General features: G+C 68.5%; 51 protein-coding genes. 38 read left to right on the forward strand and 13 right to left on the reverse strand.

The genetic code is table 11. The features are described from left to right. Positions 1–381 precede the first annotated feature (381 nt). Positions 382–1,104 carry a hypothetical protein gene (locus LQ566_RS17115; protein ID WP_231093000.1) on the reverse strand — a complete coding sequence of 241 codons (723 nt, stop codon included), beginning with the start codon at positions 1,102–1,104 and terminating at the stop codon, positions 382–384. Here LQ566_RS17115 and miaB point away from each other — a divergent pair. Continuing rightward, positions 1,103–2,656: a tRNA (N6-isopentenyl adenosine(37)-C2)-methylthiotransferase MiaB gene (gene miaB, locus LQ566_RS17120; RefSeq protein ID WP_231093001.1), complete on the forward strand. Its 1,554-nt coding sequence runs from the start codon at positions 1,103–1,105 to the stop codon at positions 2,654–2,656. The two genes, LQ566_RS17115 and miaB, sit on opposite strands and share 2 nt — an antisense overlap. Further along, the gene (gene miaA / locus LQ566_RS17125) at positions 2,653–3,561 is read left to right on the forward strand and encodes a tRNA (adenosine(37)-N6)-dimethylallyltransferase MiaA (protein ID WP_231093002.1); all 909 of its coding nucleotides are present in this window, start codon (positions 2,653–2,655) and stop codon (positions 3,559–3,561) included. The genes miaB and miaA overlap by 4 nt, the downstream gene beginning before the upstream one ends. A gap of 361 nt (positions 3,562–3,922) precedes the next feature. Here the strand turns inward: miaA and LQ566_RS17130 are convergent, their stop codons facing one another. Further along, a complete protein-coding gene (locus LQ566_RS17130; protein WP_231093003.1) occupies positions 3,923–4,339 on the reverse strand; it encodes an organic hydroperoxide resistance protein in 417 nt (138 codons plus the stop codon). Positions 4,340–4,428: 89 nt separating this feature from the next. On the opposite strand from LQ566_RS17130, the gene LQ566_RS17135 reads away from it, so the two are divergent. The 3 genes from LQ566_RS17135 (at position 4,429) to dapF (ending at position 6,433) form a co-directional block, all read left to right on the forward strand. Then, positions 4,429–4,986: a CGNR zinc finger domain-containing protein gene (locus tag LQ566_RS17135; RefSeq protein ID WP_231093004.1), complete on the forward strand. Its 558-nt coding sequence runs from the start codon at positions 4,429–4,431 to the stop codon at positions 4,984–4,986. A 102-nt stretch (positions 4,987–5,088) separates the two neighbouring features. Then, entirely contained in the window at positions 5,089–5,514 is a 426-nt protein-coding gene (locus LQ566_RS17140) for a GNAT family acetyltransferase (protein WP_231093005.1), read from the forward strand. Positions 5,515–5,551: 37 nt separating this feature from the next. Further along, on the forward strand, positions 5,552–6,433 hold the full coding sequence (dapF, locus tag LQ566_RS17145; protein ID WP_231093006.1) for a diaminopimelate epimerase: 882 nt from the start codon (positions 5,552–5,554) through the stop codon (positions 6,431–6,433). Between the two features lie 17 nt (positions 6,434–6,450). Here dapF and LQ566_RS17150 read toward each other — a convergent pair whose 3' ends face one another. Further along, positions 6,451–7,227, reverse strand: coding sequence for a class I SAM-dependent methyltransferase (locus LQ566_RS17150; RefSeq protein WP_231093007.1), 777 nt, complete (start codon positions 7,225–7,227; stop codon positions 6,451–6,453). Between the two features lie 57 nt (positions 7,228–7,284). Beyond that, positions 7,285–7,926: a class I SAM-dependent methyltransferase gene (locus tag LQ566_RS17155; RefSeq protein WP_231093008.1), complete on the reverse strand. Its 642-nt coding sequence runs from the start codon at positions 7,924–7,926 to the stop codon at positions 7,285–7,287. Between the two features lie 93 nt (positions 7,927–8,019). Between LQ566_RS17155 and hflX the strand changes: the two genes are divergently transcribed. Continuing rightward, on the forward strand, positions 8,020–9,549 hold the full coding sequence (hflX, locus tag LQ566_RS17160) for a GTPase HflX (protein ID WP_231093009.1): 1,530 nt from the start codon (positions 8,020–8,022) through the stop codon (positions 9,547–9,549). A gap of 58 nt (positions 9,550–9,607) precedes the next feature. On the opposite strand, the gene LQ566_RS17165 is transcribed toward hflX, so the two are convergent. After that, positions 9,608–10,600: an N-acetylglucosamine kinase gene (locus LQ566_RS17165; protein ID WP_231093010.1), complete on the reverse strand. Its 993-nt coding sequence runs from the start codon at positions 10,598–10,600 to the stop codon at positions 9,608–9,610. A 194-nt stretch (positions 10,601–10,794) separates the two neighbouring features. On the opposite strand from LQ566_RS17165, the gene LQ566_RS17170 reads away from it, so the two are divergent. The 4 genes from LQ566_RS17170 to LQ566_RS17185 are packed head-to-tail and all read left to right on the forward strand — an operon-like array spanning position 10,795 to position 14,949. Continuing rightward, positions 10,795–11,547, forward strand: a complete 753-nt coding sequence (locus tag LQ566_RS17170) for a sugar isomerase domain-containing protein (RefSeq protein WP_231093011.1) — start codon at positions 10,795–10,797, stop codon at positions 11,545–11,547. Positions 11,548–11,597: 50 nt separating this feature from the next. Beyond that, a complete protein-coding gene (gene ngcE / locus LQ566_RS17175; RefSeq protein ID WP_231093012.1) occupies positions 11,598–13,025 on the forward strand; it encodes an N-acetylglucosamine/diacetylchitobiose ABC transporter substrate-binding protein in 1,428 nt (475 codons plus the stop codon). Continuing rightward, the gene (locus tag LQ566_RS17180) at positions 13,022–14,044 is read left to right on the forward strand and encodes a carbohydrate ABC transporter permease (RefSeq protein WP_231093013.1); all 1,023 of its coding nucleotides are present in this window, start codon (positions 13,022–13,024) and stop codon (positions 14,042–14,044) included. Before ngcE ends, LQ566_RS17180 begins: the two co-directional genes overlap by 4 nt. Next, a complete protein-coding gene (locus LQ566_RS17185) occupies positions 14,041–14,949 on the forward strand; it encodes a carbohydrate ABC transporter permease (RefSeq protein ID WP_231093014.1) in 909 nt (302 codons plus the stop codon). Before LQ566_RS17180 ends, LQ566_RS17185 begins: the two co-directional genes overlap by 4 nt. A gap of 56 nt (positions 14,950–15,005) precedes the next feature. Here the strand turns inward: LQ566_RS17185 and LQ566_RS17190 are convergent, their stop codons facing one another. Next, positions 15,006–16,913 carry a prolyl oligopeptidase family serine peptidase gene (locus LQ566_RS17190; protein ID WP_231093015.1) on the reverse strand — a complete coding sequence of 636 codons (1,908 nt, stop codon included), beginning with the start codon at positions 16,911–16,913 and terminating at the stop codon, positions 15,006–15,008. A gap of 218 nt (positions 16,914–17,131) precedes the next feature. Here LQ566_RS17190 and LQ566_RS17195 point away from each other — a divergent pair, with 218 nt between their 5' ends. Both LQ566_RS17195 and metE read left to right on the forward strand, forming a co-directional pair. Then, positions 17,132–18,079 carry a methylenetetrahydrofolate reductase gene (locus LQ566_RS17195; RefSeq protein ID WP_231093016.1) on the forward strand — a complete coding sequence of 316 codons (948 nt, stop codon included), beginning with the start codon at positions 17,132–17,134 and terminating at the stop codon, positions 18,077–18,079. Next, positions 18,076–20,394: a 5-methyltetrahydropteroyltriglutamate--homocysteine S-methyltransferase gene (gene metE, locus LQ566_RS17200; protein ID WP_231093017.1), complete on the forward strand. Its 2,319-nt coding sequence runs from the start codon at positions 18,076–18,078 to the stop codon at positions 20,392–20,394. Before LQ566_RS17195 ends, metE begins: the two co-directional genes overlap by 4 nt. Positions 20,395–20,456: 62 nt before the next feature. Here metE and lexA read toward each other — a convergent pair whose 3' ends face one another. After that, positions 20,457–21,194 (reverse strand): transcriptional repressor LexA, encoded by a 738-nt coding sequence (lexA, locus tag LQ566_RS17205; protein ID WP_231093018.1) that lies wholly within the window; start codon positions 21,192–21,194, stop codon positions 20,457–20,459. Between the two features lie 247 nt (positions 21,195–21,441). Between lexA and LQ566_RS17210 the strand changes: the two genes are divergently transcribed. From LQ566_RS17210 to LQ566_RS17235, 6 genes are all read left to right on the forward strand, one after another. Then, the gene (locus tag LQ566_RS17210; RefSeq protein WP_231093019.1) at positions 21,442–21,834 is read left to right on the forward strand and encodes a LysM peptidoglycan-binding domain-containing protein; all 393 of its coding nucleotides are present in this window, start codon (positions 21,442–21,444) and stop codon (positions 21,832–21,834) included. Between the two features lie 334 nt (positions 21,835–22,168). After that, the gene (locus LQ566_RS17215) at positions 22,169–23,248 is read left to right on the forward strand and encodes a histidinol-phosphate transaminase (protein ID WP_231093020.1); all 1,080 of its coding nucleotides are present in this window, start codon (positions 22,169–22,171) and stop codon (positions 23,246–23,248) included. 1 nt (position 23,249) lies between these two features. Further along, entirely contained in the window at positions 23,250–23,864 is a 615-nt protein-coding gene (gene hisB, locus LQ566_RS17220; protein WP_231093021.1) for an imidazoleglycerol-phosphate dehydratase HisB, read from the forward strand. Then, a complete protein-coding gene (hisH, locus tag LQ566_RS17225) occupies positions 23,858–24,517 on the forward strand; it encodes an imidazole glycerol phosphate synthase subunit HisH (RefSeq protein ID WP_372459825.1) in 660 nt (219 codons plus the stop codon). Before hisB ends, hisH begins: the two co-directional genes overlap by 7 nt. Before the next feature lie 31 nt (positions 24,518–24,548). After that, entirely contained in the window at positions 24,549–25,295 is a 747-nt protein-coding gene (priA, locus tag LQ566_RS17230; RefSeq protein ID WP_231093023.1) for a bifunctional 1-(5-phosphoribosyl)-5-((5-phosphoribosylamino)methylideneamino)imidazole-4-carboxamide isomerase/phosphoribosylanthranilate isomerase PriA, read from the forward strand. Next, positions 25,279–26,046 carry an SseB family protein gene (locus LQ566_RS17235; protein WP_231093024.1) on the forward strand — a complete coding sequence of 256 codons (768 nt, stop codon included), beginning with the start codon at positions 25,279–25,281 and terminating at the stop codon, positions 26,044–26,046. Before priA ends, LQ566_RS17235 begins: the two co-directional genes overlap by 17 nt. A gap of 60 nt (positions 26,047–26,106) precedes the next feature. On the opposite strand, the gene LQ566_RS17240 is transcribed toward LQ566_RS17235, so the two are convergent. After that, positions 26,107–26,508, reverse strand: coding sequence for a DUF1844 domain-containing protein (locus LQ566_RS17240; RefSeq protein ID WP_231093025.1), 402 nt, complete (start codon positions 26,506–26,508; stop codon positions 26,107–26,109). 247 nt (positions 26,509–26,755) lie between these two features. Here LQ566_RS17240 and infC point away from each other — a divergent pair, with 247 nt between their 5' ends. The 17 genes from infC (at position 26,756) to LQ566_RS17325 (ending at position 46,231) form a co-directional block, all read left to right on the forward strand. Continuing rightward, positions 26,756–27,376, forward strand: coding sequence for a translation initiation factor IF-3 (gene infC, locus LQ566_RS17245; RefSeq protein ID WP_308071102.1), 621 nt, complete (start codon positions 26,756–26,758; stop codon positions 27,374–27,376). A 66-nt stretch (positions 27,377–27,442) separates the two neighbouring features. After that, positions 27,443–27,637, forward strand: coding sequence for a 50S ribosomal protein L35 (rpmI, locus tag LQ566_RS17250; protein WP_231093026.1), 195 nt, complete (start codon positions 27,443–27,445; stop codon positions 27,635–27,637). A 33-nt stretch (positions 27,638–27,670) separates the two neighbouring features. Next, the gene (rplT, locus tag LQ566_RS17255) at positions 27,671–28,057 is read left to right on the forward strand and encodes a 50S ribosomal protein L20 (RefSeq protein ID WP_231093027.1); all 387 of its coding nucleotides are present in this window, start codon (positions 27,671–27,673) and stop codon (positions 28,055–28,057) included. 109 nt (positions 28,058–28,166) lie between these two features. Further along, on the forward strand, positions 28,167–28,967 hold the full coding sequence (locus LQ566_RS17260) for a TrmH family RNA methyltransferase (protein WP_231093028.1): 801 nt from the start codon (positions 28,167–28,169) through the stop codon (positions 28,965–28,967). Between the two features lie 298 nt (positions 28,968–29,265). Next, positions 29,266–30,015 (forward strand): amino acid ABC transporter ATP-binding protein, encoded by a 750-nt coding sequence (locus LQ566_RS17265; RefSeq protein ID WP_231093029.1) that lies wholly within the window; start codon positions 29,266–29,268, stop codon positions 30,013–30,015. A gap of 39 nt (positions 30,016–30,054) precedes the next feature. Next, positions 30,055–30,975, forward strand: coding sequence for a glutamate ABC transporter substrate-binding protein (locus LQ566_RS17270; protein ID WP_231093030.1), 921 nt, complete (start codon positions 30,055–30,057; stop codon positions 30,973–30,975). Positions 30,976–31,038: 63 nt separating this feature from the next. Continuing rightward, positions 31,039–31,695 carry an amino acid ABC transporter permease gene (locus LQ566_RS17275; RefSeq protein ID WP_231093031.1) on the forward strand — a complete coding sequence of 219 codons (657 nt, stop codon included), beginning with the start codon at positions 31,039–31,041 and terminating at the stop codon, positions 31,693–31,695. Then, complete coding sequence (locus tag LQ566_RS17280; RefSeq protein WP_231093032.1) at positions 31,692–32,636, forward strand: amino acid ABC transporter permease; 945 nt, start codon at positions 31,692–31,694, stop codon at positions 32,634–32,636. Before LQ566_RS17275 ends, LQ566_RS17280 begins: the two co-directional genes overlap by 4 nt. Before the next feature lie 80 nt (positions 32,637–32,716). Then, positions 32,717–33,757: a phenylalanine--tRNA ligase subunit alpha gene (gene pheS, locus LQ566_RS17285; RefSeq protein ID WP_231093033.1), complete on the forward strand. Its 1,041-nt coding sequence runs from the start codon at positions 32,717–32,719 to the stop codon at positions 33,755–33,757. After that, complete coding sequence (gene pheT, locus LQ566_RS17290; RefSeq protein ID WP_231093034.1) at positions 33,757–36,291, forward strand: phenylalanine--tRNA ligase subunit beta; 2,535 nt, start codon at positions 33,757–33,759, stop codon at positions 36,289–36,291. Before pheS ends, pheT begins: the two co-directional genes overlap by 1 nt. Before the next feature lie 391 nt (positions 36,292–36,682). Next, complete coding sequence (argC, locus tag LQ566_RS17295) at positions 36,683–37,735, forward strand: N-acetyl-gamma-glutamyl-phosphate reductase (protein WP_231093035.1); 1,053 nt, start codon at positions 36,683–36,685, stop codon at positions 37,733–37,735. After that, positions 37,732–38,889: a bifunctional glutamate N-acetyltransferase/amino-acid acetyltransferase ArgJ gene (gene argJ, locus LQ566_RS17300; protein WP_231093036.1), complete on the forward strand. Its 1,158-nt coding sequence runs from the start codon at positions 37,732–37,734 to the stop codon at positions 38,887–38,889. Before argC ends, argJ begins: the two co-directional genes overlap by 4 nt. Further along, on the forward strand, positions 38,886–39,791 hold the full coding sequence (gene argB / locus LQ566_RS17305) for an acetylglutamate kinase (protein WP_231093037.1): 906 nt from the start codon (positions 38,886–38,888) through the stop codon (positions 39,789–39,791). Before argJ ends, argB begins: the two co-directional genes overlap by 4 nt. After that, positions 39,788–40,987, forward strand: coding sequence for an acetylornithine transaminase (locus LQ566_RS17310; RefSeq protein ID WP_231093038.1), 1,200 nt, complete (start codon positions 39,788–39,790; stop codon positions 40,985–40,987). Before argB ends, LQ566_RS17310 begins: the two co-directional genes overlap by 4 nt. After that, on the forward strand, positions 40,984–41,913 hold the full coding sequence (argF, locus tag LQ566_RS17315) for an ornithine carbamoyltransferase (protein WP_231093039.1): 930 nt from the start codon (positions 40,984–40,986) through the stop codon (positions 41,911–41,913). The genes LQ566_RS17310 and argF overlap by 4 nt, the downstream gene beginning before the upstream one ends. Further along, positions 41,910–43,331 carry an argininosuccinate lyase gene (gene argH / locus LQ566_RS17320; RefSeq protein ID WP_231093040.1) on the forward strand — a complete coding sequence of 474 codons (1,422 nt, stop codon included), beginning with the start codon at positions 41,910–41,912 and terminating at the stop codon, positions 43,329–43,331. The genes argF and argH overlap by 4 nt, the downstream gene beginning before the upstream one ends. Beyond that, positions 43,328–46,231, forward strand: a complete 2,904-nt coding sequence (locus LQ566_RS17325) for a DEAD/DEAH box helicase family protein (protein WP_231093041.1) — start codon at positions 43,328–43,330, stop codon at positions 46,229–46,231. The genes argH and LQ566_RS17325 overlap by 4 nt, the downstream gene beginning before the upstream one ends. 18 nt (positions 46,232–46,249) lie before the next feature. Here the strand turns inward: LQ566_RS17325 and LQ566_RS17330 are convergent, their stop codons facing one another. Further along, on the reverse strand, positions 46,250–46,831 hold the full coding sequence (locus LQ566_RS17330; protein WP_231093042.1) for a DUF1349 domain-containing protein: 582 nt from the start codon (positions 46,829–46,831) through the stop codon (positions 46,250–46,252). A 122-nt stretch (positions 46,832–46,953) separates the two neighbouring features. On the opposite strand from LQ566_RS17330, the gene LQ566_RS17335 reads away from it, so the two are divergent. After that, positions 46,954–47,280, forward strand: a complete 327-nt coding sequence (locus LQ566_RS17335; RefSeq protein WP_231093043.1) for a hypothetical protein — start codon at positions 46,954–46,956, stop codon at positions 47,278–47,280. A 61-nt stretch (positions 47,281–47,341) separates the two neighbouring features. On the opposite strand, the gene LQ566_RS17340 is transcribed toward LQ566_RS17335, so the two are convergent. The 3 genes from LQ566_RS17340 to LQ566_RS17350 all read right to left on the reverse strand — a co-directional run bounded on the left by LQ566_RS17340 (position 47,342) and on the right by LQ566_RS17350 (position 48,747). Further along, positions 47,342–47,761: a four-helix bundle copper-binding protein gene (locus LQ566_RS17340; protein ID WP_231093044.1), complete on the reverse strand. Its 420-nt coding sequence runs from the start codon at positions 47,759–47,761 to the stop codon at positions 47,342–47,344. Positions 47,762–47,871: 110 nt separating this feature from the next. Then, entirely contained in the window at positions 47,872–48,279 is a 408-nt protein-coding gene (locus tag LQ566_RS17345) for a VOC family protein (RefSeq protein ID WP_231093045.1), read from the reverse strand. Between the two features lie 60 nt (positions 48,280–48,339). After that, complete coding sequence (locus LQ566_RS17350) at positions 48,340–48,747, reverse strand: helix-turn-helix transcriptional regulator (protein ID WP_231093046.1); 408 nt, start codon at positions 48,745–48,747, stop codon at positions 48,340–48,342. Between the two features lie 62 nt (positions 48,748–48,809). On the opposite strand from LQ566_RS17350, the gene tyrS reads away from it, so the two are divergent. Both tyrS and LQ566_RS17360 read left to right on the forward strand, forming a co-directional pair. After that, a complete protein-coding gene (gene tyrS / locus LQ566_RS17355; protein ID WP_231093047.1) occupies positions 48,810–50,111 on the forward strand; it encodes a tyrosine--tRNA ligase in 1,302 nt (433 codons plus the stop codon). 118 nt (positions 50,112–50,229) lie between these two features. After that, positions 50,230–51,021, forward strand: a complete 792-nt coding sequence (locus LQ566_RS17360) for a DUF4184 family protein (RefSeq protein ID WP_231093048.1) — start codon at positions 50,230–50,232, stop codon at positions 51,019–51,021. On the opposite strand, the gene LQ566_RS17365 is transcribed toward LQ566_RS17360, so the two are convergent. Further along, positions 51,004–51,657: a pyridoxine/pyridoxamine 5'-phosphate oxidase gene (locus LQ566_RS17365; protein ID WP_231093049.1), complete on the reverse strand. Its 654-nt coding sequence runs from the start codon at positions 51,655–51,657 to the stop codon at positions 51,004–51,006. The two genes, LQ566_RS17360 and LQ566_RS17365, sit on opposite strands and share 18 nt — an antisense overlap. Positions 51,658–52,060: the final 403 nt, after the last annotated feature.

Raw genomic sequence — 52,060 nt, forward strand, 5'->3', positions numbered from 1 at the left:
CGCTGTCGCTGTCGCTGTCGCTGTCGCTGTCGCTGTCGCTGTCGCTGTCGCTGTCGCTGTCGCTGTCGCTGTCGCTGTCGCTGTCGCTGTCGCTGTCGCTGTCGCTGTCGCTGTCGCTGTCGCTGTCACTGTCACTGTCACTGTCACTGTCACTGTCACTGTCACTGTCACTGTCACTGTCACTGTCACTGTCACTGTCGCTGTCGCTGTCGCTGGCGGTGCCGGGGCGGTATCAGACGTGCGTGCCCGTTCTCGAAGCCCTGTCAGACGCCGAGCGCGGGCGGGCACCTGTCGCCGTCCCGTGTTCTGGAGACGCTGATGGGGCGGACCGGAGAGCGTTCGCGGACATGCGCCGGAACCAGGCGGCCCGCGCACGCGCGGCTAGGGCGTCGCGCGCAGCCATGCCACGGCATCCGCCAGCGGGCGCGGTACCGCGTCCGCCGGAAGAGCGGTCGCCCAGGCTGCTGCGAGAAGCTCCTTGCGGCCCGCCCCCGCACCGGCGAACCGTCGCAGCTGGGCGGCGACGGGTTCATCACGCCACTGCGGCTGCCGTGACATCCGGTCGAAGCTGTCGCCGATACCCACCTGGCGCACCACCTCGGCCGCGCGCCGTGCCCCGAGTGCGCGGATGAGCTCTTCCTCGAGATCCCGGTCGCAGACGAAGACACGTACGGGCGGAAGTCTGGGGAGATCGTCGGCGGCGAGCGCGCGCGTCACGAATCCGGTCTCTCCGGCATCGCACAGCACCGCGGTCCGTGCGCCATCGTGCTGCGCTCGCAACTCACGACGCACATTCGTGATGCCCTCGAGCGAGACGACCTCCACCGCCGCCAGGGAAACGTTCTGGGAGCGTGCCAGCGCGACCACCGCGGCGACGTCGCTGCGGCCCTCCACGAACAACCGGGCGACGGGCACCCGTCCATTCAGCCCTGCCGGACGTCGTCGCGCAAGGGGCGGCGGGATGGGGGTGCTGCAGACGCGACGGATGACGCGGTGCTCCCTGTCCTCCTCTGATGCCCCAGACGCGGTGAAGAGGCAGGGCGCGGCGCCGAGGCCGGGGGACGGCGCCGAGGCCGGCGACGGATCGTAGAATGGCGGAATCATGTCTTCGCCTTCGAATGCCCCGACGATCATCCCCGCATCGCCCTCGGCGCTGCGCCCGGATGGGACCGCCCGCACCTACGAGGTGCGCACTCTCGGCTGTCAGATGAACGTGCACGACTCCGAGCGCCTGTCCGGTTCGCTCGAGAGCGCCGGCTACGTGAAGGCGGAGTTCGGCGAGGAGGCCGATGTCGTCGTCATCAACACCTGCGCGGTGCGCGAGAACGCGTCGTCGAAGCTCTACGGCACGCTGGGACACCTCGCCTCGGTGAAGCGCCGGCGCGACGGCATGCAGATCGCGGTCGGCGGATGCCTCGCGCAGATGGACAAGCAGGCCGTGGTCGACAAGGCCCCGTACGTGGACGTCGTCTTCGGCACGCACAACATGGGCTCGCTCCCCGGCCTGCTGGAGCGTGCGGCACACAATCACGAGGCGGAGGTGGAGATCCTCGAGTCGCTGGAGGTGTTCCCGTCCACACTGCCGACCAAGCGCGACAGCTCGTACGCCGGATGGGTGTCGATCTCGGTCGGCTGCAACAACACCTGCACGTTCTGCATCGTGCCGAGCCTGCGCGGCAAGGAGAAGGACCGTCGACCTGGCGACATCCTCAGCGAGATCAAGCTGATCGTGGACGACGGCGCGATCGAAGTCACGCTCCTCGGACAGAACGTCAACTCCTACGGCGTTGAATTCGGCGACCGCCAGGCCTTCGGCAAGCTGCTGCGCGCGGCGGGCGAGATCGAGGGTCTCGAACGCATCCGCTTCACGAGCCCTCATCCGGCGGCGTTCACCGACGACGTGATCGATGCCATGGCGGAGACTCCCGCGGTCATGCCTCAGCTGCACATGCCGCTGCAGTCGGGCTCCGACCGCATCCTCAAGGCGATGCGACGTTCCTACCGCTCGGAGAGGTTCCTCGGCATTCTCGACCGGGTGCGGGCGAAGATCCCCAACGCGGCGATCACCACCGACATCATCGTCGGCTTCCCCGGTGAGACGGAGGAGGACTTCCTGGAGACCATGCGGGTGGTGGAGCAGTCCCGCTTCGCCAGCGCCTTCACTTTCCAGTACTCGATCCGCGAGGGCACTCCGGCTGCCACGATGGAGGACCAGGTGCCCAAGGCCGTGGTCCAGGACCGGTACGACCGGCTCATCGCCCTTCAGGAGCGCATCAGCCTGGAGGAGAACGAGAAACTGGTCGGCCAGGACGTCCACGTCCTCGTCTCCACCGGCGAAGGCAAGAAGGACGCCGCCACCCGCCGCCTGTCCGGCCGTGCGGAGGACAACCGGCTGGTCCACTTCACGCTCCCGGACGGTGCCGAGACTCCGCGTCCCGGCGATGTCGTGACCGTGACGATCACGCGCGCCGCCCCGCACTACCTGATCGCGGACGCCCCCGCCGGGCAGCCGCTGCGCCTTCGCCGAACCCGTGCGGGCGACGCCTGGGATCGGGCGCAAGCGGAGTCGTGTGGTGTGCCGGCACCGGCCTCACTGTCGGCTGACGGGAAGCGCGTGATCGGGCTCGGGCTTCCCGGATTGCGTCCCCAGGCGTGACGGCCGTTCCCGGCCTGTTCGCCGTCGTCGGCGCGACCGGGACGGGCAAGAGCGAGTTCGCGCTGGATCTCGTCGAGACGCTGCGGGAACGGGGTCGCGACGCCGAGATCGTCGGGGCCGATGCGATGCAGCTCTACCGGGGCATGGACATCGCCACGGCGAAGCTGCCCGTCGACGAACGCCGCGGCATCGTGCATCACCTGATCGACGTTCTGGAGCCGGGGGAGGACGCTGCCGTCGCGTGGTATCAGCAGGCCGCGCGCGAGGCGATCTCGGAGATCTGGAGCCGCGGCCATGACGCCGTCCTCGTCGGCGGGTCCGGGCTCTATGTCTCCAGCGTGCTATGGGACTTCCGCTTCCCGCCACGCGACGAGGCCCTGCGGGCCCGCCTGGAGTGCGAGCTCGAGGCGCAGGGACCGGGCGTGCTGTTCGAGCGGCTGCGGACCCTCGATCCCGCCACGGCAGCGCGCATCGATGCGCGCAACGGTCGCCGGGTCATCCGGGCGCTGGAGATCCTGGAGCTTGGGGAGAGCACGCATGGTGCTGCCCTGCCGGAGGCGCCGGTGCCGTGGGCGCCGCACCGCATCCTCGCCCTGTCCGCACCGCGGGAGGAGCTCGTCCTCCGGCTGGACGCGCGCGTCGAGCGGATGTGGCAGCAGGGACTCCTGGCGGAGGTGAGCAGCCTGCGAGAGGCCGGTCTGGAGCCGGGGACGACGGCGGCGCGCGCCATCGGCTACGCGCAGGCGTTCGCCCAGCTCGACGGCACGATGACCGAGCACGAGGCCATCGCCGAGACACAGGCCCTGACGCGCCGCTATGCGCGTCGGCAGGTGTCCTGGTTCCGCCGCTACGCGGATGCCGAGTGGATCGATCCATCGCAGACCCGCCCCTCCGCCGTCCTGTGACGAATCCGGCCTCTCATCGGCAGCCGATTCGTGGAGACGGCGCCTTCTCCGGGTGAGCGGGCGGACCGGCGCCCTCGTCACGGGCTGACGGACCGATGCCGACCGTCCCCGATGGGCGGCGGGTGCATGGCCTGGCCGGGACGGCGGGACGCGTGGTGAGGGGCGATGTGCAGCGGATGTTCGCCGGCCGCCCGGGGAGGCGGTGATCGCTCGGGCACGTCTCCGATCGACGGCGATGAGCGTAGGCGATTCGCTGCAGGATCGAGAACCCGCGATGCGTGCTCTGGAGCGGCTGCGTGCCCCTGTGCGAGACAGCAGCCGGCTCCCTCACCGGGCGGAGAGGGAGCCGGTCCGCGTTGTCTCAGGCGACGGTCGCGTCGATGGTGACGGGGATGTTCCCGCGAGTGGCCTTGGAGTAGGGGCACACCTGGTGGGCGGCGGCGACGAGCGCGTCCGCGGCCTCCTGGTCGATTCCCGACACTTCCGCGTGAAGGGCCGCGCTCAGCGACGGTCCGGCCTCGGGGTCCAGGTTCAGCGTGACCTCGGCGACGACGGCGGAGTCCGTCAGGGTCAGTCCCTGACGGCGCGCGACAAGCTTCATCGCGGAGTGGAAGCACGCCGACCACCCGGCGGCGAACAACTGCTCGGGGTTGGTGCCGGCGCGACCGGTACCCGGCATGCTGAGGTCGAGCGCGAGGACGGCGTCGCTGGTTTCGACGTGGCCGTCGCGTCCGTCTCCCGTGGAGGTGGCGACGGCGACGTAGGGCTGCGTGGACATGTTTTCCTCTCAGACTCCGGCTGACGAAGGTAACCGGTTGAACTGGTGACGAGCTTGCCGCACCCATCGTCACCTGTCAAGATGGTTACGTGAATCACGAGTTCCCCTGCGGCACGCGCGTGCTGGACTTCGTCGCGACCCTGCGCGCCCGTCGCGAGGAGCAGCCCTACGAGTTCCTCACGGATGCCGGGTCTCTGGATTCGTGGTGGCTGGAGTCGGGAGTGCGCACCTCGGGTCGGGTGACCGACGACGCCGATCTTGCCGCGGCCATCGAGCTGCGTGAGGCTCTCTACACGGTGTTCTGGCATCGCCTGAACGGCGCTTCGATTCCGGAGGGCGCTCTCGCCGTCGTGAACGCGCGCGCCCAGGACCCTCCGGTGTCGCCCGCGCTCACGGCACGGGGAGTGGTGCGCGACGGCGACCCCACCGCGTGTCTGGCCGACCTCGCGCGCGAGGCCATCGAGATCGTCGGCGGCGAGGAGGGTGCACTGCTGCGGGAGTGCTCCCGTCCGGAGTGCACCACGATCTACCTCGACCGCTCGCGTGGACATCGCCGCGAATGGTGCTCGATGCAGTCGTGTGGCAACCGGGCCAAGGCCGCCGCCTACCGTGCGCGAGTGCGTTCAGCCCGCATCCTCGCCACCTGACGCGAGGCGTCCGCCTGCGGGCGGTCATCGCCGCGGTGCGCTGATGGTCACCCGCGCGCGGAGGACTCGCGGGCGCGCGGGTGGTTCAGAGAGGATGGGGGAGTGCCTCATCACGTCCGTGCCTTTCAGCCCGCCGATACCGATCAGGTCGTCGCCCTCTGGGACGCGTGCGGTCTCACCCGCCCGTGGAACGACGCCCGCGCCGACATCGCCCGAAAGCTCACCGTCCAGCCGGAGCTGTTCCTGGTCGCCGTGGACGGCGATCGCGTCATCGGCACCACCATGGCCGGCTACGACGGTCACCGCGGGTGGCTGTACTACGTCGGCACCGACCCGGACCGCCGGGGGGAGGGGGTCGCCGCGGCCCTCATCGCACGTGCCGAGGAACTGCTGATCGCCCTCGGCTGCCCGAAGGTGAACCTGATGGTCCGCGAGGGCAACGAAGGCGTGCTGGACTTCTATGCGACGAACGGATACGAGCCGTTCCAGGTTCACAACGCCGCGAAGCGCCTGATCGCCGACTCCTGAGGGCGATGCCGGTGCGCCTGCTCCGTAGGATGGAGGCATGCCCACCATCGCGTTCACCAAAGGCCACGGCACCGGCAACGACTTCGTGATCGTCGCCGACCCCGACGGAGAACTCGACCTCAGCGACGACCAGGTCGCGGCGATGTGCGACCGCAACTTCGGCATCGGTGCGGATGGACTGCTGCGCGTGGTGCGATCGCGTGCCATCGCCGAGGGTGCCGCGAGCCTCGCGGAGGAGCCCGAGGCCGAGTGGTTCATGGACTACCGCAACGCTGATGGCTCGAAGGCGCAGATGTGCGGCAACGGGACCCGCGTGTTCGCCAAGTACCTGCTGGAATCCGGGCTCGCCCAGCTTCCAGCCGGATCGACCCTGCCGATCGGAACCCGGGCCGGCGTTCGTGACCTCACGGCGAGTGCGCAGGGATTCCAGGTCGATCTGGGCCGGTGGAAGCTCTCCGGCGATGATCCGCTGGTGCGCGCTCGTGGACTGGACGTGGCGCGACCGGCGCTGGGCATCGACGTCGGCAACCCGCATGTCGTGGTCGCACTCAGCTCGATCGCCGAGCTCGAGGCCCTGGATCTGTCGGTGATCCCCATCCTGGATCCCGCCCTGCCGGAGGGGGCCAACGTCGAATTCGTCGTTCCGTCCGATCCGCTCGTTCAGGACGGCATCGGTCAGATCCGGATGCGCGTGTTCGAGCGCGGTGTGGGGGAGACCCTGAGCTGTGGGACCGGCACCGCGGCTGCTGCCCTGGCGGTGCGTCACTGGGCCGGCGCACTGGCACCCCACCACTGGCGCGTGGACGTGCCCGGCGGCACGCTGGCCGTGCGCATGTTCCCCACGCAGGATGGCGAGCACGTCGCCCTGTCGGGCCCCGCCCAGCTCGTCTACACCGGACAGATCTCGCTCGCCGACTGACCGCGCGGCGCCGTGGCTCAGTCCACGACACCGATGGCCAACAGGTGCACGCTCTGGTCGCGCAGCGCGGGAACGTCGTCCGCGAGTTCGGCGATCAGGCGTGCGGACTCCGCGACGGCGAGGGCATCCTCGGCGCTGACGGACTCCAGAAGGGTGCCGACCGGTCCCTCGACGCCATGGACGACCACCTGGTCGATGCCCGCGCGCGCAAGCTCCGCCGCCAGCTCGTTCGCCGTGTGGAAGTGCGCGGCGGGGAAACGCTGGCCACGGAGGGGCCGCCCGTGCCGGAGCACGTCCAGCGCTTCCGCGCTCAGCGGGCCGTCGCCGGAGGCGGCCCGCTGGAAGGCCACCCAGCGCGAGAGTCCGACGGCGGCGATGACGCCTCCGGGGCGGGTCACACGCACGGCTTCGGTGAGTGCCCGTTCGCGGCCGGCGCGATCCAGGTGGTACAGCGGCCCCAGCAAGATCGCGGCATCGAAGGAGTCATCCGGATAGTCGAGGGCGCGGGCATCGCCCACGCTCGCGCGCACGCCCTGGGAGGCTGCCGTCTTCACGTGTGCGGGAACGGGATCGAGCATCTCGACGATGCAGCCGCGCTCAGCGAGGGCGCGCGCATGATGCCCCGTGCCCCCGCCGATGTCCAGCACGCGGGAGCCGTCGGCGATCGCGGCAGCCAGCAGCGCCTGTGTGCGATCAAACTCCAGGGGGCCCTGGGGTGAGCGGGTGGTCAGGCGGGCGTCCTCGTCGAACAGGTCGGTGTAGTAGTGCCGGATCCGTGTGTCGAGTTCGCCCATCATTCCAGTCTGCGCGCGACGCTCGATCCGTCAAGAGGCGCGCATGTTCCGGTCGGGTCAGGGCAGAACGATCGAGTCGGTGGGGGTGGAACCGTGGCGTCGCACACGCAGCACGCGGAAGCCCTTGCTCGTCGCCGCGCGGTGAACGCTGTAGCCCGACGGGAACTCCGCCGCGAGCCATCGCTGCAGTGAATCCGAACCGAGGTTGCGCGCAACAACGAACCAGCCGTCGCTGCGCTCGTCCAGGCGTGGGATCCATCGCTGCAGCAGTCCGTGCAGTTCGTTCTTGCCCACCCGGATCGGGGGATTCGACCAGATCGTGCGGAACGTCACGTCATCGGGAACCTCGTCCGGCGTGACCGCGGTGACGTTGTCCAACCCCAGCTCCGCTGCGTTTCGCCGCGTCAGCTCCAGGGATCGCTGGTTGACGTCGACGGCCCAGATACGCGCGTGCGGGGAGAGCATGGCCATGGTGAGCGCGATGGGGCCCCAACCGCAGCCGAGGTCGAGGAAGTCGCCCCCGGGCGGCGGTGGCGGGGTGTGCGAGAGGAGCACCGCGGTGCCGGTGTCCAGGTGGTCGGGACTGAAAGTGCCGCCTGCGGTGTTGAGTTCCACAGAGCGGCCAGCCAGCGTCACGGTGATACGGCGCGGCCTCTCGGCGCTGGAGGGCTCCGAGCTGAAGTAGTGGTCGCTTGCCATGAGGAGCCACATTACCGCAGCGACCGTCGCTGCGGAGGTTAGGCTTTACTGATCCGCGCCCGCCGACGATGGCGGTCGCCCCCGAAAGGACACATGAACAACACCCCCAACGACGACCGATTCGACGACGCCGCAGAGTTCGACGGCACCGACCCGGTGGAGCGCGTGCTCGCAAACGCAGATGCCCGATCCGGTGTCCGCGTGTTCGGCGCGGCGCAGGCACTCCAGGACGATGCCACCGCCGGCCACGGAAGCGCCGACGGCGAGCAGTGGGACCTCGAGGAGCGTCACGCGCTTCGCCGTGTGGCAGGACTGTCCACCGAGCTGGAGGACGTCACCGAGGTCGAGTACCGCCAGCTGCGGCTGGAGAACGTCGTGCTCGTCGGCGTCTACCCGCAGGGGTCGGCCGAGGAGGCAGAGAACTCCCTGCGTGAGCTGTCTGCGCTGGCCGAGACCGCAGGCGCCATCGTGCTCGACGGCCTGCTGCAGCGCAGGCCCCACCCGGACCCGGCCACCTACATCGGTCGCGGCAAGGCCCAGGAACTGCGCGACATCGTCGCGGCTCTCGGTGCCGACACCGTGATCGCCGACTCCGAACTCGCGCCCTCGCAGCGTCGTGCGCTGGAGGACGTCGTCAAGGTCAAGGTGATCGACCGGACAACCGTCATCCTCGATATCTTCAGCCAGCACGCGAAGAGCCGGGAGGGCAAGGCGCAGGTCGAGCTCGCTCAGCTCGAGTACCTCCTCCCGCGCTTGCGCGGGTGGGGTGACTCCATGTCCCGCCAGGCCGGAGGCCAGGTGGGCGCCGGCGGCGCCGGTATGGGGTCGCGTGGTCCCGGTGAGACCAAGATCGAACTCGACCGGCGGCGCATCCGCACGAAGATGGCGCTGCTGCGCAAGCAGATCGCCGACTTCAAGCCCGCTCGTGAGGCCAAACGTGCGGAACGTCGCCGCAACACCATCCCGTCGGTCGCGATCGCGGGCTACACCAACGCGGGCAAGTCGAGTCTGCTCAACAAGCTCACCGGCGCGGGCGTGCTCGTGGAGAACGCCCTGTTCGCCACTCTCGATGCCACCACTCGGCGCAGCGAGACGGCGGACGGGCGGATCTTCACGCTGACCGACACCGTGGGCTTTGTGCGCAACCTTCCGCACCAGCTGGTGGAGGCCTTCCGCTCCACACTGGAAGAGGTCGGCGACGCCGATGTCGTCCTGCACGTCGTGGATGCTGCGCACCCGGACCCGGCGGCCCAGCTGCAGACGGTGCGGGACGTGATGGCCGATGTGGGTGCGCGGGACGCGCACGAGATCGTGGTCTTCAACAAGGCCGATCTGGTGGACGACGACACCCGGCTCGTGCTGCGCGGCCTGCAGCCGCAGGCGTTCTTCGTGTCCTCGCGCACGGGCGAGGGCATTGCGGAGCTGCGCGCCGCGGTCGAGGCCGCACTGCCGCTGCCGGCGGTCGAGATCACCGCGGTGGTTCCATACGACCGCGGTGATCTGGTCTCCGCCATTCATGAGACCGGCTTCCTGCTCTCGTCGGAGCATCAGGAAGCGGGAACGCTCGTCCACGCCCACGTGGGCGAACGTCTCGCGGCGGAGCTTCGCCCCTACGCCGTGTGATGTCGCCGGCCGGCACCTGCCAGGGTGCCGGCCCGCGACCTCACCGGAATCGTCGACCTCACCGGAATCGTTGCAGCGTCGCGGTCAGTCGCTCCCGGACCGTCTCATCCGGGGCGGTGCCGTGGGCCCGCAGCGCGAGCATCGCGGCTCCGACGGCGCCATCGCCGACGTTCCGGAGTACCAGAGCATCGGCCGCCTCGCCGAGCGTCGCGAGGAACGCATCCCGCACCACCCCGGCGCGTGAGAGCACGCTGCCCCCGATCACCAGTGGTCCGGGTGCTCGCAGGATCGCACGCAAGGAGCGCGCCAGCTGCTGGCCCGCCTCCCGGAGGATGCCGATCGCGACCGCGTCGTTCTCCTGGGCGGCATCGAAGGCGGCCGGTGTGAGAGCGGCGAGCTCGATCGGTGCCCGATCATAGGCGGTCGCCACCAGGCGCCACAGCGCCTCCGGGCGCCCCTCTCTCGTCGCCGGCGTCGTCGCCAGGTCGTAGTGCTCCAGCACCCGCCGCGTCAGCGACGTGCCTGCTCCGGTGCCGTCGAGGTCTTCTGCCACGGCACGGATCACCTGCTGGCCGATCCAGAAGCCGCTGCCGCGATCTCCCAGCAACCAGCCGAGTCCGTCGGCGGTTCCGGCGACGTCGCCGTCCTCCACCCGGATCATGCAGGCGCCGGTGCCGGACACCATCGCGTATCCCGCTGCGGCGGCCGCGCCGCTGAAGTAGATGGCCAGGAGATCCGCCTCGAACGTCAGGGTTCCGCGGAAGCCGCGTTCGGTGAGCGGGCCGAGCAGCCAGTCCGCGTTCGCGGAGGACTGCATCCCCGCCATCGCGGCCACGATGACGGGGATCTCGGCGAGGGATGCGCCGCTGGTGGCGAGCGCCGCCTCCACCGCGGTGAGCACACCGGTCGCGGCGCGCTGAGCTCCCGCAGATACGGGATTTCCGCGCCCGCCAGCCCCGAACCCGAGGCTGTCACCGCGGCTGTTGCTGAGCAGGGCGCGTGTCGAGGTGCCGCCGGCGTCGATGCCGAGGACCAGAGGTTCGTGACTCATTCGTGACTCATTCGTGACGACGTGCTGTTTGACGTTTGCGCCGCATGCGCATAGTTTGCCTGTGAGAGTACCGGGGAGCAGGTGACGATCATGCCGAGACCGACGAAGGTTCGAAATGATAGCGCAAACGTTCGGGGTGTTGCGCTGGTCACCGGCGCGGTATTGTCGGTGCACAACCCCGAGGAGATGACACGATGACGGTCACTGCCGCCGACCTCCTCCGGGAGACGACCACCCGCCTGGAGCGGCTCGCCGCCGATGCGGATGCCGGCGCGCTCGATACCGCCGTGGCGTACATGGTCGAGGCTCTCGATGCGGGCGGAGTGCTTCAGGCCTTCGGCACGGGACATTCGCAGGCCTTCGCGATGGAGATCGCCGGCCGTGCGGGTGGCCTCATCCCCACGAACAGCTTCTCGCTCACCGACCTGGTCCTTCACGGCAACCGCCAGACCTCGGAGCTCACCGCGACGCTGGAGCGGGAGCCCTCACTCGTCGACGAGCTCATGCAGACCGTTCCGGTGGGAGAGCACGATGTGTTCCTCATCGCCTCCAACTCCGGCGTGAACGGATCCATCGTGGGCACAGCGCTGTGGGCGAAGGAACGCGGTCACCGTGTCATCGCGGTGACGAGCCTCGAGCACACCGCGCGTGTGCAGCCGAAACACCCCAGCGGCAAGCGGCTGAGCGAGATCGCCGATGTCGTCATCGACAACCTGGCCCCGTACGGCGACACCACTCTCGACATCAATGACGATGTCCGTGTGGGAGCCGTCTCCTCCATGACCGGAGCGTTCATCGCCCAGTCCCTCACCCTCGGCGTGGCCCGCACGATCGCGGCCCGCGGTGAGGTTCCCCCTGTCTACATCTCCGCCAACATTCCCGGCGGCGATGAGCACAACTCCGCGTTGGAAGCCCTGTACCGTGGGCGCATCCGACGGGGGACCTGACCGGAATTTCCCCCTCCGGTCAACATCACATCACCATGGAAGGTAGGAAGATGGAACTCAACGAAGCGTCCATCAGTCGTCGCACTGTGCTGCGTGGTGCGGCAGCCGCAGCGGTTCTGGTGCCGTTCGGCATGACCCTCGCCTCGTGCGCTGCTCCCGGTGGCAGCACCGGCGGCGGCGGGGCCACCACCCCGGCCGGTGAGGTCACCGCCGACAACCCGTTCGGTGTCGCCGCGGACTCCACCGTCGACGCGGTCATCTTCGATGGTGGCTACGGCGTGGACTACGTCGAGAACGCCGCGAAGATCATGGAGGGCAACAAGGGCCTGTCCGGCGTCAGCGTGAAGGTCTCGGCCTCGACGAAGATCGCGCAGGAGCTGCAGCCGCGTTTCGTCGGTGGCAACCCGCCGGACCTCATCGACAACTCGGGCGCCAACTCCATCGGCTGGAACACCATCCTCGACCAGCTGGAAGACCTCAGCGAGGTGCTGGAGGCCAACAACCTCGAGGGCGAGAAGATCGCAGACACGCTGTTCGATGGTGTGAAGGCCCCGGGCACGTTCGGCGACAAGTTCGCTGCACTGAACTACGTGTTCACGACGTACGGCCTGTGGTATTCCGCATCGCTGTTCGAGGAGAACGGCTGGGAGCCGCCCAAGACCTGGCAGGACCTCAAGGCGCTCGGTGCCGCCGCGAAGGAGAAGGGCAAGTACCTCTTCCTGTGGGGCAAGGAGGCCGCGACCTACTACCAGACCTTCGTCATCGACTCCGCTGTCATCCAGTCGGGAGACGACGTGCGTCTTCCCCTCGAGAACCTCGCCGAGAACTGCTGGTCCCACCCCACACTGCAGGCGATCCTCACCGAGTTCTACGCGCTGATCCAGGCGGGCTACGTCAAGCCCGGTGGCGGCGGCACGCAGTTCACGCAGGCGCAGTCGCAGTGGAGCCTCGACCAGGAGGCGTTGCTGTACCCCTCGGGCTCGTGGATCGAGAACGAGATGAAGAAGACCACGGCCGACAACTTCCAGATGAAGGGCGTGCGCGAGCTGCCGTGGGACGACAAGGCCACCACCCCTCCCGGGTACATGCGCGCCGAGGCCGGCGAGCCGTTCGTGGTGCCCAGCAACAGCAAGAACCCCGCCGGCGGCAAGGAGCTGCTGCGCACCATGCTGTCGAAGGAGGCGGCTGCCGCGTTCTCCAAGGAGAAGCTCGCTCCCACCGTCGTCAAGGGCACGGTGCCCGATGACGGTTTCGGCTCCACCGCGCTGGTGTCTCAGGTCGAGATGATCGACGCCGCGGGCTCGGGCATGTTCACCATCAAGTCGACGAACCTGTACGGCATGAACTCCGACCAGCTGCCCATCTGGAACTCGTTCCTGGACGGCAAGATGACGGTCGAGGAGATCACCAAGCAGCTGCAGGCGCTGGTCGACAAGGTCCGCAACGACAGTTCTGTCGAGAAGATCGAGATCAAGTGAGCAATTCCACCGTCAGCGGTGGACCGGCCCTGGCGACGGCCGCGGTCACCACAGCTCGGGCGGGGCGGCGCAAGCCGCCCCGCCTGGGGCGGCGCAAGCTGACGTTCGACTTCGTCTCCTTCCTGGTGGTCTTCCTCGGGGTGCCGCTGGCGATCTTCCTGATCTTCGTCATCTCGCCGTTCGTGCAGGCCCTGTACTACGGCATGACCAACTGGACCGGCTTCTCGCCGAACATGCAGTTCACCGGGATCCAGAACTTCGTCACCCTCTTCAACGACCCGATCTTCATGCGCGCGATGCTGAACAACATCGTGCTCGCCCTGATCGTGCCGCTGATCACCATCGTCATCGCCCTCATCTTTGCGAGCATGATCACGGTGGGCGGACCCAGCCACGGCCAGGTGCGCGGGCTCAAGGGCTCCAGCTTCTACCGCGTGATCTCGTTCTTCCCGTACGTGATCCCGGCGATCGTGATTGCGATCCTGTGGAACATGATCTACGCCCCCACGGGGCTGTTCAACGGTCTGCTCGGACTCGTGGGCATCGACACCCACCAGTTCTCCTGGCTCGGTGACGAACGCACCGCGATGGGCGCGACCATCTTCGTCATCGTGTGGAGCATGGTCGGGTTCTACATGATCCTGTTCATCGCCGCCATCAAGGGCATTCCTGCGGAGACGCTGGAGGCCGCCCGCATCGACGGTGCCGGCCGCTGGCGGACCGTGCGATCGATCCTGCTGCCGCAGATGCGCGACAACGTGCAGACGGCGTACATCTACCTCGGCATCATGGCGCTCGACGCGTTCGTGTACATGGCCGGCCTGAACTCCACCGGTGGCCCAGGCAACAGCACGCTGGTGATGAGCCAGTACCTGTTCCGCACGGCGTTCGAGAAGGGGCAGTTCGGCCTCGCGACTGCGATGGGCATCGTGCTCGCCGTGATCACGCTGCTGTTCGCCGCCCTGATCATCGGTCTGTTCCGTCTCTTCGCCGGCCGGGATGAAGGAGATCGCTCATGAGCGAGGACACCCGTGCCTCCGTGACGATCAACCGCAAGTCCCGCGCCCAGCCGCCGGTGCGGACCGTGAAGTCCACCGCCGGCGACAAGGTGGTCGGGGGCGCCTCTCACATCGTGATGGCGCTGTGGTCTCTGGTCGTGATCCTTCCGATGGTGTGGACCCTCATCGGCTCGTTCAAGACGACGAAGGAGATCTTCGCGTCGCCGTTCGGTCTGCCGGCCAACTGGAACTTCGACAACTACGTCAGCGCCTGGGTCGACAACGCGTTCGGCCGGATGTTCATCAACACCGTCATCGTCGTGGGCGTCTCGCTGGTGCTCGTCATGGTGCTCGGCGCGATGTGCGCGTATGTGCTGGCGCGTTTCGAGCTGCCGGGAAGCCGGGTGATCTACTACCTGATGCTCGCGGGTCTCACCTTCCCGGTGTTCCTCGCGATCGTGCCGCTGTTCTTCATCCTGCAGGGCATGGGACTGCTGAACACGCTGCCCGGTCTGATCATCACCTATGTGGCCTTCGCGCTCCCGTTCACGGTGTTCTTCCTGTTCTCGTTCTTCAAGTCGCTGCCGTACGAGATCCAGGAGGCGGCCTACGTCGACGGCGCCAGTGAATGGCGCACGTTCTTCCAGGTGATGCTCCCCATGGCCAAGCCCGGCATGGCGGCGGTCGCGATCATGAACTTCCTCGGCCTGTGGAACCAGTTCCTGCTGCCGATCTCGCTGAACACGAATAAGGACAACTACGTGCTCTCGCAGGGCATGGCATCGTATGCGTCCTCGGCGGGCTACGCCCTGGACTTCGGTCAGATGTTCGCGGCCGTGATGATCACGATCATCCCCGTGCTCATCGTCTACATCCTGTTCCAGCGCCAGCTGCAGGGTTCCGTGTCACAGGGAACGTCGAAGTAACCCGGACGAAACGGACGGTGCCTCCTTCCGGGCGCCGTCCGTTTCGTCGTTGGATCTCAGTCGAAACTCAGCGGAGCGATGCCGTCGGGATCGAAGCCCCACGCGGCGGCGAGGAATGCCAGTTCACGCTCGGTGGCATCGATCACCGTTTCGCGACTGCGGAAGCCGTGGGACTCACCGGGGTAGAGGACATACGCGTGCGGGACACCGCGTTCGGCGAGAGCATCGCGGATCATCTCGGACTGGGACGGTGGCACCACCGGATCATCGGCTCCCTGCAGGATCAGCACGGGGGCGGCGATGCGATCGGCGTGTGTGAGCGGAGAGCGTTCGATGTAGACGTCCTCGTCGTCGGGGAACCGGCCGATCAGCCCGTCGAGGTAGCGGGCCTCGAAGTCGTGGGTGTCCGTGGCGAGTGTACGCAGGTCGGCGACGCCGTACCGGCTGATACCCGCCGAGAAGGTGGTGCCGCGCTCCAGCGCGCCGTACACCGTGAGGCCGCCGGCGGAGCCCCCCTTCACGGCCAGCCGTTCGGGATCGGCCGCGCCGGTCGCGGCGAACGACGAGGCCGCGTTCAATACGTCGTCGATGTCGACGATGCCCCAGGCCCCCGCGAGACGCTCACGGTAGGCTCGCCCGTAGCCGGTCGATCCGCCGTAGTTCACGTCCAGCACGCCGATTCCGCGGCTCGTGAAGTACGCGATCACCGACGACACGCCGCCGGACACGTGGGATGTCGGACCGCCGTGTGCCAGCACCACGTACGGAGGCCGCTCTCCGGCCGGCGCCGTCGCGCTGGGATGGGTCGGGGGATAGTCGAAGGCGTGGATCTCGCCGCGCTCGCCGGAGAAGCTGACCTGACGCGACACCGGCAGCCAGGAAGGGTCCCAGGGGAGCACACCGCCGGCGACCCGCTGTGGCGCCGTGTTCTCATCCACGTCGATCACCCAGAATCCGGTGGGAATGGTGGCGCTGCTCCCGGACACCAGGATCCGGGACCCGTCGACGTCCTCGATGTGGACGTCGCTGGTGAGAGGGAGGGGCACCCTCTGAACATGGTCGCCCGTGATGAGCACGAGCTCGTCCGTGCCGTTGGTGCGAACCGCGACGATGCGCCCGTCATCCAGCGCGGCGAACCACCGCGAGCCGAGCACCCAGAGCGGACCGCCGGTATCGGCATCCGCCGGTGCGACGGGGCGCGGCGCGTCGTCGTCCGGCGACGTGAGGTACAGGTTCCAGCGTCCGGTCGGGTCATCGGTGAACAGCAGCGAGCCTGCCGCTGTCCAGGCGACCTGTGTGGCGCACGTGCGCGACACGGTGCGGACATCGTGCACGCCGTCGGCACCGAGGATGCCGACGCGCGCCTCGGCGGCGTCCCAGGGCATGGACGGGTGGCTCCAGGCGATCCAGGCTAGACGGGTGCCGTCGGGGCTGATGGTGGGGCAGGCGACGAAGTCGCTGCCGGCGGCGAGCGAGGTCACTGCAGCGGGATCGTCCACCGCCGAGCCGTCGAGTGGGATGTCCACCACGTCCCGCTCCGGAACGGGGGAGGAGGTGTGCACTTCACGCACGGCGAGCAGGCGGCCGCGCTGGAGGCGCAGCCCTCCGAAGCGCGCAGCAGGGTCGATCGGCGTCAGCGGAGTCGGCTCATCGCCGCCCGCGGCGAGCCGGTACACCCGCTGATCGCTCTTCTCGACGAAGAACAGCTGACCCACCTCGTCCGCCGCCCATGCGCCGCCGCCGTACTCGTGCACGCGGGAGCCGGCGCTCCACGGTGCCGGGAGGAGGGGAGTGTCGGCACCGTCCCGGAAGACCGCCATGCGTCCGCCCTCCGACGGAATGGATTGTGCCCACCACACCTCGTTACCGACAAACGCGGCTCCGTCGTACCGGGGCGCCGCGGCGGCGACGTCAGCCGCGGTGATGATCGACGGCCAGGTTCCGTAGGGGAGGGTCTCGCTCATGACTCGACCCTACTCGGCGGTGCCGACATCGCCCGCTGGCGGGGGTGCGAAGCTGCGGCACAACAGCGTGCCGACACACGGCGTCACACCGCTGACACACGGCGTCACACCCATTTCGATGCCCCTGTGATCGTGACCTATCTTTGACCCACCGCCGCGGAGTCCAGCGACGGCGCGGAGGGGGCCCGCCATCCGTCCCCATTCACCGAGATTGACCGATGTCCTGTACCACCTCCTCCGTACCGTTCTCCTTCGAGCTGTACCCGCCGCGCTCTGAGCAGTCGCGGGAGGCCCTGCAGACCACCATCCAGGCCCTCGCGGCGGCAGGTCCCCGGTTCATCTCGGTCACCTACGGTGCGGGAGGGTCCGTCGGCGGACGGTCTCTCGAGGTCCTGAAGTACATCCGCCAGCACACCGCGGTCGAGCCGCTGGCACACCTCACCTGCGTGGGCAACACCTACACCGGCGCCGCTACGCTCATCCGTGAGTTCCTGGATGCCGACATCCGCAGCTTCCTGGCCCTGCGCGGTGACCTTCCCGCCGGGATGAGCGAGGCGGATGCGTTCGAGGGGGATCTGGAATCCGCCGCGCAGCTCGTGCAGCTGATCGATCGCGTCCAGGCGGAGCGTGCCCCCTACGTGGAGGCCGACCTGCCGGGTCTTCCGGGAGCGGCTCGCGTCGATCCGCGGGAACGGGTCGACATCGCCGTTGCCGCATTCCCCAACGGCCATCCGCGGTCCCGGTTTCCGCGCGAGCATATCGACGCATTGCTGGCCAAGCAGGCGGCCGGTGCGACGCTGGCCATCACCCAGCTCTTCTTCCACCCGGAGGACTACCTCGGATTCGTCAGCCGCGCCCGTGAGGCCGGCGTCACCATCCCGATCCTTCCCGGCATCATGCCGATCACATCCCCACAGCGGCTGCGCCGGGTGCTCGAGCTCACCGGTGAGGACATCCCGGGCGAGCTGACCGTCGGCCTCGAGATCGAGCCGACTCCCGAGGGCCAGCGCGAGCTCGGCGTCGCCTACGCCGCACAGCTCGCGCGTGCCGTGGTCGACGGCGGCGCCCCCGGGGTCCATCTCTATGCGTTCAACAATCACGACACGGTCCTCGCGGTGCTCCGCGAGGCCGGCATCCTCACCTCACATAAGGAGACTGCACGATGACCGCTTTCCCCGCCGGGACGATCCTCGGCTACCCGCGCATCGGACGCCGCCGCGAGCTCAAGCGAGCAGTGGAGGCGCACTGGGCGGGAAAGAGCAGTGCCGATGAGCTGGAGAGCACGGCCGCAGAACTGCGCGCCGCCACCCGTCGTCGCCTCGCCGACCTCGGTCTCGGTCGCACCGACTCCTCCATCCCCGAGTCCTTCTCGTACTACGACCAGGTGCTCGACCTGTCCGTGGCGCTCGGCGCGTTGCCCACGCGCTTCCAGAACCTCCGCGGCGCGGACGGCTCGTTCGGCCTCGACGCCCTGTTCACCGCGGCGCGCGGCGTGGGTGAGCACGCCCCGCTCGAGATGACCAAGTGGTTCGACACCAACTACCACTACCTCGTGCCGGAGATCGGCCCCGAGACGGCGTTCTCGCTGTCGTCCGGCCGCTTCGCCCAGCAGGTGGCCGAGGCGCGTGCGGATGGCTTCACCACCCGCCCCGTGCTGGTCGGCCCCGTCACCTTCCTCGCTCTGGCCAAGGCCTCCGACGAGGCCGGCTCGGACTACCGTCCGCTCGATCGGCTGGAGGACGTGCTTCCGGTCTACGTCGAGCTTCTCGCATCCCTGCGCGCCGCCGGTGCCGACTGGGTGCAGCTCGATGAGCCCGCGCTGGTCAGCCAGAGCCTGCCGTATGCGGACGCCGAGCTGGCGGCCGCCGCCGAGCGCGCCTACGCGGTGCTCGGTGCCGCGGCCGATCGTCCGCAGATCCTCGTCGCCGCCGGATACGCGCAGCTGTCCGCCCAGGCATGGAGCGTGCTGGCCGCCGCTCCGATCGAGGCTCTCGCGATCGATCTCACCCGCGGATCGCTGCCGGCATCGGCTTCTGGCCTGGACAGCAAGGTTCTCGTAGCCGGTGTCGTCGACGGACGCAACATCTGGCGCGGCGATCTCGCGGCCGCGTTCGACAAGCTCGAGGCCGCCCGCGGCCTCGGCGCGGCTCAGGTCTCGGTGGGAACGTCCACCTCCCTGCAGCACGTGCCGCACGACGTGGCGGATGAGGCGCAGCTGGATGAGCGACTGCGCTCCTGGCTGGCATTTGCCGACCAGAAGGTCGAGCAGGTCGTCGTCCTGGCGCGCGGTCTGGTGGATGGCCGTGAGGCGATCGCCGCCGATCTGGAGGCCGCGACCGCGGCGCTGGCGGATCGCGCCGCGGCACCGGGCGTGCGCGTCGATGCCGTACGCGCCCGCACCGCGTCCCTTGCTGCCGCTGATTTCGAGCGCGGCAACGAAGAGGAGCGCGTCGCCGAGCAGACCGCCGCACTCGGGCTTCCCGTGCTCCCCACCACGACCATCGGATCGTTCCCGCAGACCGGTGACATCCGCCGTGCTCGTGCCGCGCACGCCAAGGGCGAGATCGATGACGCCGCCTACGAGGGATTCCTGCGCGAGGAGATCTCCCGTGTGATCGATCTGCAGCACGACCTCGACATCGACGTGCTGGTGCACGGCGAGGCCGAGCGCAACGACATGGTGCAGTACTTCGCCGAGCTGCTCGATGGCTTCGCGGTCACCCAGAACGGCTGGGTGCAGTCGTACGGCTCCCGTGCCACGCGCCCGTCGATCCTCTGGGGCGACGTCTCCCGTCCGGCGCCGATGACGGTGCGCTGGGCCGAGTATGCGCAGTCGCTCAGCCAGAAGCACGTCAAGGGCATGCTCACCGGCCCGGTGACGATCCTGGCGTGGTCCTTCGTGCGCGATGACCAGCCGCTGGCCGAGACCGCGAACCAGGTGGGCCTGGCGCTGCGGGACGAGATCGCCGACCTGGAGAACGCCGGGATCCAGATCATCCAGGTGGACGAGCCCGCTCTTCGCGAGCTCCTGCCGCTGAAGGCGGACGACCAGGCGGCGTACCTCGACTGGTCGGTCGGATCGTTCCGGCTCGCGACCGCGGGCGCGCGAAACGCCACGCAGATCCACACGCACCTGTGTTACTCCGAGTTCTCCGTCGTCATCGACGCGATCACCGCGCTGGACGCCGATGTCACCTCGATCGAGGCCGCTCGCAGCCGCGGCGACGTGATCGACGACATCCGCGACTCCGGCTTCCCGCACGGCGTCGGACCCGGGGTGTGGGACATCCACTCGCCGCGTGTTCCCTCGGTGGACGAGCAGCAGGCGATCCTGCAGCGTGCGGTGGACGCGCTGCCGCACCAGCTGGTGTGGGCGAACCCGGACTGCGGTCTGAAGACGCGTGGCTATGACGAGACGGTCGAGTCGCTGCGCAACCTCGTGGCGGCCACGAAGAACGTCCGCGCCGGCATCAGCGCCTGAGCTGACAACGCCAGAGGGCCCCGGATCTCGGATCCGGGGCCCTCTGGCATTGGTGAGGAGGATCAGACGGCGCGCAGCACCGCCACGACCTTGCCCAGGACCGTGGCCTCGTCGCCGAGGATGGGCTCGAACGCCGTGTTGCGGGGGAGCAGCCAGGTGTGACCGTCACGACGACGGAAGGTCTTGACCGTCGCCTCGCCATCCAGCATCGCCGCCACGATGTCACCGTTGTCCGCGTCGTTCTGCACGCGCACCACCACCCAGTCGCCGTCGCAGATCGCGGCGTCGATCATCGACTCGCCGTTCACCTTCAGCATGAACAGCTCGCCCTTGCCCACCAGCTGTCGCGGCAGCGGGAAGATCTCCTCCACCTGCTGCTCCGCGGTGATCGGCACACCCGCTGCGATCTGCCCGACCAGCGGCACGAGCGCGGCGTCTCCGACCGGTGTCATGGCGTCAGCGGGATTCTCGGCAGCGGTGCCGGGAAGGTCGATCAGGACCTCCATCGCACGCGTCTTGCCGGGGTCGCGTCGCAGGTAGCCGCTGAGCTCGAGCTGGCCGAGCTGGTGCGTGACGCTGGAGAGGGATTTGAGGCCCACGGCGTCCCCGATCTCGCGCATGCTCGGCGGATAGCCGTTGCGTGCGATGGAGCGCTGGATGACCTCCAGAATGGCGAGCTGCTTCTCGCTCAGGCTGCGACGGCGCCGCGTTCCCGCGCGACCGGTGCTCTCCACGGGGCGATCGGAGCCTGTCGCGGGGCCGCTCTCCAGCGTGGTGTCGGGGCCGGATGCCTCGCTCATGTCCTTGCTCCTTCGGGCGAAAACGCCAATGTCGGTGGTCCGTGGTGTGCTGTGCGTATCGAAACCGTATCCGAGTTTCGAACGATCCGAGGACTTTTGTTCGAGCGTGTCGCTGATCTTGATCAGCCGGGTTTCGAAAAACGGGTTGACGGATTCGTACATCGAACATATATTCGGTACGTAGGTTCGCATCCGGCCCTCCCGGCCGAGGACCGGATGCGAACCATACCGAGAGGGAGGACAGATCATGAGCACCATCAGCGTCACCACCGGCGTCACCGCCCCGCAGGCCCCGCGTCTCACGTCGGCGTCTCCCCGGACACGTCTGCGCATCACCACCCGCGGTCGCCGCGTGCTCGCCGTCCTCGCGAGCCTTCCCCTCATTGCCGCCATCGCCGTCGCCGTGCTCAGCGGCGGGTCGGCCATCGCCTCCCACGAGGCCGGGGCCCCGGCGGGTACCTTCACCAACATCTCGGTGATGCCCGGTGACTCGCTCTGGAGCATTGCGACCACCGTTGCTCCGGAGGCGGACCCGCGCGACGTGGTCGCGGAGATCTCCCGCCTGAACAACCTGCACTCGGACACGCTGTCGGCGGGGCAGACCCTCGCCATCCCGAGCTCGTATTTCGACGCCGAGTAATCCTCCGGGCCTGCCGCACCGACTGGTGCGCGAGGTCCCCGTTCGATTCAGCCGGTCCGCGCATCTTCCCTCTCGTGCACGGACCGGCTTCGTCGTTTCCCGGGTGACTGAGCGGATCCCGTACGGCGTCGGGGTGGCCGGACGGACAGTCTGCGCGTGCGGTGGGGCACACCTCGTCCCGGTGCCGCGCGATTTTCGTCCGTCCTGCGGAGGGTCGTCATCCCGGTGCCGGATCGGTGCACGGGATGCCCCGACGGGGACGCATCGTCCGGCCGTGTCCGATCATGACGGTTCAGAATGGGCGTCGCGGTGCCGCGCGGCCTAGCATGGAGCGGTGACTGCCTCTCTCGGTGACCTTCCCCTTCGTGATGATCTGCGCGGGATGACGCCCTACGGCGCCCCGCAAGCCGCTCTGCCGGTGGCACTCAACGTCAACGAGAACACGCATCCGATTCCCGACGATGTGGCGAGTGGGATCATCGACGCGATCTCCCTCATCATCCGCGACGTCAACCGGTACCCCGACCGCGAGTTCACGGCGCTCCGTGAGGCCTTCGCGAAGTACCTGGGGCACGGCCTCGGCGCAGAGCAGATCTGGGCCGCGAACGGCTCCAACGAGGTGCTTCAGCACATCATGCAGGCCTTCGGCGGGCCCGGGCGCACGGTGTACGGTTTCGGCCCGACCTATTCGATGTACGGTCTGCTCGCCCGCGGCACCGGTGCGACGTGGGCTGTGGGGGAGCGGGGTGTGGACTACACCCTGACGGCGGAGTCGGCTGCGGCGCAGGTGCGGGCCGCAGCACCCGACATCGTGCTGCTCTGCTCGCCGAACAACCCGACCGGCACGCCCCTCACTCTGGACGTGATCGAGGCGGTCTACGAGGCGACGGACGGCATCGTCGTCGTCGACGAGGCCTACTGGGAGTTCGCCCCCCATGATCAGCCCAGCGCTCTGACGCTGCTGGAGGGACGCCCGCGCCTCGCGGTGTCGCGCACGATGAGCAAGGCGTTCGCCTTCGCCGGCGCGCGCGTCGGCTACCTCGCCGCCGATCCCGCCTTCATCGACGCGCTGCGTCTGGTGCGCCTGCCGTACCACCTCAGTGCGATCACGCAGGCGGCGGCGCTGGCCGCTCTGGAGCACGCCGACGAGATGCTCGCGATGGTCGACGAGATCGTGGTCCAGCGCGATCGCATGTTCGCCACCCTGGAGGCGCTCGGCTACGAGCCCTCGCCGTCGTGGACCAACTTCATCCTCTTCGGTGGGGTGGACGATCCCGCGGCCACCTGGCAGGCCCTCTACGACCAGGGCGTGCTCATCCGCGACGTCGGTATCCCCGGATCGCTGCGCGTCACCGCCGGCACCGAGGAGGAGACCACCGCATTCCTCGACGCCCTCGCCTCTCTGGGAGCCTGATATGACCGCTGATCTCACCCACCGCACCGCCCGTCGCTCGCGCGCCACCAGTGAGTCCACCGTCGAACTGGAGATCGACCTCGACGGCACGGGGCGCAGCACGATCGACACGACCGTGCCGTTCTTCAACCACCTGCTGACGGCGTTCGCCAAGCACTCGCTCACCGACCTCACCGTCCGGGCGCACGGCGACACCGACATCGACGCCCACCACACGGTGGAGGATGTCGCGATCGTGCTGGGTCAGGCCATCCGGGAGGCGCTCGGTGACAAGAGCGGCATCGCCCGCTACGGCGACGCCCTCGTCCCGCTCGACGAAGCACTGGCGCAGGCGGTCGTGGACATCTCCGGCCGGCCCTACCTGGTGCACACGGGCGAGCCTGACGGATACGAGTTCCACCTGATCGGGGGGCACTTCACCGGCTCGCTGGTCCGTCACGTCTTCGAGGCCATCGCGTTCAACGCCGGCCTCACCGTGCACGTCAACGTCGTCTCGGGTCGCGACCCGCACCACATCGCCGAGGCCGAGTTCAAGGCGTTCGCCCGCGCGTTCCGGCAGGCCAAGGCGCTCGACCCGCTGGTGGACGGCGTTCCCAGCACCAAGGGTGCATTGTGAGCGCCGGGACCCGCCCCGTCGTCGCGGTCCTGGACTACGGTTCGGGCAATGTCCACTCCGCCGTCAAGGCGCTCGAGGCCGCGGGGGCGGACGCCCGCCTCACGAACGACCGCGCCCTGGTGCTTGAGGCCGATGGGCTGGTCGTGCCCGGCGTCGGCGCGTTCGCCGCGGTGGCGGAGGCTCTGCGAGCCCAGCGCGCCCACGAGCTGATCGGACGTCGCCTCGCTGGGGGCCGACCTGTCCTCGGCATCTGCGTGGGCATGCAGGTGCTGTTCGAGCGCGGCATCGAGCGGGGGATCGAAGCGGACGGTCTCGATGAGTGGCCCGGGACCGTCACCGAGCTGAACGCCCCGGTCCTCCCGCACATGGGGTGGGACACCGTCGAGGCCCCGGAGGACTCGGTGCTGTTCCGCGGCATCGCGGATGAGCGCTTCTACTTCGTGCACTCCTATGCCGCCAAGGAATGGCCCCTGGAGGTCTACGGCAGCTTCCCGAAGCCCCAGCTCACCTGGGCCACCCATGGTGACCGCTTCCTCGCGGCTGTCGAGAACGGCCCCCTGTCGGCCACGCAGTTCCACCCCGAGAAGTCGGGCGACGCGGGCATCCGCCTGCTCGCGAATTGGATCGGCAGTCTTGACCGAGCTAGTCTCTGAACCTGTTGTGACCGCCGTACACGAGGAAAAAATGAACGACTTCGCGTCCACCCCCGCACTCACGCTGCTTCCCGCCGTCGACGTCGCCGATGGCAAGGCGGTGCGCCTGACCCAGGGTGAGGCCGGCTCGGAGACCAGCTACGGCGACCCCGTCGATGCCGCGCTCGCCTGGGCGGAGCAGGGTGCCGAGTGGGTGCACCTGGTGGATCTCGACGCCGCCTTCGGGCGTGGCAACAACACCGGCATCCTCCGCAAGGTGATCCGTTCTCTGCGCGGCGTCAGCATCGAACTCTCCGGCGGCATCCGCGACGACGCGTCCCTGGAAGCGGCGCTGGAGAGCGGGGCGACGCGCATCAACCTGGGTACGGCGGCGCTGGAGAACCCCGAGTGGGCCGCCGACGTCATCGCCCGCTACGGCGACGCGATCGCGGTGGGCCTGGACGTGCGGGGCACGACCCTCGCCGCTCGTGGCTGGACACAGGACGGCGGTGACCTCTGGGAGGTGCTCGACCGCCTCGAAGACGCCGGCTGCAGCCGTTATGTGGTGACCGACGTGACCAAGGACGGCACGCTGCGCGGTCCGAACCTGGAGCTGCTGCGCGAGATGACCCAGCGCACGCCCAAGCCGATCGTCGCATCCGGCGGTGTGTCGAGCCTCGACGACATTGCGGCGCTTCGTGAGCTCGTCCCGCTCGGCGTCGAGGGAGCGATCGTGGGCAAGGCGCTCTACGCGGGCGCGTTCACGCTGGCTGAGGCGCTGGATGTCGCCGGCGCGTAATCTCGGCGACTCGGCCGGTGTTCCCTGGGAGGGGCGCCGGTTCGAGGAGAACCGCAACGCGGCGGACGACGGTTCGGCTGATCCGAAGCTCGATGCCGCCCTGCGCGGCTTCCGTGACGGAACGGCGCGTCAGGAAGACGTGATCGACGCGCTGCGACAAGCGCGCGTGCTCGTTCCGCTCGTGGCGGAGAAGGGCGACGAGGGCGTCGGGCCGACGGGCCTCACCGTCGACAAGACGCAGGAGCTCTCGCTCATCACCGTGGCGGCTCCGGACGGCCGTACCGTGCTGCCCGTTTTCTCCAGCGTCGCGACGCTGAGCGCCTGGGATCCGCAGGCGCGACCGATCCCGGTCGCGGGTGTGCGGGCAGCGGTGTCTGCAGCCTCGGACGGCACCGAGCTGATCGTCATCGATCCGACCTCATCCACGGAGTTCGTGGTGCGTCGTCCGGCGGTCTGGGCCATCGCTCAGGAGCAGCCGTGGACGCCCAGTCCGCAGTCGCCCGCGGTGTTCACTGCGCTGCAGGAGTCTGTGGGGACCGAGCTGGCCGTGATCGACGCCACGGTGTCTGCCGGCGACCCCGAGGCCCGGCTGCGCGGACCCGAGCTCGTCATCACGCTGGAGCTCATGGACGGCCTGGATCAGCGCGAGCTCGATGCCGTGCTCCAGCGCCTCGCACAGCGGTGGGCCGCCGACGATCGGATGGCCACCCTCGCAGACTCGCTCTCCGTCCGCCTCCGCCGCGCCTCCTGACGCCGGCTCCTCACGCGAGAGACCCCAGCACGACGTGCTGGGGTCTCTCGCGTCGAGGGGTCAGTTCACGGGCCCGGTGTACTTCTCGCCGGGGCCCTGGCCGATGGGGTCCGGGATGGCGGAGGCCTCACGGAAGGCCAGCTGCACGGAGCGCAGGCCGTCGCGCAGCGAGCGGGCGTGCATGTCGCTGATGTCAGGGGCCGCTGCGGTCACCAGCCCCGCCAGGGCGTTGATGAGCTTGCGGGCCTCATCGAGGTCCTTCTGGTGCTCCGGATCGTCGGCGAGGCCGGTCTTCACCGCGGCGGCGCTGAGCAGGTGCACGGCCGTGGTGGTGATGACCTCGACGGCGGGGACGTCGGCGATGTCGCGGCTCGCGGATGCGGCGGCAGCCTCCTCCGCCTCCCAGCGGGCCTGGCGCTCAGCGCCGTCATCGCGGACCGGATCGACGGGAATCGTGTTCACGTGTCACTCTCTGATAGACTTGTGCGGGCTTCGGGGCTCTTGCCCTGAACGAAAGTGGATTCATTCCCACCCGCGCTTGCCGTTCCAGGCTACCGGGTCTTGCGCTCCGCCTCTGTTTCGCAGGGGTTGCCAGGGCGCACGAAGCCGGCGTGCACAACGCCTGTGGGTGGAGATGGCATCACTTCGCCCGCGATTCGAACCCTCGTGTCGTGGTGGCTCACAGAAACCATAGGCAGAGGAGTTCCGCATCAGCGATCCCCGCACCAACGAGCGCATCCGCGTTCCGGAGGTCCGACTCGTCGGCCCCGGTGGCGAGCAGATTGGCGTTGTCGCCATTCAGGTTGCGCTGCGCCTGGCACAGGAGGCCGACCTCGACCTGGTCGAGGTGGCTCCCAACTCGAAGCCTCCCGTCGTCAAGATCATGGACTACGGGAAGTTCAAGTACGAAGCCGCTCAGAAGGCCAAGGAAGCACGTCGTAACCAGGCCAACACGGTCCTCAAGGAAGTCCGCTTCCGTCTGAAGATCGATGCTCACGACTACGAGACCAAGCGCAAGCGCGCCGAGGGCTTCCTGAAGGCAGGCGACAAGGTCAAGGCGATGATCCTCTTCCGCGGACGCGAGCAGTCGCGCCCCGATCAGGGTGTGCGCCTGCTCCGCAAGTTCGCGGAGGACGTCGCAGAGTTCGGAACCGTCGAGTCCAACCCGACCATCGATGGCCGCAACATGGTGATGGTGATCGCCCCGCATCGCAACAAGTCCGATGCCAAGGCGGAGCAGAACGCCCAGCGCGCAGCGACCAAGCAGGCCGCCCGCGACGCGAAGACGGCTGACAAGAGCGCGAGCGCCTCCGCGCCCGAAGCCGAGTAAGTCCCAGACCCCGCCCCCGTGGCGATGCAACCACGCCCGCGCGGGCGTAACCAGTAAGGAAGAAAGATGCCGAAGCAGAAGACCCACTCGGGCAGCAAGAAGCGCTTCAAGGTCACCGGTAGCGGCAAGATCATGAAGCAGCAGGCGGGTATGCGCCACAAGCTCGAGGTCAAGTCCAGCAGCCGCAAGGGTCGCCTGAACCAGGACCAGGTCCTCGCCAAGGCTGACGTCAAGGCCGTCAAGAAGCTTCTCGGCCGCTGAAACGCGCCCGGTACTAGTTAGGAAAATACAGACATGGCACGTGTCAAGCGGGCGGTAAACGCCCACAAGAAGCGTCGCGTTATTCTCGAGCGCGCATCCGGTTACCGCGGTCAGCGTTCGCGCCTCTACCGCAAGGCCAAGGAGCAGGTCACCCACTCGCTGGTCTACGCGTACCGTGACCGTCGCAAGCGCAAGGGCGACTTCCGCCGCCTGTGGATCCAGCGCATCAACGCTGCGGCCCGCGCCAACGGCATGACCTACAACCGCTTCATCCAGGGCCTCGGCCTCGCGGGCGTGCAGGTTGACCGTCGCATGCTGGCCGAGCTGGCCGTCAACGAGCCGGCGACCTTCGCCTCGCTCGTCGCGACCGCCAAGGCTGCGCTGCCGGCCGACGTGAACGCGCCGAAGTCGGCTGCGTAAGCTCACGCACCACACGGGGCGTCCTCCTGCGGGAGGACGCCCCGTTTCGTTTCCGGTCACGACGTCCGCTGTTTCGCGTCACAGCGGGGCCACTGCCTAGACTGGATGCGTGCTCGAGAACCCCCGCTCGCCCCGCGTTCGCGCAGTCGCGAAGCTGACCAAGCGCAGCGCCCGCACCGAGACCGGCCTGTACCTGCTGGAGGGGCCGCAGGCCGTTCGCGAGGTTCTCGCGTACGCTCCGGAGACGATCGAGGATCTGTACGCGACTCCTGCTGCCTGGGACAAGCACGCGGATCTCCGCACGAGCGCTGAACGCGCCGGGATCACGGTGACGTACGCGCGAGATTCCGTGCTGGAGGCGATGGCCGACACCGTGACGCCACAGGGCGTGGTCGCCGTCGCCCGTCAGCGTCACGTCTCGCTGCGCGACGTATTCGCCTCTGGTCCCCGCCTCATCGCCGTCTGTGAGCAGGTGCGCGATCCCGGAAACCTCGGGACCATCATCCGCGCGGCCGATGCGGCAGGCGCGGACGCCGTCGTGCTCACGGGGCGGACAGTGGATCCGTACAACCCGAAGGTCGTGCGCTCCACCACCGGATCCCTCTTCCACCTCCCGGTCGCTTTCAATGCTGATCTCACCGAGGTCGTGTCGCTTGCGCATGAGGGCGGGCTCACCGTGATCGCGGCCGACGTGAAGGGCGACGATCTGCTCGCCGCCCGCGAGGAGGGCCTCCTGGCCCGGCCCACGGCCTGGTTGTTCGGCAACGAGGCGCGAGGGCTCGACGACGAAGCTCTGGCGATGGCCGACACCGCGCTACGGCTACCGATCTTCGGCCGGGCAGAGTCGCTGAACCTCGCCACGGCGGCCAGCGTGTGCCTCTACGAGAGCGCGTTTGCCCACAGGTCCTGACCCCAACGACACGCCGCCGGTGGATGAATGTGGGGGTGCTTTATGAGAACTCTCTCATTTTGAGAGCGCCCGGTGTTCTCCGAGCGTGAGGCGCGCCACCCGCTCTCGACCGGCCTGATTGCCTGATTCGCCGGGCGAGATTTGCCATAGCACTCATCCGTGCGACTCGGTCGCGCGGCGACCGTGGGACCGCGGCGAGCAATTCGCTTACCGCGGGGCGAGTTGGATGAGAAACCTCTCACATAACGCCTCGGTAAACAGCCCCCGCAACGTGCGTCGTGCTGACAAGGTGGACTCCATGCCACAGACAGGTGAACCGCTCGTCGTCGTGAAGGACGTGCAGAAGCACTACGGCGACTTCCATGCGCTCAAGGACATCGACCTCACGGTCAACAGGGGAGAGGTGGTCGTGATCATCGGCCCCTCCGGCTCGGGGAAGTCGACGCTGTGCCGCACGATCAACCGCCTGGAGACGATCACCAGCGGAACGATCACGATCGACGGCCAGCCGTTGCCCGCGGAGGGGAAGGCGCTCGCAAAGCTGCGAGCCGACGTGGGAATGGTCTTCCAGTCGTTCAACCTCTTCGCGCACAAGACGATCCTGGAAAACGTCACGCTCGGTCCCATCCAGGTGAAGGGTGTGAGCAAGGCCAACGCCGAGAAGGAGGCCCACGAGCTGCTGCGTCGCGTGGGCGTCGACCAGCAGTCCTCGAAGCTGCCGGCACAGCTGTCCGGTGGACAGCAGCAGCGCGTGGCGATCGCCCGCGCACTCGCCATGCAACCGAAGGTGATGCTCTTCGATGAGCCCACCAGCGCGCTGGACCCGGAGATGATCAACGAGGTCCTCGATGTGATGATCGAGCTCGCCGCGAGCGGCATGACCATGATCGTCGTCACGCACGAGATGGGCTTTGCCCGCAAGGCCGCCGACCGCGTCGTCTTCATGGCGGATGGCCGGATCCTGGAGCAGGCCACCCCGGAGGAGTTCTTCACGAACCCGCAGACGGACCGCGCGAAGGACTTCCTCTCGAAGCTCCTCACTCACTGACCCCCGTCCCCCGAACACGTACCGAACAAGGAGGAACACATGTCCAAGGCACGTATTCTCGCGGCGCTCGGCGGTATCGCCATCGCCGCCATCGCTCTGACGGGCTGCAACAGCGGCTCTCCGACGGGCTCCACCGGCGCCGGCACCGGCTCGACGGAGGGGGCGGGCGACGGCGCCTCGTCCACCCCGTGGACCGTCGCCACCGACGTGAAGCTCGAAGGCTCGCCAACGTTCGACAAGATCACGAAGGCCGACAAGATCGTCATCGGCGTTAAGGAGGACCAGCCCGGTCTCGGCTACAAGGATGCGGCCACGGGTGATCGCACGGGCTTCGACGTCGACATCGCGCGCTGGATCGCAGCGTCGCTCGGCTTCGACGAGGACAAGATCGAGTTCAAGGCGATCCCGTCCGCCAACCGTGAGCAGTCGCTGGTCAATGGCGACATCGACTACTACGTCGGCACCTACTCCATCACCGACAAGCGCAAGGAGCAGATCGACTTCGCCGGTCCGTACTTCATCACCGGTCAGGGCCTGCTGGTGCGCAAGGACGACGACACCATCAAGAGCGAGAAGGACCTCGACGGCAAGAAGGTGTGCTCGGCGACCGGGTCCACCCCGCTGCAGAACATCGAGGCGAACTTCCCCGGTGCCACGGCCGTCGGCCTCGACCTCTACTCCGCATGCGTCGATCAGCTGATCGACAAGACGGTCGACGTCGTCACCACCGACCAGGCCATCCTGCTCGGCTATGCCGCGCAGGACCCGGACGAGCTGAAGGTCGTCGGCGAGCCGTTCACCACGGAGAAGTACGGCGTGGGTCTGCCCAAGGGCGACACCGCACTGAAGGACTTCGTCAACACGATGTTCACCGACGGACACGACGTCTGGCAGAAGATCTACGACAACAACCTCGGTGCCACCGGCCTCACGGTCGAGCAGCCCAAGGTCGAGGAGTAATCCACCTGTGCCGCGGCCGTCGTCCCTCGGGCGACGGCCGCGGCATATTCGAAAGGAGTGGCAGTGGATGCCATCTTCGGCAACGCCGACCTGTGGGGCGAGGCGATCGGGAACACCGTGATCCTGTTCCTCGTCGGCGGGGTTATCGCCCTCGTGCTCGGCTTCATCGTCGGCGCGATGCGCGTCTCGCCGGTTCCCGTCGCGCGCGCGGTCGGAACCGTGTACGTCAACATCATCCGTAACACCCCGCTCACGCTGGTGTTCTTCTTCTTCGTGTTCGGATATCCCAAGCTCGACCTTCCGCCGCTTTCGCCGCTGGTGCTCGGCATCGCAGCCATCAGCATCTACACGGCGACGTATGTGGCGGAGGTGCTGCGCGCCGGTATCAATACCGTGCCGGTGGGGCAGGCCGAAGCAGCCCGGGCGATCGGCCTTCCGTTCGGCAAGGTCATGTCGCTCATCGTGCTGCCGCAGGCGTTCCGCTCGGTGATGCCGCCCATGATGAGCGTGTTCATCGCCCTGCTGAAGAACACCACGATCGCGGCCGGCTTCGGCATCAAGGATCTCGCCGCGCTGCGCGCGACCGTCGCCGACTCCGCTGATCGCCCCGGAACCATGCTGGAGATCCTGCTGCTGGTGGCCGTGGTGTTCGTGGTCCTGGTGCTGGTGCTCAGCTGGATTCAGAACCGCATGGAGAAGAAGTGGAAGGTGGCACGATGAGCACGTCCGTCCTCTACGACGTCCCCGGACCCCGCGCGATCCTGCGCAACCGGATCCTCGGTGTCGTCACCGTGGTGCTGGTCGCTGCGATCCTCGGGTTCATCATCTATCGCTTCGCGGACAGTGGCCAGTTCAATGCCTCGAAGTGGAACATCTTCACGTACACCACGGTATGGACCGGCATGCTCTCCGCGCTCTGGGCGACGGTCAGCGCGTTCCTCGTGGCGGCGGTGGGCAGCCTGATCCTCGGGTTCGTGCTCGCCATCGGCCGGCTGAGCGATCACGCATGGGTCCGCCTGCCGGTGACGTGGATTACTGAGGCCTTCCGCGCCATCCCGGTGCTCGTGATGATGATGCTGTTCTTCTACGGCATCAACTCGATCCCGGGCATTCCGTTCAAGATGACCCCGTACATCGCGGTGGTCCTCGGGCTGGTGCTGTACAACGGCTCCGTGCTCGCGGAGGCGCTGCGTGCCGGCATCGAGGCGCTCCCGCGCGGGCAGAAGGAGGCCGGTTACGCGATCGGGCTCCGCAAGTCGGGCGTGATGACGCTGATCCTGCTCCCGCAGGCCGTGCGCAACATGCTGCCGGTGATCATCGCGCAGCTCGTGGTGACCCTCAAGGACACCGCGCTCGGCTTCATCATCACGTATCCGGAACTGCTGTACTACGCGAAGTTCCTCTCCTCGCAGCCGGGACGTCCCCTGCTGCAGGCCGGACTCGTGGTCGCGGTGATCTACATCTCCATGTGCCTGATCCTCTCCGGCATCGCCAAGTGGGTGGAGACACGGATGGTTCGTCGTCAGCGAGCACTGGCGTCCGACGCCGAGGGCACCGGCGGGAACCCGGCGCTCCAGCATGAGGTGACCACCACGGAGGTCATCGGCCTGCAGTCGCTGTCGGGCACCTACGACCAGGGGAACACCCCGCCTCGGGTGTGAACCCGTGCCCACGACGGACGGCCCCGGGCGATGCCCGGGGCCGTCCGTCGTGTCGGATGCCCGCCGGTAGACTGGAAAGCGTGTCTGAATCTCCCGTGATCACTCCTGAAGCGGTCAACGCCGCCGTGACGGACGCTCTCGCCGCGATCGCGGCCGCGCCCGACACCGCAGCGCTCAAGGCCGTCCGTGCCGCGCACCAGGGCGAGGGGTCGCCGCTGGCGTCCCTCAACGCCGCGATGCGCTCCGTCGCCCCCGCCGACAAGGCCGCTTTCGGCAAGCTGGTGGGTCAGGCTCGCGGCAGCGTCACGCAGGCTCTCGTCGCCCGCGAGCAGGAGCTGGAGGCGGCCGAGACGGCCGCGAAGCTCGAAGCTGAGCGCGTGGACATCACCGCGCTCGGTTCGCGTCGCGCCGTCGGCGCCCGCAACCCCCTCACCCTGCTGCAGGACGAGGTCAGCGACATCTTCGTCGGTATGGGGTGGGAGATCGCGGAGGGCCCCGAGCTCGAGCACGAGTGGTTCAACTTCGACGCCCTCAACTTCGACGTGGACCACCCCGCGCGGCAGATGCAGGACACGTTCTTCGTCGACCCTGTCGCCCGCCACCTGGTGATGCGCACGCACACCAGCCCGGTGCAGGTGCGCTCGATGCTCGATCGGGAGGTCCCCATCTACGTCCTGTGCCCGGGGCGCGTGTACCGCACAGACGAGTTCGATGCCACGCACCTGCCGGTCTTCACGCAGTTCGAAGGTCTGGTGGTGGACAAGGGCATCACGATGGCGAACCTCAAGGGCACCCTGGATCACGCCGCGAAGGTGCTGTTCGGCCCGGAGGCGAAGACCCGCTTCCGCACCAACTTCTTCCCGTTCACCGAGCCCAGCGCGGAGCTGGATCTGTGGCACCCCACGTTCCCGGGCGGAGCCCGCTGGATCGAGTGGGGCGGCTGCGGCATGGTGAACCCCAACGTCCTGCGCGCCGCCGGCATCGACCCCGAGGTCTACTCGGGCTTCGCCTTCGGCATGGGCATTGAGCGCACGCTCATGTTCCGCAGCGACGTGCAGGACATGCGAGACATGGCCGAGGGCGATGTCCGCTTCAGCGAGCAGTTCGGAATGGTGATCTGATGCGTATCCCGCTCTCCTGGCTCCGCGAGTACGTCGCGGTCCCCGCAGATGCGACCCCCGAGGACGTCCTCGCGACCCTCGTGAAGGTCGGCTTCGAAGAGGAGGACGTGCACGGCTTCGACGTGTCCGGTCCCATCGTGGTGGGGCAGGTGCTCTCCTTCGAGGAGGAGCCCCAGTCCAATGGCAAGACCATCCGCTGGTGCCAGGTCCAGGTCGCGCCCGAGGGCGAGAAGGCCGCCGACGGCGGCGACGCCGTGCACGGGATCGTGTGCGGTGCCGGCAACTTCTTCCCCGGTGACAAGGTGGTGGTGACCCTTCCGGGCGCCGTCCTCCCCGGACCGTTCCCCATCGCCGCGCGCAAGACCTACGGCCACGTGTCCGACGGCATGATCGCCTCGGCGCGCGAGCTGGGCCTCGGTGACGAGCACAACGGCATCCTGCGACTCGTCGAGCTCGGGCTCGACGACGCGCCGGTGGGCTCCGACGCCATCGCGCTGCTGGGGCTGGATGACCAGGCCATCGACATCAACGTCACACCGGATCGCGGCTACGCGCTCTCGGTGCGCGGCGTTGCGCGCGAGTACGCGCTCGCGGCCGGTATCGACTTCACCGATCCCGCCGATCGTCCCGCCGAGGAGATCGGTGAGGGCACCGGTTTCTCCGTGGTGGTGGACGACCAGAACCCCATCCGCGGAAACGTGGGAGCCACCGAGTTCGTCACCCGCGTGGTGCGAGGAGTCGACCCGTCGGCGCCCACGCCCGCGTGGATGATCGCGCGCCTGTCCCTCGCGGGCATGCGCTCCCTCGGTGTCCTCATCGACATCACCAACTACGTGATGCTCGAGCTCGGTCAGCCGCTGCACGGATACGACCTCGACAAGCTCACCGGTGGTATCACCGTGCGCCGTGCCGTCGCGGGGGAGAAGCTGACCACGCTCGACGGCGTGGAGCGCACGCTCAGCGACGAGGATCTGCTCATCACCGACGACGCTCAGGTGCTGGGTCTTGCCGGCGTGATGGGCGGGCTCACCACCGAGATGAGCGAGACCACGCGTAACGTCCTGATCGAGGCCGCCAACTTCGACACCGTCTCGATCGCGCGCAGCGCACGCCGCCACAAGCTGCCCAGCGAGGCATCGCGCCGCTTCGAGCGCGGCGTCGACCCGCTGGTGAGCTTCGTCGCCGCTCGACGCGCTGCCGACCTCATGGTCGAGCTCGCCGGAGGCACGCTGGACGAGCTGGGCGGACAACTCGGTGGCGAAGTGGTGTCGGTCGGCATCGACCTTCCCGATGGCTTCGTCTCCGGACTCATCGGCGTCGAGTATTCCGATGAGGAGATCGTCGGTGCCCTCACGGCCATCGGCGCACAGGTCGCACGTACCGATTCCGACGCCATGTCGGTCGTGATCCCTCCGACCTGGCGTCCCGACCTCACCGACAAGTGGACCCTGGCCGAGGAGGTCGCCCGCGTCTACGGGCTCGACCGGATTCCCTCCGTCCTGCCGACCCCGCCCTCGGGTCGTGGTTTCACCGCAGCCCAGACCGGCCGTCGTCGCGTGTCCAACACTCTGGCCGCCGCCGGCTTCGTCGAGACGCCGTCGTTCCCGTTCATCGGCCGGGCCGCCAACGAACTGCACGGTTCAGCCGCGGCCGGACCGGTGCCGATGATCCGTCTCGCCAACGCGATCGACGGCGCGGCGCCGTTCCTGCGCCGTTCGCTCATCCCTGGTCTGCTCGCTGTGGCGCACCGCAACCAGTCGCGCGGTCTCGTCGACCTCGCGCTGTTCGAGGTGGGCTCGGTGTTCCTCCCCGTCGAGGGCGTGCAGTACGGCACCGACACCGTGCCTCCGCTCGGGGTACGGCCGAGCGATGAGGTGCTGTCCGAGCTGAACGCGTCCATCCCTCCGCAGCCGCGTCACGTCGCCATCCTGCTCACGGGCAACCGCGTGGCCAAGGCGCCCGGCCAGTCGGCCGAGACCTACGACCTCGTCGACGCTCTGGATGCGGTCCGCGCCATCGGCGTGGCTGCCGGGGTGAGCATCGATGTGGCCCAGGGGGAGCGGGCAGCGCTGCACCCGGGGCGCACGGGTGTGCTCTCGGTGTCCGGGGTCGAGGTCGGCTACGTCGGCGAGGTCCTGCCGCAGGTGTCTGCGGAGGCCGACATCCCCGGCCGGGTGTACGTCGCCGAGCTCGACCTGGACCTGCTGCTTTCCACGGCCGCCGAGCGCACCGTGGCGGCATCGCTGTCCACTTTCCCCGCGGCCACCCAGGACGTTTCGCTGCTCGTCGGTTCCGAGGTGACGGCGGGTGCGCTCGCCGCCGCCCTCACCGAAGGCGCGGGTGATCTGCTGGAGTCCGTGCGGCTGGTGGACGACTACCGCGGCGAGGGACTGCCGGACGGCTCGAAGAGCCTCACCTTCGCGCTGCGCTTCCGCGCGGTCGATCGCACGCTGACGGCGGCCGAGGCCACGGAGGCGAAGCTCGCTGGCGTGGCGGTGGCCACCGAGCGCCTGGGCGCACAGATCCGCGACTGAGCTCTGAACACGAGGGGCGGGCACCGACCGGTGCCCGCCCCTCGTGTTTGCGGTGTGCCGGTGCTCGGTCTCGAATCCAGGACCGGGTCGTGAAAACAGGACCGAAGCCGCCGATTCATCCTTTTTTCGGCGCATTCTCCTCGATTCACGACCCGCTCGGAAACACCGCGCGGTCATGAACGGACTCCGATTTCGGGCGGCAGGGCCCGGCGCGCTAGCATGGCCTCTATGTCGCAGACGCTCACCCGCATCACGCTCGTCACGAGCGTCGTGGCGCGTCGACGTCAGGCGGGACGCCGAATCTAGGCGACCCCGCTTTCGTCGCGTCTGCATGCGGCGGAACGCCGGTGTCGCCTTCCTGGCCCCGTTCCGCTGACTTTAAGGTAGAAACATGACGTATTCGGTCGCCGTCTCCGGCGCATCCGGCTACGCGGGCGGCGAGATCCTGCGCCTGCTCGCGAACCATCCGGACATCGAGATCCGCACGGTGACGGCTCATTCGAACGCCGGTCAACCGCTCGCCCTCCACCAGCCGCACCTGCGATCCCTCGCACATCTCACGCTGCAGGACACCACCCCGGAGATCCTCGCAGGCCACGACATCGTGTTCCTCGCCCTTCCGCACGGTCAGTCCGGGCAGTACACCGACCACCTGGCGGATGTGGCGCTGGTCATCGACGCCGGCGCGGATCATCGTCTGACGGACCAGACTGACTGGGATGACTTCTACGGTGGCCACTTCCACGAACCGTGGGCGTACGGCGTACCGGAGCTGCTCATCGACGGCGGCGCGCGCAAGCAGCGCGAGCGCCTGGCCGGTGCCACGCGCATCGCTGCTCCCGGCTGCAACGCCTCGACGGTGGAGCTGAGCCTTGCCCCCGGGATCGCCGCCGGTGTGATTGAGGCGGACGACATCGTCTCCGTCCTCGCAGTCGGACCTTCCGGTGCCGGCAAGAGCCTCAAGCCCAACCTGCTCGCGAGCGAGATCCTCGGCTCCGCAAACCCCTACGCGGTGGGCGGCACCCACCGGCACATCCCCGAGATCCGGCAGGGGCTGCGGTGGGCCGGAGCAACCGGGCCGGTGCGCATCAGCTTCACCCCCGTACTCGTCCCGATGTCCCGGGGGATCCTCGCCACCACCACGGCGCGGATCGCCGAGGGCGTCGCAGACGCTCAGATCCGTGAGGCCTGGCAGCACGCGTACGGCGACGAGACCTTCGTCCAGCTGCTGCCCGAGGGGCAGATGCCACGGACGGCCGACGTCACCGGCGCGAACACCGCGCTGATCGGCCTGTCCATCGACCGCCGCGCCGGGCGCGTGATCGTGGTCACCGCTGTCGACAACCTCGCCAAGGGCACCGCCGGTGCCGCTATTCAGTCCATGAACATCGCGCTCGGCCTCCCCGAGGACCGGGCCCTCACCGTGAACGGAGTCGCACCGTGAGCGTCACGGCCGCACAGGGATTCGAAGCCGCGGGTGTCGCGGTCGGCCTCAAGTCGACGGGCAACCGCGATGTCGCTGTGGTCGTCAACCGCGGTCCGCTGAAGGTGGGCGCCGCCGTCTTCACCTCCAATCGCGCTCAGGCCAACCCGATCATCTGGTCGAAGCAGGTGATCCAGGACGGCGTCGTGGAGGCGATCGTGCTGAACTCCGGCGGGGCGAACTGCTTCACGGGTTCCTTCGGCTTCCAGACCACGCACCAGACCGCTGAGCGTGCGGCCGAGCTCCTCGGCGTCAGCGCGGGTGACGTGCTGGTGTGCTCCACCGGTCTCATCGGCACGGGCGACGAGGTCTTCCGCGGCAAGGTGCTGGAGGGTGTTGCGCAGGGCATCGCGGAGCTGTCCGCCGATGGCGGCGAGAACGCTTCCCTCGCCATCATGACCACCGACACGCGTCCCAAGCGTTCCGTGGTCTCTCGCGATGGCTGGACCATCGGCGCGATGGCGAAGGGTGCGGGCATGCTCGCTCCGGGGCTGGCCACGATGCTCGTCGTGATCACCACCGATGCCGTGCTCACCAGCGAGCAGGCCGACACCGCGCTGCGCGCCGCGACGCACGTCAGCTTCGACCGGCTGGACTCCGATGGCTGCATGTCCACCAACGACCAGGTCACGCTTCTGGTCTCCGGTGCCTCGGGCATCACCCCTGACCTGGCCGACTTCACCGCGGCCCTGACCGAGGTGAGCGCAGACCTCTCGCGGCAGCTCCAGGGCGATGCCGAGGGAGCCAGTCACGACATCACGATCGTCGTGCGGGGAGCGGCGAACGAGGACGACGCCGTCGAGGTGGGGCGCTCCGTCGCGCGCAACAACCTGTTCAAGGCTGCGATCTTCGGCAACGACCCGAACTGGGGCCGCGTGCTCGCCGCCATCGGCACCACACAGGCGGAGTTCGACCCGTACAACGTGGACGTCTGGATGAACGGCGTGCGTGTCTGCCACGAAGGCGGGCCGGACGCGCCGCGCGAAGAGGTCGATCTCTCCCCGCGTGCCACCGAACTCGTCATCGATCTGCTGACGGGGGACGCCACCGCAACGATCCTCACCAACGACCTGACCCACGACTACGTGCACGAGAACAGCGCCTACGCCTCATGACCGACGACAACCTCCAGCACACCGATCCGATCGCCGCCTCCGAGCGCGCGGCCATGCTGATCGAGTCCCTGCCGTGGCTGCAGAAGTTCCGCGACGCCATCATCGTGGTCAAGTACGGCGGAAACGCGATGGTGTCCGAGGAGCTGCAAGACGCGTTCGCCGCCGACATGGCCTATCTGCGCTACGTCGGCATCCAGCCGGTGGTTGTGCATGGCGGGGGGCCGCAGATCTCGAACATGCTCGATCGCCTCGCCATCCCGAGCGAGTTCCGCGGCGGATACCGCGTCACCTCCACCGAGGCGATCAGCGTGGTGCGCATGGTGCTCACCGGGCAGATCAATCCGCAGCTGGTCGCCAAGATCAACTCCCACGGGCCGATCGCCACCGGACTGTCCGGTGAGGATGCGGGCCTGTTCGGCGGTCGCCGCCGGGGCGTGGTGATCGACGGTGTCGAGGAGTCCCTGGGCCGTGTCGGCGACGTCGTCACCGTTGATCCGACCCCCGTGCTCGATCATCTCGCCGCGGGGCGCATCCCCGTGGTGTCCTCGATCGCGCCCGATCTGGACCACCCCGGTCAGTCGCTCAACGTGAACGCCGACGCCGCGGCCGCGGCTCTCGCCACCGCGCTCGGGGCGAAGAAGCTGGTCATCCTCACCGATGTCGCCGGCCTCTACGCGGACTGGCCCAACCGGGACTCTCTCGTCTCGCACCTGAACGCACAGGAGCTGCGTGAACTCATGCCGAGTCTGGAGAGCGGCATGATCCCCAAGATGCAGGCCTGCCTCGACGCCGTCTCCGGCGGTGTGAGCAGCGCCGCGATCATCGACGGACGGGTGCCGCACTCGGTGCTCGTCGAACTCTTCACCAGTCAGGGAATCGGAACGGAAGTGGTGGCGCAATGAGCGCATGGCAGGACGACGCGACGCGCGATCTGATGGGGCTGGGCGGCCGCCTGGCGCTGCTCGTGCGCGGCGAGGGGTCCGCGGTGTGGGACGCAGAAGGCAACCGCTACCTGGACTTCCTCGGCGGCATCGCCGTCAACAGCCTCGGTCACGCACACCCGGCTTTCGTCGCGGCGGTCTCTGACCAGGCGGCGGTGCTCTCGCACGTGTCCAACTACTTCGCCACACCTCAGCAGCTCGAGCTTGCCGCCACCCTGAAGCGTCTGGCCGGTACCGGAGACGCAGGGCGGGTCTTCTTCGCCAATTCCGGCACGGAGGCGAACGAGACGGCGGTGAAGCTGGCCCGTCTGCACGGGAACAAGGTCGGCAAGAAGGGGCTGGTCAGCCTCAACCACGCCTTCCACGGTCGTTCGATGGGGGCCTTGTCGCTCACGCCGAAGCCGCTCTATCAGGACGCTTTCCAGCCGCTGCTGCCGGATGTCACCTACATCGACAACACCCTGGACGCGCTGGAGGAGCTGGACTGGTCCGACGTCGCGGCGATCTTCATCGAGCCGATCCAGGGCGAAGCCGGAGTGGTCGAGCACCCCGCTGGCTTCCTTCGCCGCGCCTGGGAGCTCGCCACGGCGAACGACGCGCTGCTGATCGTCGATGAGGTGCAGACCGGGATGGGACGCACGGGGGACTGGTTCGCCTTCCAGCGCGAGGGCATCGTCCCGGATGCGATGACGTTGGCCAAGGGCATCGCCGCCGGCTTCCCGCTGGGGGCGCTGGTCACCTTCGGCGAGGCGAGCGAGCTGTTCTACCCGGGCACCCACAACTCGACCTTCGGCGGCAATCCGCTCGCCACGGCCGTCGGCATCGCCGTCATCGCTGAGATCGAGGACAACGACCTGCTCGCGAACGTGAGTGCACGCGGCGAGGAGCTGCGGGCGGCCGTCGCCGATCTTCCCCTGGTCGCCGGAACCTCCGGAGCGGGCCTGCTCATCGGAATCCAGCTCGACGGCCCGCACGCCGGTGCCGTTCGCGAGGCGGCCCACCGGCACGGGCTGATCGTCAACGCGCCGACCGATGACGTCATCCGCATCGCACCGGCCTACACGATCGGCGACGCCGAGGTCGAAGAATTCACCCGTCTGTTCGCCGCCGCGCTCGCGGACGTGAACGGCACCGCACCCGAGGAGAACCACGCATGATCCGTCACTTCCTCCGTGACGACGACATCACCCCCGCCGAGCAGGCGGAGATCCTGACGCTTGCCACGCAGCTGAAGACGGACCGCTGGCAGACGAAGCCGCTGGCCGGACCGCAGACGGTCGCGGTGATCTTCGACAAGTCATCCACGCGCACCCGCGTGTCCTTCGCCGTGGGAATCGCGGATCTCGGCGGCTCGCCGCTGATCATCACCACCGCCTCCAGCCAGCTCGGCGGGAAGGAGACGCCCTCCGACACCGCGCGCGTGCTCGAGCGCCAGGTCGCTGCGATCGTGTGGCGCACCTACGGCCAGGCGGGTCTCGAGGAGATGGCTCGCGGCACGACCGTGCCGGTCGTCAACGCGCTGTCCGATGACTTCCACCCCTGCCAGCTGCTGGCGGACCTGCTCACCATCCGGGAGCACAAGGGCGAGCTCGCCGGGCTCACTCTGTCCTTCTTCGGCGACGGGGCCAGCAACATGGGCCACTCGTACCTCCTCGCCGGGGCCACCGCGGGAATGCACGTCCGGATCGCCTCGCCCGCGGGGTACGAGCCGCGTGCCGATGTGGTCGCCGATGCCCGTGCCATCGCCGCGCAGACGGGTGGCTCGATCCTCGTGACCACGGACATCGCCGAGGCCGCGTCGGACGCGGACATCGTGATCACCGACACGTGGGTCTCCATGGGTAAGGAGGAGGAGAAGCAGGCGCGCCTGGACACCCTCGGCGCGTACAAGGTCACCTCCGCCGTCATGGCCCAGGCCGCGTCGGATGCGATCTTCATGCACTGCCTCCCCGCCGACCGCGGATACGAGGTCGACGCCGATGTGATCGACGGCGACCAGTCCGTCATCTGGGACGAGGCGGAGAACCGCCTCCACGCGCAGAAGGCGCTGCTGGTCTGGCTGCTGCAGAAGGCGAACGCATGAGCGGGCAGCACGGAACCAACGAGGGCTCCCTCTGGGGCGCCCGGTTCGCAGGGGGGCCGTCGCCGGCCCTCGCCGCGCTCAGCCGCTCGACCCACTTCGACTGGGTGCTGGCGCCGTACGACATCCGCGGTTCGAAGGCGCACGCCACGGCGTTGAACGCTGCGGGCTACCTCACCGATGACGAGCTGCACGACATGCACGCTGCTCTGGACCAGCTGGCTGCGGACGTCGCCTCCGGTGCGTTCGTCGCCGCCGACACGGATGAAGACGTGCACGGTGCGCTCGAGCGCGGACTGATCGAGCGCGCCGGTGCAGAACTGGGCGGCCGCATTCGCGCCGGTCGCAGCCGCAACGACCAGATCGCCACTCTCGTGCGGATGTTCCTGCTCGATCATGCGGCCATCATCGCCCGCGAGATCGGCGGCCTGATCGACGCGCTGCTCGCGCAGGCGGAGGCGGCCGGAACCGCGATCATGCCGGGGCGCACGCACCTCCAGCACGCCCAGCCGGTCCTTCTCGCACACCACTTGCAGGCGCAGGCGTGGCCGCTGGTGCGCGACCTGGAGCGCCTGCGTGACTGGCGTCGCCGCGCGGTCGTCTCGCCCTACGGCGGGGGAGCGCTGGCGGGTTCCACCCTCGGCCTGGACCCGGCGCTCGTCGCCCGTGAGCTCGGCCTGCAGAGCCCGGCACCCAATTCGATGGACGGCACGGCCGCTCGTGATGTGGTGGCGGAGTTCGCCTTCATCACCGCCATGGTGGGCGTGAACCTGTCGCGCCTGTCGGAGGAGATCATCCTCTGGAACACCCGCGAATTCGGCTTTGTCACGCTGAACGACGCGTACTCGACCGGCTCCAGCATCATGCCGCAGAAGAAGAACCCGGATATCGCCGAGCTGGCGCGGGGGAAGTCGGGTCGTCTCATCGGCAACCTCAGCGGCCTGCTCGCGACGCTCAAGGCCCTTCCGCTCGCATACAACCGCGATCTCCAGGAGGACAAGGAGCCCGTCTTCGACTCCGTCGCCACGCTGGAGGTGGTCCTGCCCGCCTTCACCGGCATGGTCGCGACCCTGACCTTCCACACCGACCGCATGGCGGAGCTCGCGCCACAGGGCTTCTCGCTCGCGACGGACGTCGCTGAGTGGCTGGTCAAGCAGCGTGTTCCGTTCCGCGTCGCGCACGAGGTCTCCGGAGCCCTCGTTCGCGCCTGCGAGGAGCGGGGCATCGGGCTGGAGGACGCCGACGATGACCTCCTCGCGGCGGTCTCCGAGCACCTCACACCAGAGGTGCGCAGCGTCCTGTCGATCGAGGGTTCGGTGGCCAGTCGCGACGGCATCGGCGGCACCGCCCCGGTGCGTGTCAGCGAACAGCGCACGCAGCTCGCTGCCGAGGCGCGGGAACTGGTCGCCGTCTGGGCATGACCCCGACCGCGCAGCCGCCGGAGAGCGCCCTGAGCACATGGGCATTCTCCGGCGTTCTGCGTTCCTCGCAGCAGGCCCTGCTGGACGCCGTGCACGTGCGGCCGCCGGAGCCGCTGCACCTGGTCGCGCCGCCGGGTGCGGGAAAGACGCTCATGGGTCTCCTCCTGGCGATGCGCCGGGGGTCGCGTGCCGTGGTGCTGGCGCCCACAACGACGATCGCGCACCAGTGGATGACCCAGGCGCTGGCCCTCGCACCGCATCCGGGTGCGGTGTCCGACGATCCCGCCCGGATCGCCGATCTCACGGTGCTGACCTATCAGCGCATCAGCGTTCCCGACCGGTCCGATGCGTTCGAGCCGATGGCTCGCGATCTCTGGGTGACCGAGCTCGTGGACGGAGGGCAAACTCGGCCCGAGGCCACGGCGCTCGTAGCCGCGCTGGCGGTGGAGAACCCGGCGGCCTACCGATCGGGGATCGCGCGACGGGCGACGAGGCTGCGGCGCAGCATCGTGCGCCACAGCACCGAAGAGCTGGCGGCATGTCTGCACCCGAACGCGCGCCGGCTGCTCGACGATCTCGTCGACGCCGGCGTCACGACGGTGGTCCTCGACGAATGTCACCATCTCACCGATCACTGGGCCCTAGTGATCGCCTATCTGCGCGCCCGGATCGCGCAAGCCGGCAGCGAACCGCTCCTCGTCGGCCTGACGGCCACCGTTCCCTCCCCGCAGGACGCCACGGGCTACGAGAATTACACCGGCTTGCTGGGCGAGGTCGACTATGATGCGCCCACCCCGGCTGTCGTGCGGGAAGGCGCCCTGGCGCCGTATCGGGATCTCGCCTGGTTCACCGCACCCACGATGGAGGAGGCGACGTTCCTCGCGGGACGCGATGGACTCCTGGCCGCGCTGATCCGCAACACCCTCGGCCGAGATGAGGGGGTCGTCTTCCTCCTCGACGTGCTTCTCGGCGATCGGGGAGCCGGTCGGCAGCTCACACGCGATGAGATCGACGCGCGTATCTCGAACGCCTACGTCGACGACTTCCCGATGGCTGCTGCTGCGGCCGCCGTGCTCCGCGGGGTCGCGCCGACGAACGACCTCCTGCCCCTGCTCCCGGACGAATCACGCTTGATCGGCGATGACGCCCTGCGGCTTCTCGCGCGTTTCCTCGTCCAGCACGTGCTCCCGGACCCCGCGCGAGCGGAGGACTGGGCCCGCGCACGGCGAACCCTGGCGGATTTCGGCTATGCCCTGACGGACCGTGGTCTTCGACGGGCCCGGGACCCGATCGAGTCGACACTCGCCACCTCGGCGGCAAAAGACCGCGCGGCGGCAGACATCCTGGCACAGGAGCTCGCCTCTGCGGAGGCCGATCGCGTTCGTGCGGTCGTGGTGTGCGACTTCGCCGAGCACGGCAACCGGGCAGGACGCACCGCGCGCCGCGGTGGCGCACTGCGGTGCTTCGATGCGCTCGTCGCGGATCCGCGGCTGCAGCAGGCCACCGCCATCCTCGTCACCGCCAGGCACGTGCGGGTGGCGTCGCGAGACCTGTCGTTCCTGCTGCCGCGATTGCAGCGCGTGCTGGGCACGGTCCCGCAGCTCGGCGTGGTCGAGGGGGCCACCACTGAGCTCGTCGTGACGGGCGTGACGCGTGCGCGCGTCATCGCTGGGGTCTCGACGCTCATCGGGGAGGGTGTCGTCCGCGTGCTCGTCGGCACGCGCGGACTCCTCGGAGAGGGCTGGGACTGTCCCGCCGTCAACACCCTCATCGACCTCACGACCGCATCGACGTCGGCCGCCGCTCAGCAGCTTCGGGGGCGGACCATGCGGCTGGACCCGGGCTGGCCGGAGAAGGTGGCACACAACTGGAGCGTGGTCACCCTGCTCCCGGCCGCGCGGACGACGGGAGCGCTCGCGGATGTGAAACGGCTCGGGCGCAAGCTCGATGCCCTGTGGGGTGTGCGCGCGGAGAACGCCCCTGACGTCGTTCGCGGCCCGAGCCACACCCTCACGGGAGCGCAGCGCGGCCTGCTCACACAGGTGCGCGAAGGGCGAGCACCCGGCGACGTCATCGCACGCCTGCAGAAGCTCACCCCGATTCGCTCGCGCGCCGAGACACGGGACCGGTGGCGCCTGGGGGAGCCGATCGAGAACATCGAGCGACGGATGACGGTGGTCGCGGGGGTGGACAGAGCGCTGCCTCCCGCACCCTTCCGTGCGCGGTTCTCGCGCTCTCTGGGAGCCGCGTCGGCCGGAGGAGCCGTGCTGGCATCACTCACGACGGCAGCGTCGGCGGCCCTGCTCGCGCTCGGCACACAGCCGGGGGCCGGATTCTGGATCGGCGGCGCCGCTGCGCTGACGACTGCGCTCACGGTGCCGGCCGGCATCTCCTGGTGGCGGATGCGCCGCCGCGTGCCGGATGACATGGCGCTGTGGACACAGACTGCGCATGCCGTCCGCGACGCGCTGGTGGCCGACGGAGCGCTCTCTCGCCCTCACACTGTCCGGGCGAGCATCGTGGAGCGGGAGGTTCGGATCGTGCTGGAGGGCGCGGGCTCCGGCGAGCAAGCCGTCTTCCGGCGCAGCCTCATCGGACTGTTCGAACGTGTTCGCACACCGCGCTTCCTGCTCGAGGTCGACCGTGGAGTGGTCGGTGACCCGCTATCCCGACTCGCCATGCGAGCGACTCGGGGCCGTGGGGATCTGCTGGCGGTACCGAAGGACCTCGGCCGCCGGCGCGGCACGGCGGTGGCGTTCGCCCAGGCGTGGAACGACCGCGTGGGCCCGGCGGTGCTCCATGAGATGAACAGCCGAGACGATGCAGCTCTCCTCGCCGTTGCACGCCGCCAGTCGCGCACGGGATCACCTCGTCCCTTTCAGCGCGACGTCTGGAGCTGATGGCCCGGTGCCGGGCGATCAGTGGATCTCGGTGTCGGCGGCCCCGCGCGTCCAGGAAGTGAACGTCACGACGAGCCCGCTGCGCGTGGGAGCCGCCAGGAACGGACCCGCCGTGACCGGGACGTCGCCGGGGAACGGCGCGAGCCGGACCAGCCGCCAGTGCTCGTCCTCGCCGGATCGCGCGCGGATGATGAGGGCGTCGGCCCAGCGGCTGACACGGAGGATCAGTCCGCGTCCCGCCCACTCGTCCACGTGACCCACCGACCAATCCGAGGCGCCGTTCGTGACCACCGCGCCCAGGCCGAGGTGTCCGTCGGCGAACTCGACGCCGGCCTTCACCCAGCGTTCCGCGTCCGCTCGGACGAACACTCCCGCCTGATCGAACTCGCCGGTGAAGTCGCCACGGAAGCCCACCTCCATCGACTCACCGACCTCCAGCGGCGCGAGGAGCGCGTGCTCGTTGTCATGGGTGAAGCCGTAGGCGGTGCGCAGCCACGCATCGCTGCCCTCCGCGGCCTCGACGGCGAGCGCACCGTCGAGAGTGGACGATGAGACGGGGGCGGTGGTCCACGATCCGGACTCCCAGGCGACGATTTCCATGACGCCATCATGACCGATCGTGACGACGTGCATGTCGCTATGTGACGCCTCGCGTGACGTGGCCGCTGCGTGAGACGTACCGTGGACCAACCGATCAGCAGACCCGAGAAGGGAACGGAACGATGTCCACCACCACGCGCCTCGAGCAGTCCATCCAGACCGCTTGCGAGCACGGCGCGATGTGCGTGCACGACCGTTCCGGCCATGGTCTGACGGGCATCCGCCTGCGCCTGGCCCTCACCACCCGCTCGGGATGGCGAGATGCCGTCATCGAGTCGGTCGACGCGGACGGCTGGATCGATCTGCGCCTGCTCGCCGACGGCGACCTCGTGCGGGTCTGGAACCATGCCGATCTCAGCGAGGTGCTGGTGTCCGGCGAGCCGGTGGCTCTGCACGAGCGCTACGAGGTGCTCGCCGCCGGCGCACTCCATCTGAACATCGCGGTCTGAGCCGCGCACACGAAGAAGGGTCCGTGCCTGTAGGCACGGACCCTTCTTCGTTTCGGGACGCTTACGCTCCCATCGAGGCCATCATCTTCTCGCAGGCCTTCATGCAGGTCTCGGCGGCCATCATGCACATGCGGCAGGTCTCGCTCATGTCCGCGTGCTTGGCGCACTCGTCCATGCAGGCGCGGCACATTGCGATGCACGCCTGCAGCATGGGCATCATCGTCTCGGCCGACATGCTCATCGGGCGCATCATCATCTTCATCATGGTGGAGCAGACGTCCGCGCACATCGCGCACATCGACGCGCACATGCCGATGCCGTCCATGCCCGACATGGCGTCGGAGCACATCGTGCACGCCTGCATACAGGCGTTGCACGCCTCCATACACTCCTGCATCACCATCATGTCCATGTTCTGCATCATGCTGTCCTGCATCATGGACGCGGGCATCATCTTCATCATGTCCGTCATCTGGTCCATAGCCGACTCCTCTCGATCGTGCGGATGCACGTCAGTCGGCTGGCACCCGCGGTTATGACGAAATGTTACGCGCGTGTGGCGGCGTTGCGGAAAACTCCTCGTGAAATATTTCAGCCCCGTGGCTGCTGCACACGAATGGCCGTGCCCGCAGGGTCACGCAGCGCGAAATCGCGTACGCCGTAGTCCTGCTCGAGGATGTCCTGCACGATCTCGGCGCCGGCGTCCACCGCTCGCCGGTAGGCGGCATCGAGGTCGTCGGTCGACAGGACGAGCTGGGGAAGAGATCCTGCCGCAAGCAGCCGGGAGAGTGTCTCGCCGTCCTCCGGGGAGACGCCCACGCGCGGGCTGGTCAGCACGATCTGACCCGGAGCGCCTGCCTCGGAGCCGAGCGTGACCCAGCTGAACTCGCCGTAGTTGACCTCTGTCAGCACGGAGAAGCCGAGGGCGTCGCGGTAGAACGCGGTGGATGCGGGGATGTCGTCGGAGAGCACGGTGGTGAACTGCAGATTGATCGTCATGCGGTCAGCCTACGAACGCCGGGCGGGATGCGCTTCTTCGAATCTGCTCGTCCACCTCGCTCAGTCCTCGTAGCGGCGGCGACGGGTGAAACGGGCGGCCACGAACGGCGGGACCAGCTCGATGTCGGCATGCTCGCGCCGCGCGTAGGCGGATGGCGTCTCCCCATACACTTCCCGGAAGCGCGTGCTGAACGAGCCCACGGAGCTGAGACCCACCGCGATGCAGGCATCCGTGACGCTCGCGCCCTGGCGCAGCAGCCAGGCGGCTCGCTCGAGACGCCGCGTCAGCAGGTACTGGTGCGGGCTCTCGCCGTACAGAGCGCGAAACGACCGGGTGAAATGGGCCGGGGAGAGGTGCACGTGGGCGGCGACATCGGGAATCGTGAGACCGTCCGCGTATCGCCGGTCGATGAGGTCGCGAGCCCGCCGCAGCAGGCGAACGGTGTCCAAGTCGGGCTTCGCGCTCACCCGCCCACCCTATCGAGGGCAGCGGTCACGCCGGGGTGCGCGCACGACCTAAGCTGGAACGCATGGCAACCGCAGTTGATATCGCGACGCCGCCCGCAGCAGATCCCGCGTTCGAGAACGTGTGGGACGAGCTGGTCTGGCGCGGACTCGTGCACGTGTCCACCGATCAGGAAGCTCTTCGTGAGCTGCTCGGCGGGGACCCGATCGTCTATTACTGCGGCTTCGACCCGACGGCGCCCTCGCTGCACCTCGGGAACCTGGTTCAGCTGCTCACGCTGCGCCGCATCCAGCTCGCCGGTCACCGTCCTCTCGGGCTCGTGGGAGGCTCCACCGGGCTGATCGGCGACCCGCGGCCCACGGCCGAGCGCACGCTCAACACGCCGGAGACCGTGGCGGCCTGGGTGGACCGTCTGCGCTCGCAGGTGGAACGCTACCTGAGCTTCGAAGGCGACAACGCCGCACGCATCGTGAACAATCTGGACTGGACCGCGCCGCTCAGCGCGATCGACTTCCTTCGTGAGATCGGCAAGAACTTCCGCGTCGGCACGATGCTGAAGAAGGATGCCGTCGCCACGCGGCTCAACTCCGAAGAGGGCATCAGCTACACCGAGTTCAGCTACCAGATCCTGCAGGGGATGGACTTCCTGGAGCTGTACCGTCAGTACGGGTGTGTGCTGCAGACCGGCGGATCCGACCAGTGGGGAAACCTCACCAGTGGTACCGATCTCATCCGCAAGGTCGAGGGCGTGAGTGCTCACGCCATCGGCACCCCGCTGATCACCAACAGCGACGGCACCAAGTTCGGCAAGTCCGAGGGCAACGCGATCTGGCTGGACGCATCGATGTGCAGCCCCTACCGGATGTACCAGTTCTGGCTGAACACGGACGACGCCGACGTGATCGATCGTCTCAAGGTGTTCACGTTCCTCACCCGCGATCAGATCGAGGACTACGCCCGCCTGGTGGCCGAGGAGCCCTTCCGTCGCGAGGCACAGAAGCGACTGGCGCTCGAGGTGACCACGACGGTCCACGGTCCGGAGGCGACCGACGCGGTCATTGCGGCTTCCGAGGCGCTGTTCGGCAAGGGGGATCTGGCAGCGCTCGATGCCGACACGCTGCGCACGGCACTGGAAGAGCTTCCTCACGCCGACGTGGCTCGCGGATCCACCGTCGTGCAGGCACTGGTGGACACCGGCCTGTGCAGCAGCGCCAGCGAAGCGCGTCGTGCGATCAGCCAGGGCGGCGTCTCCCTCGACGGAGTCAAGATCGACGATGAGAACGCCGTCGTCACGGGCGCCCTGCCCGGCGGGGTCTCTGTGCTGCGGCGCGGCAAGAAGACGCTTGCCGGTCTGTTCGTCTCCTGACGTGATCCCGAGAAGGGACCCGGAACCACCTGGTGGCTCCGGGTCCCTTCTGCCGTGATCCGTAGACTCGGTGCCGTCGCGGGGGGCATCCGTCTCCGGGCGCCGAGAGGGGGAGCGTGTGCCGCTCACAGTCAGTCACGCGGTCGTCGCGCTGCCGTTTCTCAGGACGCCCCTCGTCCCGTCGGCGATCGCCATCGGGTCGATGATCCCCGATCTGCCCATGTTCCTGCGTCCCCTGGGAGCGGTCGGGGTTACGTACGCCCGCACGCATGACTACGCCTGGTTGCCGATGACCGTTGCCGTCGCCCTGGTTGCTCTGCTGCTGTGGCGATGCATCCTCCGGCCGGCGACCGTCGAGCTCGCGCCGCGCTGGATCGCCGAGCGCCTGCCGTCGTCCTGGAGTGGCACGGCCCGGGCCGCGCTTCGGGAGACGTGGACCCGCGGGCGGAGCAGAGCCCTGACCGTACCGATCCTCGTCGTCTCCATTGCTCTCGGTGCGGCATCGCACATCCTCTGGGACTCGTTCAGCCACGAGGGGCGCGGGGGGACGGCGTTCGCCGGACTCGACGCGCTCTGGGGGCCGTTACCCGGCTACAAGTGGCTGCAGTACGGCTCCGGCGTGATGGGCCTGCTCATCCTCCTGGTGTGGGGCGCGCTGTGGTTGCGAAGGCAGCCGGTCCGTGCGATCCGGCGGCGCGTGAGCTGGAAGGTCCGTGTGCTCTGGTGGGCGTCGCTTCCGGTCGTGCTGCTGATCGCGGGGGCACTCGTGCTGGCGGGCGGCGCGCCGCAGGGGGAGACCTTCACGGCCGGGCACCTCGCCTACGGCGTGCTTCCTGCCCTCGGCGCGTGGGGCCTGGTCACGCTGGCCCTGTGCGTCGTGATCTCGGTGAGGTCACGGCCACAGCAGTGAACGGGTCCACTCGTCGCCACTGCGTGTGTACGCCAGGCGGATCTGGCCCTCGTCGGGGGTGGAAGCCCAGAACTCCACCTCGTCCGCGACAACGGTGAACACCGCCCAGATGCCGGAGACATCGGCCTCCCCGCCCTCGATGCGCTCGAGCTCGTCACGGAACAGGCGGATGTACTCCGGACGGGACGGCAACGGTGAGCTCTGCGTGCCCAGGCGCCCGGCCGCGCGGGAATGCGCGGGTCGCGCCTGTTCGTCCGCTCGGGCCACCGCTTCGGGCTCGCGCCTGACCAGTCCGCGCACCCGCACCTGTCGGCCCAGTTCGCGCCAGTAGAACGTGAGCGCCGCATGCGGGACGCGCTCGAGCTCCGCCACTTTGCGGCCGTCGGTGCGGGTGGCGAACACTACACCGTCGTCGTTGACGTCCTTCACGATGAGTGTGCGCGCACTCGCGGTGCCCGCGACCGAGACCGTGCTGAGAGTGACGGCGTGGGGGACGAGGACGCCGGCAGAGATCGCCGCGTCGAGCCACTCGACCAGCAGCGGGAGCGGCCGAGCCGGTGCGCTCTCCACGGGAAACTGCGGCAGGTCTACATCGAACGAGGGGAGGGCGCGCAGTCGGTCGCGAAGGGACGTCATGGGTGAACGCTAGCGGGACACCGGCCGCGACACGCCCGGGCTGCAGGAGAGATTCGACAGCGAGGCCGGATGGGCGTAAGTTAGTTCTTGTTCGCCCCACAGGGTAGAGCGGAGGCCTTCGGGTCCAGCTCCCCTCAAGCGGAGAACACCTCATCAAGAAGGAACGGACGATCGTCCGGGCCTGGCTCTCGAAGCCTAGATGAAACAATCGGATCACGGAGATCATCGGCCACCGGCTCCTCGGAGCAGGACAGGTTCGACGCCTCTAGATCCACCGAGAAGTTGCCCCGCAGCTAAGCCCCGTGTGGGTGGTGTGTGGGAGCATCCGATCCTTGAGAACTCAACAGCGTGCACTTGTCAAATGCCAAATAACCTCGTCACCCCTTTTTGGGGTGGGAGATTC

Source organism: Microbacterium nymphoidis, assembly GCF_021044885.1.
Classification (GTDB): domain Bacteria; phylum Actinomycetota; class Actinomycetes; order Actinomycetales; family Microbacteriaceae; genus Microbacterium; species Microbacterium nymphoidis.

Bases quoted from the DNA above. Each gene is read 5' to 3' on its own strand.
- LQ566_RS17155 (WP_231093008.1), bottom strand. From the start codon at position 7,926: ATGGCAAGCGACCACTACTTCAGCTCGGAGCCCTCCAGCGCCGAGAGG.
- LQ566_RS17235 (WP_231093024.1), top strand. From the start codon at position 25,279: ATGTCGCCGGCGCGTAATCTCGGCGACTCGGCCGGTGTTCCCTGGGAG.
- LQ566_RS17340 (WP_231093044.1), bottom strand. From the start codon at position 47,761: ATGGACCAGATGACGGACATGATGAAGATGATGCCCGCGTCCATGATG.
- priA (WP_231093023.1), top strand. From the start codon at position 24,549: ATGAACGACTTCGCGTCCACCCCCGCACTCACGCTGCTTCCCGCCGTC.
- LQ566_RS17330 (WP_231093042.1), bottom strand. From the start codon at position 46,831: ATGGAAATCGTCGCCTGGGAGTCCGGATCGTGGACCACCGCCCCCGTC.
- LQ566_RS17150 (WP_231093007.1), bottom strand. From the start codon at position 7,227: ATGGGCGAACTCGACACACGGATCCGGCACTACTACACCGACCTGTTC.
- miaB (WP_231093001.1), top strand. From the start codon at position 1,103: ATGTCTTCGCCTTCGAATGCCCCGACGATCATCCCCGCATCGCCCTCG.
- LQ566_RS17265 (WP_231093029.1), top strand. From the start codon at position 29,266: ATGCCACAGACAGGTGAACCGCTCGTCGTCGTGAAGGACGTGCAGAAG.
- hflX (WP_231093009.1), top strand. From the start codon at position 8,020: ATGAACAACACCCCCAACGACGACCGATTCGACGACGCCGCAGAGTTC.
- argF (WP_231093039.1), top strand. From the start codon at position 40,984: ATGATCCGTCACTTCCTCCGTGACGACGACATCACCCCCGCCGAGCAG.
- pheT (WP_231093034.1), top strand. From the start codon at position 33,757: ATGCGTATCCCGCTCTCCTGGCTCCGCGAGTACGTCGCGGTCCCCGCA.
- tyrS (WP_231093047.1), top strand. From the start codon at position 48,810: ATGGCAACCGCAGTTGATATCGCGACGCCGCCCGCAGCAGATCCCGCG.
- rplT (WP_231093027.1), top strand. From the start codon at position 27,671: ATGGCACGTGTCAAGCGGGCGGTAAACGCCCACAAGAAGCGTCGCGTT.
- LQ566_RS17270 (WP_231093030.1), top strand. From the start codon at position 30,055: ATGTCCAAGGCACGTATTCTCGCGGCGCTCGGCGGTATCGCCATCGCC.
- argH (WP_231093040.1), top strand. From the start codon at position 41,910: ATGAGCGGGCAGCACGGAACCAACGAGGGCTCCCTCTGGGGCGCCCGG.
- rpmI (WP_231093026.1), top strand. From the start codon at position 27,443: ATGCCGAAGCAGAAGACCCACTCGGGCAGCAAGAAGCGCTTCAAGGTC.
- LQ566_RS17345 (WP_231093045.1), bottom strand. From the start codon at position 48,279: ATGACGATCAATCTGCAGTTCACCACCGTGCTCTCCGACGACATCCCC.
- ngcE (WP_231093012.1), top strand. From the start codon at position 11,598: ATGGAACTCAACGAAGCGTCCATCAGTCGTCGCACTGTGCTGCGTGGT.
- LQ566_RS17195 (WP_231093016.1), top strand. From the start codon at position 17,132: ATGTCCTGTACCACCTCCTCCGTACCGTTCTCCTTCGAGCTGTACCCG.
- LQ566_RS17130 (WP_231093003.1), bottom strand. From the start codon at position 4,339: ATGTCCACGCAGCCCTACGTCGCCGTCGCCACCTCCACGGGAGACGGA.
- LQ566_RS17325 (WP_231093041.1), top strand. From the start codon at position 43,328: ATGACCCCGACCGCGCAGCCGCCGGAGAGCGCCCTGAGCACATGGGCA.
- LQ566_RS17335 (WP_231093043.1), top strand. From the start codon at position 46,954: ATGTCCACCACCACGCGCCTCGAGCAGTCCATCCAGACCGCTTGCGAG.
- LQ566_RS17170 (WP_231093011.1), top strand. From the start codon at position 10,795: ATGACGGTCACTGCCGCCGACCTCCTCCGGGAGACGACCACCCGCCTG.
- lexA (WP_231093018.1), bottom strand. From the start codon at position 21,194: ATGAGCGAGGCATCCGGCCCCGACACCACGCTGGAGAGCGGCCCCGCG.
- argB (WP_231093037.1), top strand. From the start codon at position 38,886: ATGACCGACGACAACCTCCAGCACACCGATCCGATCGCCGCCTCCGAG.
- LQ566_RS17280 (WP_231093032.1), top strand. From the start codon at position 31,692: ATGAGCACGTCCGTCCTCTACGACGTCCCCGGACCCCGCGCGATCCTG.
- argC (WP_231093035.1), top strand. From the start codon at position 36,683: ATGACGTATTCGGTCGCCGTCTCCGGCGCATCCGGCTACGCGGGCGGC.
- LQ566_RS17190 (WP_231093015.1), bottom strand. From the start codon at position 16,913: ATGAGCGAGACCCTCCCCTACGGAACCTGGCCGTCGATCATCACCGCG.
- hisB (WP_231093021.1), top strand. From the start codon at position 23,250: ATGACCGCTGATCTCACCCACCGCACCGCCCGTCGCTCGCGCGCCACC.
- LQ566_RS17115 (WP_231093000.1), bottom strand. From the start codon at position 1,104: ATGATTCCGCCATTCTACGATCCGTCGCCGGCCTCGGCGCCGTCCCCC.
- LQ566_RS17310 (WP_231093038.1), top strand. From the start codon at position 39,788: ATGAGCGCATGGCAGGACGACGCGACGCGCGATCTGATGGGGCTGGGC.
- LQ566_RS17185 (WP_231093014.1), top strand. From the start codon at position 14,041: ATGAGCGAGGACACCCGTGCCTCCGTGACGATCAACCGCAAGTCCCGC.
- LQ566_RS17165 (WP_231093010.1), bottom strand. From the start codon at position 10,600: ATGAGTCACGAACCTCTGGTCCTCGGCATCGACGCCGGCGGCACCTCG.
- LQ566_RS17210 (WP_231093019.1), top strand. From the start codon at position 21,442: ATGAGCACCATCAGCGTCACCACCGGCGTCACCGCCCCGCAGGCCCCG.
- LQ566_RS17365 (WP_231093049.1), bottom strand. From the start codon at position 51,657: ATGACGTCCCTTCGCGACCGACTGCGCGCCCTCCCCTCGTTCGATGTA.
- metE (WP_231093017.1), top strand. From the start codon at position 18,076: ATGACCGCTTTCCCCGCCGGGACGATCCTCGGCTACCCGCGCATCGGA.
- dapF (WP_231093006.1), top strand. From the start codon at position 5,552: ATGCCCACCATCGCGTTCACCAAAGGCCACGGCACCGGCAACGACTTC.